Origin of the sequence: Actinoallomurus spadix, from assembly GCF_024055725.1 — a bacterium.
GTDB lineage: Bacteria > Actinomycetota > Actinomycetes > Streptosporangiales > Streptosporangiaceae > Actinoallomurus > Actinoallomurus spadix.
On record NZ_JAMXMX010000003.1, the window covers coordinates 343,946 to 399,669 of the forward strand.

At 72.7% G+C, this 55,724-nt stretch carries 58 protein-coding genes and 1 pseudogene (2 of these 59 running past the window's edge); 19 read left to right on the forward strand and 40 right to left on the reverse strand.

Translation table 11 applies throughout. The features are described from left to right. The 15 genes and pseudogenes from NE235_RS05765 to pyrR all read right to left on the reverse strand — a co-directional run. Positions 1–569 carry the 5' portion of a cytochrome P450 family protein gene (locus NE235_RS05765; protein WP_252799875.1) on the reverse strand. 739 nt of this gene lie to the left of the window's left edge, so 569 of the gene's 1,308 nt are visible here — the first part of the coding sequence; its start codon is at positions 567–569; the stop codon falls past the left edge of the window. Between the two features lie 87 nt (positions 570–656). Next, entirely contained in the window at positions 657–1,850 is a 1,194-nt protein-coding gene (metK, locus tag NE235_RS05770) for a methionine adenosyltransferase (protein WP_252799876.1), read from the reverse strand. A gap of 115 nt (positions 1,851–1,965) precedes the next feature. Further along, complete coding sequence (gene coaBC, locus NE235_RS05775) at positions 1,966–3,150, reverse strand: bifunctional phosphopantothenoylcysteine decarboxylase/phosphopantothenate--cysteine ligase CoaBC (RefSeq protein WP_252799955.1); 1,185 nt, start codon at positions 3,148–3,150, stop codon at positions 1,966–1,968. 129 nt (positions 3,151–3,279) lie between these two features. Beyond that, the gene (gene rpoZ / locus NE235_RS05780) at positions 3,280–3,546 is read right to left on the reverse strand and encodes a DNA-directed RNA polymerase subunit omega (RefSeq protein ID WP_252782944.1); all 267 of its coding nucleotides are present in this window, start codon (positions 3,544–3,546) and stop codon (positions 3,280–3,282) included. 14 nt (positions 3,547–3,560) lie between these two features. Then, the gene (gene gmk, locus NE235_RS05785; RefSeq protein ID WP_252799956.1) at positions 3,561–4,145 is read right to left on the reverse strand and encodes a guanylate kinase; all 585 of its coding nucleotides are present in this window, start codon (positions 4,143–4,145) and stop codon (positions 3,561–3,563) included. Positions 4,146–4,203: 58 nt separating this feature from the next. Continuing rightward, the gene (mihF, locus tag NE235_RS05790; RefSeq protein WP_252782942.1) at positions 4,204–4,530 is read right to left on the reverse strand and encodes an integration host factor, actinobacterial type; all 327 of its coding nucleotides are present in this window, start codon (positions 4,528–4,530) and stop codon (positions 4,204–4,206) included. Positions 4,531–5,072: 542 nt separating this feature from the next. Continuing rightward, positions 5,073–5,771, reverse strand: a complete 699-nt coding sequence (pyrF, locus tag NE235_RS05795; RefSeq protein ID WP_252799877.1) for an orotidine-5'-phosphate decarboxylase — start codon at positions 5,769–5,771, stop codon at positions 5,073–5,075. After that, the gene (locus NE235_RS05800) at positions 5,768–6,796 is read right to left on the reverse strand and encodes a dihydroorotate dehydrogenase (protein ID WP_252799878.1); all 1,029 of its coding nucleotides are present in this window, start codon (positions 6,794–6,796) and stop codon (positions 5,768–5,770) included. The genes pyrF and NE235_RS05800 overlap by 4 nt, the downstream gene beginning before the upstream one ends. Then, positions 6,793–7,593 (reverse strand): iron-sulfur cluster-binding protein, encoded by an 801-nt coding sequence (locus tag NE235_RS05805; RefSeq protein ID WP_406567543.1) that lies wholly within the window; start codon positions 7,591–7,593, stop codon positions 6,793–6,795. Before NE235_RS05805 ends, NE235_RS05800 begins: the two co-directional genes overlap by 4 nt. Before the next feature lie 74 nt (positions 7,594–7,667). Then, a complete protein-coding gene (carB, locus tag NE235_RS05810) occupies positions 7,668–11,006 on the reverse strand; it encodes a carbamoyl-phosphate synthase large subunit (protein ID WP_252799880.1) in 3,339 nt (1,112 codons plus the stop codon). Then, positions 11,006–11,203 (reverse strand): hypothetical protein, encoded by a 198-nt coding sequence (locus tag NE235_RS05815; RefSeq protein WP_252799881.1) that lies wholly within the window; start codon positions 11,201–11,203, stop codon positions 11,006–11,008. The genes carB and NE235_RS05815 overlap by 1 nt, the downstream gene beginning before the upstream one ends. A gap of 40 nt (positions 11,204–11,243) precedes the next feature. After that, complete coding sequence (gene carA, locus NE235_RS05820; protein WP_252799882.1) at positions 11,244–12,359, reverse strand: glutamine-hydrolyzing carbamoyl-phosphate synthase small subunit; 1,116 nt, start codon at positions 12,357–12,359, stop codon at positions 11,244–11,246. Then, positions 12,356–13,639, reverse strand: a complete 1,284-nt coding sequence (locus NE235_RS05825) for a dihydroorotase (RefSeq protein WP_252799883.1) — start codon at positions 13,637–13,639, stop codon at positions 12,356–12,358. The genes carA and NE235_RS05825 overlap by 4 nt, the downstream gene beginning before the upstream one ends. Before the next feature lie 95 nt (positions 13,640–13,734). Then, positions 13,735–14,643: pseudogene (locus NE235_RS05830) on the reverse strand (aspartate carbamoyltransferase catalytic subunit); the annotation flags it as partial. Next, complete coding sequence (pyrR, locus tag NE235_RS05835; protein ID WP_252799884.1) at positions 14,640–15,176, reverse strand: bifunctional pyr operon transcriptional regulator/uracil phosphoribosyltransferase PyrR; 537 nt, start codon at positions 15,174–15,176, stop codon at positions 14,640–14,642. The pseudogene NE235_RS05830 and the gene pyrR, both read right to left, overlap by 4 nt. A 554-nt stretch (positions 15,177–15,730) precedes the next feature. Between pyrR and bldD the strand changes: the two genes are divergently transcribed. Further along, positions 15,731–16,225, forward strand: coding sequence for a transcriptional regulator BldD (gene bldD / locus NE235_RS05840; RefSeq protein WP_252782932.1), 495 nt, complete (start codon positions 15,731–15,733; stop codon positions 16,223–16,225). A gap of 481 nt (positions 16,226–16,706) precedes the next feature. Here the strand turns inward: bldD and NE235_RS05845 are convergent, their stop codons facing one another. Beyond that, on the reverse strand, positions 16,707–17,090 hold the full coding sequence (locus NE235_RS05845) for an SAV_6107 family HEPN domain-containing protein (protein WP_252799885.1): 384 nt from the start codon (positions 17,088–17,090) through the stop codon (positions 16,707–16,709). A 351-nt stretch (positions 17,091–17,441) separates the two neighbouring features. On the opposite strand from NE235_RS05845, the gene NE235_RS05850 reads away from it, so the two are divergent. The 4 genes from NE235_RS05850 to NE235_RS05865 all read left to right on the forward strand — a co-directional run bounded on the left by NE235_RS05850 (position 17,442) and on the right by NE235_RS05865 (position 20,035). Then, positions 17,442–17,906, forward strand: a complete 465-nt coding sequence (locus tag NE235_RS05850; protein ID WP_252799886.1) for a YbaK/EbsC family protein — start codon at positions 17,442–17,444, stop codon at positions 17,904–17,906. Positions 17,907–18,052: 146 nt separating this feature from the next. Continuing rightward, on the forward strand, positions 18,053–19,054 hold the full coding sequence (locus NE235_RS05855; RefSeq protein ID WP_252799887.1) for a FeoC-like transcriptional regulator: 1,002 nt from the start codon (positions 18,053–18,055) through the stop codon (positions 19,052–19,054). A gap of 64 nt (positions 19,055–19,118) precedes the next feature. Then, positions 19,119–19,442: a hypothetical protein gene (locus NE235_RS05860; protein ID WP_252799888.1), complete on the forward strand. Its 324-nt coding sequence runs from the start codon at positions 19,119–19,121 to the stop codon at positions 19,440–19,442. A 5-nt stretch (positions 19,443–19,447) separates the two neighbouring features. After that, entirely contained in the window at positions 19,448–20,035 is a 588-nt protein-coding gene (locus tag NE235_RS05865) for a GNAT family N-acetyltransferase (protein WP_252799889.1), read from the forward strand. Here the strand turns inward: NE235_RS05865 and metF are convergent. After that, on the reverse strand, positions 19,987–20,895 hold the full coding sequence (gene metF, locus NE235_RS05870; protein ID WP_252799890.1) for a methylenetetrahydrofolate reductase [NAD(P)H]: 909 nt from the start codon (positions 20,893–20,895) through the stop codon (positions 19,987–19,989). The genes NE235_RS05865 and metF overlap by 49 nt on opposite strands. Before the next feature lie 49 nt (positions 20,896–20,944). Here metF and NE235_RS05875 point away from each other — a divergent pair, with 49 nt between their 5' ends. Both NE235_RS05875 and NE235_RS05880 read left to right on the forward strand, forming a co-directional pair. Continuing rightward, a complete protein-coding gene (locus NE235_RS05875) occupies positions 20,945–22,006 on the forward strand; it encodes a polyprenyl synthetase family protein (RefSeq protein ID WP_252799891.1) in 1,062 nt (353 codons plus the stop codon). A gap of 87 nt (positions 22,007–22,093) precedes the next feature. Further along, positions 22,094–22,264, forward strand: coding sequence for a hypothetical protein (locus NE235_RS05880; protein ID WP_252799892.1), 171 nt, complete (start codon positions 22,094–22,096; stop codon positions 22,262–22,264). Positions 22,265–22,401: 137 nt separating this feature from the next. Here the strand turns inward: NE235_RS05880 and NE235_RS05885 are convergent, their stop codons facing one another. Genes NE235_RS05885 through NE235_RS05900 form a run of 4 tightly spaced genes read right to left on the reverse strand, consistent with a single transcriptional unit; the run spans position 22,402 to position 24,897 of the window. Further along, positions 22,402–22,569 carry a hypothetical protein gene (locus NE235_RS05885; RefSeq protein WP_252799959.1) on the reverse strand — a complete coding sequence of 56 codons (168 nt, stop codon included), beginning with the start codon at positions 22,567–22,569 and terminating at the stop codon, positions 22,402–22,404. Further along, on the reverse strand, positions 22,566–23,258 hold the full coding sequence (thiE, locus tag NE235_RS05890) for a thiamine phosphate synthase (RefSeq protein WP_252799893.1): 693 nt from the start codon (positions 23,256–23,258) through the stop codon (positions 22,566–22,568). Before thiE ends, NE235_RS05885 begins: the two co-directional genes overlap by 4 nt. Positions 23,259–23,309: 51 nt before the next feature. Continuing rightward, positions 23,310–23,687: an Rv2175c family DNA-binding protein gene (locus NE235_RS05895; protein ID WP_252799894.1), complete on the reverse strand. Its 378-nt coding sequence runs from the start codon at positions 23,685–23,687 to the stop codon at positions 23,310–23,312. 37 nt (positions 23,688–23,724) lie between these two features. Continuing rightward, positions 23,725–24,897, reverse strand: a complete 1,173-nt coding sequence (locus NE235_RS05900) for an NAD(P)/FAD-dependent oxidoreductase (RefSeq protein WP_252799895.1) — start codon at positions 24,895–24,897, stop codon at positions 23,725–23,727. Between the two features lie 157 nt (positions 24,898–25,054). On the opposite strand from NE235_RS05900, the gene thiO reads away from it, so the two are divergent. From thiO to NE235_RS05925, 5 genes are all read left to right on the forward strand, one after another. After that, positions 25,055–26,170, forward strand: coding sequence for a glycine oxidase ThiO (gene thiO / locus NE235_RS05905; RefSeq protein ID WP_252799896.1), 1,116 nt, complete (start codon positions 25,055–25,057; stop codon positions 26,168–26,170). Then, positions 26,167–26,367: a sulfur carrier protein ThiS gene (thiS, locus tag NE235_RS05910; RefSeq protein WP_252799897.1), complete on the forward strand. Its 201-nt coding sequence runs from the start codon at positions 26,167–26,169 to the stop codon at positions 26,365–26,367. The genes thiO and thiS overlap by 4 nt, the downstream gene beginning before the upstream one ends. Before the next feature lie 2 nt (positions 26,368–26,369). Next, positions 26,370–27,191 (forward strand): thiazole synthase, encoded by an 822-nt coding sequence (locus NE235_RS05915; protein WP_289848198.1) that lies wholly within the window; start codon positions 26,370–26,372, stop codon positions 27,189–27,191. A 125-nt stretch (positions 27,192–27,316) separates the two neighbouring features. After that, positions 27,317–29,356: a Stk1 family PASTA domain-containing Ser/Thr kinase gene (gene pknB / locus NE235_RS05920; protein WP_252799898.1), complete on the forward strand. Its 2,040-nt coding sequence runs from the start codon at positions 27,317–27,319 to the stop codon at positions 29,354–29,356. Positions 29,357–29,428: 72 nt separating this feature from the next. Further along, complete coding sequence (locus NE235_RS05925) at positions 29,429–30,292, forward strand: deoxyribonuclease IV (RefSeq protein ID WP_252799899.1); 864 nt, start codon at positions 29,429–29,431, stop codon at positions 30,290–30,292. Between the two features lie 281 nt (positions 30,293–30,573). Here NE235_RS05925 and NE235_RS05930 read toward each other — a convergent pair whose 3' ends face one another. The 5 genes from NE235_RS05930 to NE235_RS05950 are packed head-to-tail and all read right to left on the reverse strand — an operon-like array spanning position 30,574 to position 35,374. After that, entirely contained in the window at positions 30,574–32,271 is a 1,698-nt protein-coding gene (locus tag NE235_RS05930) for a sodium/solute symporter (protein WP_252799900.1), read from the reverse strand. Between the two features lie 25 nt (positions 32,272–32,296). After that, positions 32,297–32,647 carry a hypothetical protein gene (locus NE235_RS05935; RefSeq protein ID WP_252799901.1) on the reverse strand — a complete coding sequence of 117 codons (351 nt, stop codon included), beginning with the start codon at positions 32,645–32,647 and terminating at the stop codon, positions 32,297–32,299. Then, a complete protein-coding gene (locus tag NE235_RS05940; protein WP_252799902.1) occupies positions 32,640–33,458 on the reverse strand; it encodes a LytR/AlgR family response regulator transcription factor in 819 nt (272 codons plus the stop codon). The genes NE235_RS05935 and NE235_RS05940 overlap by 8 nt, the downstream gene beginning before the upstream one ends. Positions 33,459–33,516: 58 nt before the next feature. Next, complete coding sequence (locus NE235_RS05945; protein WP_252799903.1) at positions 33,517–34,725, reverse strand: sensor histidine kinase; 1,209 nt, start codon at positions 34,723–34,725, stop codon at positions 33,517–33,519. A gap of 55 nt (positions 34,726–34,780) precedes the next feature. Next, positions 34,781–35,374, reverse strand: coding sequence for a sulfite oxidase-like oxidoreductase (locus NE235_RS05950; protein WP_252799904.1), 594 nt, complete (start codon positions 35,372–35,374; stop codon positions 34,781–34,783). Positions 35,375–35,661: 287 nt separating this feature from the next. On the opposite strand from NE235_RS05950, the gene aroF reads away from it, so the two are divergent. Both aroF and NE235_RS05960 read left to right on the forward strand, forming a co-directional pair. Further along, entirely contained in the window at positions 35,662–36,684 is a 1,023-nt protein-coding gene (gene aroF, locus NE235_RS05955; protein WP_252799905.1) for a 3-deoxy-7-phosphoheptulonate synthase, read from the forward strand. Between the two features lie 262 nt (positions 36,685–36,946). Continuing rightward, a complete protein-coding gene (locus tag NE235_RS05960; protein ID WP_252799906.1) occupies positions 36,947–37,855 on the forward strand; it encodes a DMT family transporter in 909 nt (302 codons plus the stop codon). A 22-nt stretch (positions 37,856–37,877) separates the two neighbouring features. Here the strand turns inward: NE235_RS05960 and NE235_RS05965 are convergent, their stop codons facing one another. Then, a complete protein-coding gene (locus NE235_RS05965; RefSeq protein ID WP_252799907.1) occupies positions 37,878–38,456 on the reverse strand; it encodes a TetR/AcrR family transcriptional regulator in 579 nt (192 codons plus the stop codon). A 112-nt stretch (positions 38,457–38,568) separates the two neighbouring features. Here NE235_RS05965 and NE235_RS05970 point away from each other — a divergent pair, with 112 nt between their 5' ends. After that, on the forward strand, positions 38,569–39,528 hold the full coding sequence (locus NE235_RS05970; RefSeq protein WP_252799908.1) for an NADP-dependent oxidoreductase: 960 nt from the start codon (positions 38,569–38,571) through the stop codon (positions 39,526–39,528). A gap of 5 nt (positions 39,529–39,533) precedes the next feature. Here the strand turns inward: NE235_RS05970 and thiI are convergent, their stop codons facing one another. The 3 genes from thiI to NE235_RS05985 all read right to left on the reverse strand — a co-directional run bounded on the left by thiI (position 39,534) and on the right by NE235_RS05985 (position 42,889). Further along, positions 39,534–40,787 (reverse strand): tRNA uracil 4-sulfurtransferase ThiI, encoded by a 1,254-nt coding sequence (gene thiI / locus NE235_RS05975; RefSeq protein WP_252799909.1) that lies wholly within the window; start codon positions 40,785–40,787, stop codon positions 39,534–39,536. 172 nt (positions 40,788–40,959) lie between these two features. Next, entirely contained in the window at positions 40,960–41,985 is a 1,026-nt protein-coding gene (locus NE235_RS05980; protein ID WP_252799910.1) for a 6-phosphofructokinase, read from the reverse strand. Positions 41,986–42,118: 133 nt separating this feature from the next. Continuing rightward, a complete protein-coding gene (locus NE235_RS05985; RefSeq protein ID WP_252799911.1) occupies positions 42,119–42,889 on the reverse strand; it encodes a lysophospholipid acyltransferase family protein in 771 nt (256 codons plus the stop codon). A gap of 259 nt (positions 42,890–43,148) precedes the next feature. Here NE235_RS05985 and NE235_RS05990 point away from each other — a divergent pair, with 259 nt between their 5' ends. After that, entirely contained in the window at positions 43,149–43,856 is a 708-nt protein-coding gene (locus NE235_RS05990) for a hypothetical protein (RefSeq protein WP_252799912.1), read from the forward strand. A gap of 121 nt (positions 43,857–43,977) precedes the next feature. Here the strand turns inward: NE235_RS05990 and NE235_RS05995 are convergent, their stop codons facing one another. The 6 genes from NE235_RS05995 to NE235_RS06020 form a co-directional block, all read right to left on the reverse strand. Next, on the reverse strand, positions 43,978–44,679 hold the full coding sequence (locus NE235_RS05995) for an endonuclease/exonuclease/phosphatase family protein (RefSeq protein ID WP_252799913.1): 702 nt from the start codon (positions 44,677–44,679) through the stop codon (positions 43,978–43,980). Between the two features lie 4 nt (positions 44,680–44,683). Beyond that, the gene (locus NE235_RS06000; RefSeq protein WP_252799914.1) at positions 44,684–45,631 is read right to left on the reverse strand and encodes an ROK family glucokinase; all 948 of its coding nucleotides are present in this window, start codon (positions 45,629–45,631) and stop codon (positions 44,684–44,686) included. Positions 45,632–45,647: 16 nt separating this feature from the next. Then, complete coding sequence (locus tag NE235_RS06005; protein ID WP_252799915.1) at positions 45,648–45,998, reverse strand: hypothetical protein; 351 nt, start codon at positions 45,996–45,998, stop codon at positions 45,648–45,650. A 115-nt stretch (positions 45,999–46,113) separates the two neighbouring features. Then, positions 46,114–46,548 (reverse strand): SRPBCC family protein, encoded by a 435-nt coding sequence (locus tag NE235_RS06010; protein ID WP_252799916.1) that lies wholly within the window; start codon positions 46,546–46,548, stop codon positions 46,114–46,116. A 75-nt stretch (positions 46,549–46,623) separates the two neighbouring features. Then, entirely contained in the window at positions 46,624–47,391 is a 768-nt protein-coding gene (locus NE235_RS06015) for a metallophosphoesterase family protein (protein ID WP_252799917.1), read from the reverse strand. 58 nt (positions 47,392–47,449) lie between these two features. After that, positions 47,450–48,133 carry a copper homeostasis protein CutC gene (locus tag NE235_RS06020; RefSeq protein ID WP_252799918.1) on the reverse strand — a complete coding sequence of 228 codons (684 nt, stop codon included), beginning with the start codon at positions 48,131–48,133 and terminating at the stop codon, positions 47,450–47,452. Positions 48,134–48,436: 303 nt separating this feature from the next. On the opposite strand from NE235_RS06020, the gene NE235_RS06025 reads away from it, so the two are divergent. Continuing rightward, positions 48,437–50,197: an AMP-dependent synthetase/ligase gene (locus NE235_RS06025; RefSeq protein ID WP_252799919.1), complete on the forward strand. Its 1,761-nt coding sequence runs from the start codon at positions 48,437–48,439 to the stop codon at positions 50,195–50,197. A 96-nt stretch (positions 50,198–50,293) separates the two neighbouring features. On the opposite strand, the gene NE235_RS06030 is transcribed toward NE235_RS06025, so the two are convergent. Next, a complete protein-coding gene (locus NE235_RS06030) occupies positions 50,294–50,872 on the reverse strand; it encodes a TetR/AcrR family transcriptional regulator (protein ID WP_252799920.1) in 579 nt (192 codons plus the stop codon). 75 nt (positions 50,873–50,947) lie between these two features. Between NE235_RS06030 and NE235_RS06035 the strand changes: the two genes are divergently transcribed. Continuing rightward, positions 50,948–52,147 (forward strand): MFS transporter, encoded by a 1,200-nt coding sequence (locus tag NE235_RS06035; protein ID WP_252799921.1) that lies wholly within the window; start codon positions 50,948–50,950, stop codon positions 52,145–52,147. A 70-nt stretch (positions 52,148–52,217) separates the two neighbouring features. Here the strand turns inward: NE235_RS06035 and NE235_RS06040 are convergent, their stop codons facing one another. Beyond that, complete coding sequence (locus tag NE235_RS06040) at positions 52,218–52,736, reverse strand: DinB family protein (protein ID WP_252799922.1); 519 nt, start codon at positions 52,734–52,736, stop codon at positions 52,218–52,220. 117 nt (positions 52,737–52,853) lie between these two features. Continuing rightward, positions 52,854–53,981 (reverse strand): glycosyltransferase family 4 protein, encoded by a 1,128-nt coding sequence (locus NE235_RS06045; RefSeq protein WP_252799923.1) that lies wholly within the window; start codon positions 53,979–53,981, stop codon positions 52,854–52,856. 178 nt (positions 53,982–54,159) lie between these two features. On the opposite strand from NE235_RS06045, the gene NE235_RS06050 reads away from it, so the two are divergent. Then, positions 54,160–54,819: an acetate uptake transporter gene (locus NE235_RS06050; RefSeq protein ID WP_252799924.1), complete on the forward strand. Its 660-nt coding sequence runs from the start codon at positions 54,160–54,162 to the stop codon at positions 54,817–54,819. A gap of 42 nt (positions 54,820–54,861) precedes the next feature. Here the strand turns inward: NE235_RS06050 and NE235_RS06055 are convergent, their stop codons facing one another. Beyond that, positions 54,862–55,724: the 3' portion of a M48 family metallopeptidase gene (locus NE235_RS06055; RefSeq protein WP_252799925.1), read on the reverse strand. It continues 532 nt past the right edge of the window; the window shows 863 of its 1,395 coding nt (coding positions 533–1,395); the start codon falls outside the window, past its right edge — the gene reads right to left on this strand; the stop codon is at positions 54,862–54,864.

Consider the following 55,724-nt stretch of genomic DNA (forward strand, 5'->3'; position numbering starts at 1 on the left):
GGGGGAACGCCGAGCAGCTCGCTGATCACCGTGACCGGCAGGGGCAGCGCGAAGTCCTCGATCAGGTCGGCCCGGCCGGCCGGAGCGATCGCGTCCAGCAGCCGGTCCGTGATCTCCTGCACCCGGGGTTCGAGCTCCGCGACCCGGCGCGCCGTGAACGCCTGGGACACCAGGCGGCGCAGTCGCGTGTGGTCGGGCGGATCGAGACGGATCATGCTCCGCAGGGCGGCGTCCCGTTCCGCGGCGGGCAGCTGTTCCAGGAGCCGGGGGTCCGTCGCCAGGCGGAGATCGTTGCTCAGGCGGGGATCGGTGAGCGCCTCACGCGCGTCGTCATAGCGGGTGACCAGCCACGCCTCCAGCCCGCGCACCGTGACGACCCGGCGGACCGGGCCGCCTTCGCGGAGCTCCCGGTAGAACGGGTACGGGTCGGCCACGAAGGCCGGATCGCCGTACGGGAACACGATCGACTCGCTCATCCGGCCCCCCGGCCCGGTCACGACGGCGGCGGGCTCCGCCGTCCGTACGTCCTGGTCTCCCCGCCCCGACCGGCCCTCAAGCCTCACGACCACGGCGCCGACCGCCCGGGCACCCGCCCGGAAAGGGCGAGGCCGCCCTGGACCGGTGTCCGGGGCGGCCTCGTACGGGCGTGGAGCGGGTCAGAGACCGGCGGCCGACTTCAGGGCGTCGGCGCGGTCCGTGCGCTCCCAGGAGAAGTCCGGCTCCTCGCGGCCGAAGTGGCCGTACGCCGCGGTCTGGGAGTAGATCGGGCGCAGCAGGTCGAGGTCGCGGATGATCGCGGCCGGGCGGAGGTCGAAAACCTCGAGGACGGCCTCCTGGATCTTCTCGACGGGGAGCTTCTCGGTGCCGAAGGTCTCGATGAAGAGGCCGACCGGGTGGGCCTTGCCGATCGCGTACGCGACCTGGGCCTCGCAGCGGTCGGCGAGACCGGCGGCGACGACGTTCTTGGCGACCCAGCGCATGGCGTACGCGGCGGAGCGGTCCACCTTGGACGGGTCCTTGCCGGAGAACGCGCCGCCACCGTGGCGGGCCATGCCGCCGTAGGTGTCGATAATGATCTTGCGGCCGGTGAGGCCCGCGTCGCCCATCGGGCCGCCGATCTCGAAGCGGCCGGTCGGGTTGACCAGGAGGCGGTAACCCTCGGTGTCAAGGTCGAGGTCGGCGACGACGGGGTCGACGACGTGCTCCTTGATGTCCGGGGTCAGCAGGTCGCTGAGGCTGATGTCGGGAGCGTGCTGGGAGGACACGACGACCGTGTCGAGCCGGACCGGGCGGTCGCCGTCGTACTCGATCGTGACCTGGGTCTTGCCGTCCGGGCGGAGGTAGGGCACCACGCCGCTGTTGCGGACGGCGGACAGGCGCCGGGCCAGCCGGTGCGCGAGGGTGATCGGCAGCGGCATGAGCTCGGGGGTCTCGCGGCAGGCGTAGCCGAACATCAGGCCCTGGTCGCCGGCGCCCTGCCGGTCGAGCTCGTCGGAGCCCTCGCCCTCGCGGGTCTCGTAGGCGTCGTCGACGCCCTGCGCGATGTCGGGCGACTGGGCGCCGATGGACACGGACACGCCGCAGGAGTGGCCGTCGAAGCCCTTGCTGGAGGAGTCGTAGCCGATCTCGAGGATCTTCTCCCGGATGACGCCCGGGATGTCCACGTACGTCTCGGTGGTCACCTCGCCCGCGACGTGGACCTGCCCGGTCGTGATCAGCGTCTCGACGGCGACGCGGCTGCGCACGTCGTCCTTCAGCATCGCGTCGAGGATCGCGTCACTGATCTGGTCGGCGATCTTGTCCGGGTGACCTTCCGTCACGGACTCGGAGGTGAACAGGCGACGTGACACGTAGGTGCACTCCTTGCAGCGGCTGCTGACTGACGTAGCAGGATTGTCTGGTTCTCCGGTGGAGAAGTCTAACCGGGCCCGCTCCAGCGCCGCTTGAGGCGCAGGCGGACGGGCTTTACTTTAGCCGCCCGGCCACCTGATCCCATACGACGTCGGCGAGCGCCTCCTTCGAACCGCGCGGCACGTCGACGGACGCGCCGTCGGCCGAGAGGATCACGGCGGCGTTGTCGGGGGCGCCGAAGGTCAGCCGCTCCCCCACCTCGTTGACGACGAGCAGGTCACAGCCCTTGCGGGCGAGTTTCTCCCGGCCGTTGCGGAGCACGTCGTTCGTCTCGGCGGCGAAGCCGACGACCACCTGCCCGGGGCGGCGGGCGGTGACGAGCTCGACGAGGACATCGGGGTTCTTGACGAGGCGGATCGGCTCCGGCTCGGCCCCGTCCGTCTTCTTTATCTTGACGTCGCGGTAGCCGTCCGGCCGGAAGTCGGCCACCGCCGCGGCCATGATCACGGCGTCGGCCTCGCCGGCCGCCTTGAGCACCGCGTCGCGCAGTTCGAGCGCGGATCCGACGCGCACGACCTCCGCGCCCGCCGGATCCGGCAGCGCGACGTTCGCGGCGACCAGCGTGACCCGGGCGCCGCGCGCGAGCGCGGTCCGCGCGAGGGCGTAGCCCTGCAGCCCGGACGAACGGTTGCCGATGAACCGCACCGGGTCGATGGGCTCGCGGGTGCCGCCCGCCGACACGACGACGTGACGGCCGGCGAGGTCGGCCGGCAGGTCCTTCCGCGCGAGGATCAGGCGGGCGGCGTCGAACAGCGCGTCCGGGTCGGGCAGCCGTCCCTTGCCGGAGTCGGCGCCCGTCAGCCGCCCGACGGCCGGCTCGATCACGACACACCCCCGGGAGCGCAGCGTCGCGACGTTGGCCTGGGTCGCGGGATGCTCCCACATCTCGGTGTGCATCGCGGGCGCGAACACGACCGGGCACCGGGCCGTCAGGAGGGTGTTGGTCAGCAGGTCGTCGGCGAGACCGTGCGCCGCCCTGGCGAGCAGGTCGGCGGTGGCCGGGGCGACGAAGACGAGGTCGGCGCCCTGCCCGAGGCGGACGTGCGGCACCTCGGCGACGCCCGACCAGACCTCGGTGGTCACGGGCTCGCCGGACAACGCGGCCCAGGTCGGCTCGCCGACGAAGCGCAACGCGTCACGCGTCGGGATGACCCGGACGTCGTGGCCGGACTCGGTCAGCCGCCGGAGCAGCTCGCAGACCTTGTACGCCGCGATGCCGCCGCCCACGCCGAGGAGCACGCGGGGCCGCCGGGACGGTGCCGGGACCTCGCTCACCGGCGGGCCCGTTCACCGGGCACGGTGTGACACCCGCGGGACGACGCCGGCGCGTCATGGGCGCGACGCGCCCCGGGGCCGCCGGAGGACAACTCAGGCGCCTTCGATGGCCTCGGAGTGAAGCAGGCCCTCGCGGACCTCGCGCAGCGCGATCGACAGCGGCTTCTCCTGAACCTGGGTCTCCACCAGGGGACCGACGTACTCCAGGAGGCCCTCGCCGAGCTGGGCGTAGTAGGCGTTGATCTGGCGGGCCCGCTTGGCCCCCATGATCACAAGGCTGTACTTGCTGTCAACGATCTTGAGAAGGTCGTCGATCGGCGGGTTGGTGATGCCTTCGGCACCAGGGGCATTCGATGCCACTCCTGCGCCTTCCGCTAGTCGGAGTTCGGTGGTTGTGCAGCCAGCAAGGCTACCAGCTCGGCGCAGACGTCCTGGACCGACGTGTTGACCAGGGTGACGTCGAACTCCTTCTCGGCCGCCAGTTCGGTACGGGCGGCGTCGAGCCGGCGTTCGATCACCTCGGGCGGCTCGGTACCGCGGCCGACGAGACGGCGGACGAGCTCGTCCCACGACGGCGGCGCGAGGAACACGAACAGCGCCTCCGGCATGGCCGCGTGCACCTGGCGGGCGCCCTGCAGGTCGATCTCGAGCAGGACCGGCACGCCGGCTTCGAGGTGCTCCTGCACCGCGCGGCGCGGCGTGCCGTAACGATTGCCCGCGAACTCGGCCCACTCGAGCAACTCCCCCTCGCCGACGAGCCGATCGAACTCGGCACCGTCGACGAAGAAGTAGTGCACACCGTGCACCTCGCCAGGACGAGGGGCACGAGTTGTCACCGAGACCGACAGCCACACCTCCGGGTGGGCACGCCGGATCTCGGCGACGACCGTGCTCTTGCCGACGCCGGACGGCCCGGAGAGGACCGTCAGGCGCCTGGACGGGATGGAGCCGCCCGCCACGGGGGTGGCGGAACCGGCCGCGGCGGTCTGCCCGCCGCGCCCGTCCGAGGCGAGTCGATCAGCGATTTCCACCGCCGCCGAACTCACGCTCGAGAGCGGCGCGCTGGTTGGCGCCGAGACCCCGCACGCGGCGGGACTCGGCGATACCGAGCCGCTCCATGATCTGCTTGGCACGGACCTTGCCGACGCCAGGCAGGGACTCCAGCAGAGCCGACACCTTCATCTTGCCGATGACGTCGTCGGCCTGCCCATCCTTCAGAACCTCAGCGAGGGAGGTACCCCCGTGCTTGAGCCGGTCTTTGACCTCGGCACGCTCTTTGCGAGCCTTTGCAGCCTTTTCCAGGGCTGCGGCGCGCTGTTCAGGGGTTAGGGGCGGAAGCGCCACGCCGGGTCACCTCGTGTTTCCACTCGATTGAGTCGGACGGCTTGGGAACCTAGCGAGTTCAGGGCCCATAAAGCAACGTGAAAGGCCATATAGCCCTGTTTTAAGTTACGGATGTCACTCTATGCGTCGTCCTCATCACTCACTGTATTGAAAGTAGGGGGTTCTTACACCCCGAACCGTACGACGGCCTGGCGTTTCTTGCGAGGGGAAAACGATGCAGTCAAGCGATCCCGACACCCGCCGCCGGACCCCGTTCGCCACGCGACCGGATCGGCCGTCCACCGGCCCGGCGTTCGGCGTCCATGGCGACGTCCCCGGCGGCGCCCCGCCGTGTGGCCGGTCCGGCCGGCCACCCGTACGGCGGTGCGCGCGCTGAGCCGGCGTAGCGGCGGGCGCCGCCAGGCCGGGCCCGTCAGACCCCCGGTACGGCGGTGCGCACGCTGAACCGACGTGACGGCGCGCCCCGCCGCATCGGGCCCGTCAGACCCCCGGTACGGCAATGCGCACTGAACCAGTGTGCGGCGCGCCCTGCCGCGTCGGGATCAGGCCGCGCCGGTGCGGCGGAGCGCCGCCGCGATGCCCGCCGCCGCCGCGCCCGGGTCCGGGGCGCCGGTGATGGGCCGGCCGATGACGAGGAGGTCGGCTCCGGCCGCGAGGGCCTCCTCGGGGGTGGCGACCCGCGCCTGGTCCTGTGTCGCGGCGCCCGCGGGCCGTACGCCCGGCGTGATGAGCGTGATGTCCGGACCGACCTCCGCCCGGACGTCCGCGACCTCCCGGGGGGAGCACACGAGCGCCTGGGCCCCCGCTCCGACCGCGAGAGCCGCCATACGGCGCACGACGTCGGAGGCCGACCCCTCGAGTCCCAGCCCGGCCAGATCGGCCTCTGAGAGCGACGTGAGGACCGTGACGGCCGCGATCTTGGTCTGCGGGGCCGCCTCGACGGCCGCGCGGATCATGGCGGCGCCTCCGCCGGCGTGCACGGTGAGGTACGCCGGCTTGAGCCGGGACACCGCGTGCGCGGCACCCGCGACGGTCGCCGGGATGTCGTGCAGCTTCAGGTCGAGGAAGACCTTGACGCCGCTGGCGCCGCGGACGCTGGCGACGACGTCGGGGCCGTACCGCAGGTACAGTTCCAGGCCGACCTTGACGGTGCTGACGTGCGGGGTGACCAGCGCGGCCCAGCGCGCGGCGGTCTCGAGGTCCGCCGCGTCGAGGGCGACGGCGATGGGAGCGGTGTTCACTGGCTGGTCTCCTGTTCGATCGGCTCGGCCCCGCCCGCGCCGGCGGTGTCCCCGGCGACCGTCAGGCCGACGTTGGGGTCGATGCGGCGGTGGAGGCTCCCCGCCGGCTTGTGCGCGAGCCCCACGACGTCGGCGAGCCGGTCGATGCCGCGCTCCTTCAACGCCCCCTCGAGCTCGCGCAGGACCCGTGCGCACGCGGACGGGTCGTGCAGGGTGGCCGTGCCCACGGCGACGGCCGAGGCGCCCGCCAGGACGAACTCCAGGGCGTCCAGGCCGGTCCGGATCCCGCCGATCCCGACGATGGGCACCTCCGGCAGCGCGGCGTGCACCTGGTAGACGCAGCGGACCGCCACGGGGCGGATCGCCGGCCCGGACAGCTCGCCGGTGACGCCGGCGAGCGCGGGGCGGAGCGTGGTCGTGTCGATGGCCATGCCGTGCAGCGTGTTGATCATCGACAGGCCGTCGGCTCCGGCGTCGGCGCACGCCATGGCGACGCCGACGATGTCGGTGACGTCGGCCGACAGCTTGGCCAGGACGGGGATCCGGCGGGGGGCGCTCGCGCGCACGGCGCGCACGAGGCGCGCGGCGGCCGACGGGTGGGCCGCGAACGTCGAGCCCCGGTTCTCGACGTCGGGACACGAGAGGTTGATCTCCACGGCGGCGACGCCGGGCGCGTCACCGAGCAGGCGGGCCACCTCGGTGTACTCCCGCACGCTGCCGCCGGCGATCGACACGATGACGCGGGCGTCCCGCTCGGCCAGCCAGGGCAGGTCGCGGCTCAGGAACGTCTCGATGCCCGGGCCCTGCAGCCCGGCGGCGTTCAGGACGCCGGAGGGCGTCTCGGCGAGCCGGGGCCCGGGTCGGCCGGCGCGCGGCTGCGGGGTGAGGGACGGCGTCACGAGGGCGCCGAGGCGGCCGACGTCGAAGAAGCGGCCGAGTTCGCGGCCGGTCCCGCCGCAGCCGGCCGCGGTCAGCACCGGGTTCGGCAGTGTGAGCCCGCCGAGGCGGGTCTCCAGGTTCGTCATGACAGGCTTCCGGGGAGCACCGAGCGGGGGGCGCCGTAGGCGTCGAACGGGATCGTGCCGAGGTCGTCCCAGCGGACCCGCTCGCCGCGGAACACCGGGCCCTCCACGCAGGAGCGCGCCATGTGGGTGACGCCCTCGTCGTCGATGACGGGGAGCACGCAGGCCTGGCAGACCCCGGTGCCGCAGGACATCGGCTCCTCGACCGCCACCTGCACGGGCAGGTCGTATCGGACGGCGATCCGCGACACCGCCCGCAGCGTCTCGGTCGGGCCGCAGGCGTACACCACCTCGGCGGCGGCCTCCTCCACCACGGCGGCCACGAGGTCCTCGGGGCGGCCCCGGTGGCCGAGCGAGCCGTCCTCGGTGACGACGGACGTGGAGTCGCCGACCCGGCGCGCCGCGCGCGTGCCGTACACGTGCTCGGACTCGGCGCCGCCGAGCACGAAGTGGACCGCGCACTCGCGCTGGCGGAGCACGGCGGCGAGGGGGAACAGCGCCGCCCCCGAGTGCCCCTCCCCGACGAGGACGCAGCGCACGGGGTGGCGCGGCAGCGGGAAGGGGCGGCCGAGCGGGCCCGCGACGTCGAGGATGTCGCGCGGGCGCAGCGCTGCCAGCCACTGCGTGCCGGTGCCGCGCACCGCGAAGACGATCTCGACGGTGCCGCCGTAGTCGGGCTTGACCTCGCGGACGAAGAAGCAGCGCCGCGTCAGCATGCTCGACCGTTCACCGCCGACGGCCAGGGCGACGAACTGCCCTGGCCGGAAGCGTTCGGCGATGCCCGGGGCCACCAGCGTCATCGCGTGGTAGGCCCCGGTCCGCCGGATCGTCAGGACCGTTCCGGGCACCTGTACCGGTGCGACCGGTGAGTCGGTCAACTGTCCTCCTCGCCACCCCAGAGGTGCTGGGCGTGCTCCTGCAGCGACCGGACCCCGATGACGCCCGCGGCGGTCGCCTCGATGCCCTGGACGGCCGCGCTGAGCGCCTGCACCGTGGTGAGGCAGGGCACGCCGCGGAGCACGGCGGCGGTGCGGATCTCGTACCCGTCGAGCCGCGGCCCGGACTGGCCCGGGCTGCCGAACGGGGTGTTGACGATCACGTCGACCTCACCGTCGAGGATGCGCCGTACGATCGTCGGCTCACCGTCCGGCCCGGGGCCGGCGCTGTGCTTACGCACGATCTTGGCACGCACGCCGTTGCGGCGCAGGACTTCCGCCGTCCCCTCGGTGGCGAGGATCTCGAAGCCGAGGTCCGCGAGCCGCTTCACCGGGAAGATCATGGCGCGCTTGTCGCGGTTCGCGACGGAGACGAACGCCCGGCCCTTCGTCGGCAGCGCGCCGTACACCGAGATCTGCGACTTGGCGTACGCCGTGCCGAAGACCGTGTCGATGCCCATGACCTCGCCGGTGGAGCGCATCTCCGGGCCGAGGATGGTGTCGACGCCGACGCCCTCCGGGGTGCGGAACCGGTCGAACGGCAGCACCGCCTCCTTGACCGAGATCGGCGCGTCGAGCGGCAGGTGCCCGCCGTCGCCGGTCGCGGGCAGCACGCCCTCCGCGCGCAGCCGCGCGATGCTCTCGCCCATCATGACGCGGGCCGCCGCCTTGGCCAGCGGCACGGCGGTGGCCTTGGACACGAACGGCACCGTACGGGACGCGCGCGGGTTGGCCTCCAGGACGTACAGGACGCCCGCGGAGAGGGCGTACTGGACGTTCATGAGGCCGCGGACGCCGATCTCGCGGGCGAGGGCCTCGGTGGAGGTGCGGATGCGGTCGATGTCCTCACGGCCGAGGGTGATCGGCGGCAGCGCGCACGCCGAGTCGCCGGAGTGGATCCCGGCCTCCTCGATGTGCTCCATGACGCCGCCGAGGTAGAGCTCCTCGCCGTCGTACAGCGCGTCGACGTCGATCTCGATCGCCTCGTCGAGGAACCGGTCGACGAGCACGGGATGCTCGGGGTTCCACTGGCCGCCGCCTGCGCGCTCGATGTAGTCCCTCAGCGTCTCGTCGTCGTAGACGATCTCCATGCCGCGCCCGCCGAGGACGTACGACGGCCGCACCAGCACCGGGTAGCCGATCTCGGCGGCGATGGCGGCCGCCTCCTCGTAGGACGTGGCGGTGCCGTGCTTGGGCGCGGGCAGGTCCGCGCGGGCGAGGACCTGCCCGAACGCGCCGCGCTCCTCGGCGAGGTGGATGCTCTCCGGCGAGGTGCCGACGATCGGCACCCCGGCGTCCTTGAGTTTCTGCGCGAGGCCCAGCGGCGTCTGCCCGCCGAGCTGGACGATCACCCCGGCGACCTCGCCGGTCTCCTGCTCGGCGTGCACGACCTCCAGGACGTCCTCCAGCGTGAGCGGCTCGAAGTAGAGCCGGCCGGAGGTGTCGTAGTCGGTCGAGACCGTCTCGGGGTTGCAGTTGACCATGACCGTCTCGTAGCCGGCCTCGGCCAGCGTGAACGAGGCGTGCACGCAGCTGTAGTCGAACTCGATGCCCTGGCCGATGCGGTTCGGGCCGCTGCCGAGGATGATGACCTTGGGCTTGTCGCCCACGGGCACCTCGGTCTCCTCGTCGTAGGTCGAGTAGAGGTACGGCGTGCGGGCCTCGAACTCGGCGGCGCAGGTGTCGACGGTCAGGTAGACGGGCCGGATGCCCAGTGCCTGCCGCAGCTCGCGGACGACCTCGGCGGAGGTGCCGCGGATCTCGGCGATCTGCTCGTCGGAGAAGCCGTGCCGCTTCGCCTCGCGCAGTGCCTCCGGGTCGAGCTGGTCCTCGGCGAGGGGCGCGGCGACCTCGTCGAGCGCCGCGATCTGGTCGAGGAACCACGGGTCGATCCGGGTCGCCTCGTACAGCTCCTCGACGGTCGCGCCCAGCCGCATCGCCTGCTGGACGGCCCGCAGCCGCCCGTCGTGCGGTCGGCGGGCGCTCTCGATCAGCTCGGCCTTCCGTGCGGCCCGCTCGTCGCCGGAGAGCGCCTCGGGGCCCGGAGCCCAGGAGAAGGAGCTGCCGGCCTTCTCCAGCGACCTGAGGGCCTTCTGCAGCGCCTCGGGGAAGGACCGGCCGATCGCCATGGCCTCGCCGACCGACTTCATGTGGGTCGTGAGCGTCTTGTCGGCCGCGGGGAACTTCTCGAACGCGAACCGCGGCGCCTTCACCACGACGTAGTCCAGGCTCGGCTCGAAGCTGGCCGGGGTCTCCTGGGTGATGTCGTTGCGGATCTCGTCGAGGGTGTACCCGACGGCGAGCTTCGCCGCGATCTTGGCGATCGGGAAGCCGGTCGCCTTCGACGCCAGCGCGCTGGACCGTGACACACGCGGGTTCATCTCGATCACGATCATGCGGCCCGTGGCCGGGTCGATCGCGAACTGGATGTTGCACCCGCCGGTGTCGACGCCGACGGCACGGATGACGTCGATGGCGACGTCCCGCATCCGCTGGTACTCCCGGTCGGTGAGTGTCATGGCCGGCGCGACGGTGATCGAGTCGCCGGTGTGCACGCCCATCGGGTCGAGGTTCTCGATGGAGCAGACGACCACGACGTTGTCGGCCCGGTCGCGCATCAGCTCCAGCTCGAACTCCTTCCAGCCGAGGATCGACTCCTCCAGGAGCACCTCGCTGGTCGGGCTGGCGGCCAGGCCGGCGCCGGCGATGCGGCGCAGGTCGGCCTCGTCGTAGGCCATACCGGACCCGGCGCCGCCCATCGTGAACGACGGGCGCACGACCATCGGGTACCCGAGCGTGCCGGCCGCGGCGAGGCAGTCGTCCATCGAGTGGCAGATCACGCTGCGCGCGGACTCGGCGCCGATGTCGGCGACGATCTTCTTGAACCGCTCGCGGTTCTCCCCCGCCTGGATGGCGTCGACCTTGGCGCCGATCAGCTCGACGCCGTACCGCTCCAGGACGCCGGACTCGTGCAGCGCCACGGCGGTGTTGAGCGCGGTCTGGCCGCCCAGCGTGGGCAGCAGCGCGTCGGGGCGCTCCTTGGCGATGACCTTCTCGACGGTGTCCGGCGTGATCGGCTCGACGTACGTCGCGTCGGCGATCTCCGGGTCGGTCATGATCGTCGCGGGGTTGCTGTTGACGAGGGCCACGCGCAGGCCCTCGGACTTCAGGACCCGGCACGCCTGCGTGCCGGAGTAGTCGAACTCGGCGGCCTGGCCGATGACGATCGGCCCCGAGCCGATGACGAGGACGGATTTCAGGTCGGTACGGCGCGGCATCAGGTTCCCTGTCCGGAGGCGACCGCGACGGCCACGAGGGCCAGCACGGTCAGGGCGGCGGCGACGGTGGTGAGGATGAGGGCCAGCGGTGTCGGGGGCCGGGCCCGTACGACGGCGTCGTTCGGGTCGACGGGCACGTGGCCGTGGGACGCGGTGTCCGAGGCGTGGTCCGCCTCGTGGCCGGATACGTCGGTCATGAACCCTCCTTCGTCGGAGGAGAGACCAGAGGCGCTGCGCTCATGAACGGTCCATGAGGTCGCAGAAGCGGTCGAACAGGCCCGTCGCGTCGTGCGGGCCCGGGGCGGCCTCGGGGTGGTACTGCACGCTGAACGCGGGCCGGTCGAGCAGCCGCAGCCCCTCGACGACGCCGTCGTTGAGGTCGACGTGGCTGACCTCGGCGCGGCCGAACGGCGTGTCGAACGGGCCGTCCAGCGGCGCCTCCACCGCGAACCCGTGGTTGTGGCTCGTGATGTGCACCCGGCCGTTGGCACGGTCCTGCACCGGCTGGTTCACGCCGCGGTGGCCGAAGCGCAGCTTGTACGTGCCGAGGCCCAGCGCCCGGCCCAGCATCTGGTTGCCGAGGCAGATGCCGAACACCGGCGTGCCGCCGTCCAGGACCCCGCGCATGGACTCGACCGCGTAGCCACAGGCGGCCGGGTCGCCCGGCCCGTTGCTGTAGAAGACCCCGTCCGGCTCGAGGGCGAGGATCTCCTCGGCGGTCACGGTCGCGGGCAGGACGTGCACCTCGCAGCCCCGCTCGGCCATGCGCCGGGGCGTCATCGCCTTGATGCCCAGGTCGATCGCCGCCACCCGGTGACGCACCTCGCCCTCGGGCCGCACGACGTACGGCTCGGGCGTGGACACGACGCGGGCCAGGTCGGCGCCGATCATGTCGGGGCTGTCCAGCACGCGCTCCAGGAGCGCCTGCGGGTCGGTCTCGGTCGTGCTCACGCCGGCCCGCATGGCGCCCTTGTCCCGGAGGTGCCGGGTGAGCGCGCGCGTGCCGTTGATCGCGATGCCGACGACGCCGTAGTCGCGCAGCTCGTCGTCGAGCGAACGGCGGGCCCGCCAGTTCGACACGACCCGCGACGGCTCACGGACGACGTACCCGGCGACCTGGACGCGGCCGGACTCGGGGTCCTCGTCGTTGACGCCGGTGTTGCCGATGTGCGGCGCGGTCATCGTGACGATCTGCCGGTGGTACGACGGGTCGGTCAGGGTCTCCTGGTAGCCCGTCATCCCGGTGTTGAAGACGATCTCCCCGAACGCCTCTCCCTCGGCCCCGTACGCGGTGCCGTGGAAGGTCCGGCCGTCCTCCAGGACGAGCAGCGCCGGCTTGGTCGCGCGATTCAAATCGGTTTCCCTTCCAGAACGGTGGGACGGCCGCGCAGGAACGTCGCCTGCACCCGGCCCGGCAACTCCAGCCCGGCGAACGGCGTGTTCCGGCTCTTCGAGACGAAGCCCCCCGGATCGACCACCGTGCGCACGGACGGGTCGTACAACGTCAGATTCGCCGGGGCGCCGACCTCGATCGGGCGGCCCTGGCCACTCAGGCGGCCGATGCGCGCCGGGCGGACCGCCATGCGGTCCGCGACGCCGGCCCAGTCGAGCAGACCGGTCTCGACCATGGCCTCGTGCACCACCGACAGGGCCGTCTCCAGCCCGATCATGCCCATCGCCGCCGGCGCCCACTCGGTCTCCTTGGCCTCGGCCGGGTGCGGGGCGTGGTCGGTGGCGACACAGTCGATCGTGCCGTCGGCGAGCGCCTCACGCAGCGCCTCGACGTCGGCCTTGGTCCGCAGCGGCGGGTTCACCTTGTAGACGGGGTCGTACGTCTCGGCGAGCTCGTCGGTCAGCAGCAGGTGATGCGGGGTGACCTCCGCGGTGACCTGCCAGCCCTTGCTCTTCGCCCACCGGATGATCTCCACCGAGCCGGCGGTCGAGACGTGGCAGACGTGCAGCCGGGACCCGACGTGCGCGGCGAGCAGGCAGTCGCGCGCGATGATCGCCTCCTCGGCGACGGCGGGCCAGCCCGCCAGGCCGAGCCGCCCGGACACCTCGCCCTCGTTCATCTGCGCGTGCTCGGTGAGCCGGGGCTCCTGCGCGTGCTGCGCGACCACGCCGTCGAACGCCTTGACGTACTCCAGCGCGCGGCGCATCAGCACCGCGTCGGACACGCAGTGCCCGTCGTCGGAGAACACCCGCACCCGCGCCGCCGAGTCGGCCATCGCGCCGAGCTCGGCGAGGCGCTCGCCCTCCAGTCCGCGGGTGACCGCGCCGACCGGGTGGACGTCGCAGTGGCCGGCCTCGCGGCCGAGCCGCCAGACCTGCTCGACGACGCCGGCCGTGTCGGCCACCGGCTCGGTGTTGGCCATGGCGTGCACGGCCGTGTAGCCGCCGGCCGCCGCGGCGCGCGTGCCGCTCTCGACCGTCTCGGCGTCCTCCCGGCCGGGCTCGCGCAGGTGGGTGTGCAGGTCGACCAGGCCCGGCAGCGCGATCAGCCCGTCGGCGTCGACCACCGTGGCCTCCCGCGCCGTCAGGCCGGTGCCGACCTCGGCGACGACGCCGTCACGGACCAGGATGTCGGCGGGCGCGCCGCCGAGGATCCGCGCGCCCTTGATGAGGTGCGTCACGCGTCTTCCCTTCTCGAAGCGTCGCCGCTGCGGCGTCTGGCGTCCCCGTTCGGCGAGACCCCCGCGGGGGTCACGTCGCCGCCGATCGCCGGCTCCGAACCGCCCAGGAGGAGGTAGAGCACGGCCATCCGGACGGTCACGCCGTTGGCGACCTGCTCGACGATGGTCGAGCGCGGCGAGTCGGCCACCTCCGCGGCGATCTCGACGCCGCGGTTCATCGGGCCGGGGTGCATCACGATCGCGTGGTCCTGCAGCGCGGCCAGGCGGCGGGCGTCCAGGCCGTACCGCCGGCTGTACTCGCGGACGGTCGGGAAGTAGGCGGCGGTCATCCGCTCCTGCTGGACCCGCAGCATCATCACGACGTCGCTCTTGGGCAGCACGGCGTCGAAGTCGTACGCGACCTCGCACGGCCAGGTGTCCACCGAGACGGGGAACAGCGTCGGCGGCGCGACCAGCGTGACCTCCGCGCCGAGCGTGTTCAGCAGCAGCACGTTGGAACGCGCCACCCGGCTGTGCAGGATGTCGCCCACGATCGTGACGCGGCGGCCGTCGAGGTCGCCCAGCCGGCGCCGCATGGTGTAGGCGTCCAGCAGGGCCTGGGTCGGGTGCTCGTGCGTGCCGTCACCGGCGTTCACGACGCTGCCGCGCACCCAGCCGGCGAGCCGGTGCGGCGCTCCGGAGGCGTTGTGGCGGATGACGACGCCGTCGGCGCCCATCGCCTCCAGGGTCAGCGCGGTGTCCTTGAGGCTCTCCCCCTTGGACACGCTCGAACCCTTGGCGGAGAAGTTGATGACGTCCGCCGACAGCCGCTTGGCGGCCGCCTCGAACGAGATCCGGGTGCGCGTGGAGTCCTCGAAGAAGAGGTTGACGACGGTGCGCCCGCGCAGCGTGGGCAGCTTCTTGATCGGGCGATCGGCGATCCGCGAGAGTTCCTCGGCGGTGTCGAGGATGAGCAGCGCGTCGTCCCGGGTGAGATCGGCCGCCGAGATCAGGTGGCGCTTCACTTGGGGACCTCCAGCACGACGGCGTCCCGGCCGTCGGTCTCGGCGAGCAGCACCTTGACCTTCTCGCGGGTGCTGGTCGGAAGGTTCTTGCCGACGTAGTCGGCGCGGATGGGCAGCTCCCGGTGGCCGCGGTCGACCAGCGTGGCGAGCTGCACGGCGCGCGGGCGGCCGAGGTCGTTCAGCGCGTCGAGGGCCGCACGTACGGTGCGGCCGGAGAACAGGACGTCGTCGACCAGGACGACGACGCGATCGTCGACCCCCTCGGGCGGCAGCTCCGTGCGGCCGAGGGCGCGGGCGGGACGCATGCGCAGGTCGTCGCGGTACATCGTCACGTCGAGGGAGCCCCGCGGAACGGGCTCGCCCTCGACCTCGGCGATCCGCCCGGCCAGGCGGGCCGCCAGGGTGACCCCGCGTGTCGGGATCCCGAGCAGGACGATGTCGCGGCCGCCCTTGGTGCGTTCGAGGATCTCGTGGGCGATCCGGGTGAGGGCCCGCCGGATGTCGGGGGCCTCGAGAACGGTCTTGTGACTCACATCACTATCGGGTGACGGTCCGTGCGCAGGCACGGAGGCAGCACTCACCGCGATAACCTCCTTTCCCGCCTCACTGGACGGGCCTTAAAGGACGTCGGGCGCTATCACGTTAGCAGCCCGGGTAGTCTGCCCCCGACACCGGGACCGGCACGTTTCCGCTGGTGACAACGCTGCGCATGCGGGCCGCCGGACACCGGGCCGGGGTTGTGGCAAGCTTTTACCCGGCGGTCGGCGGCCTGTGCGGCGCGTGGCCGCCGGGCCACGCGAGCCCCGGCGGGCAAGGGTTTTCGCGCTCTCCGGACCCCGCTCCGGAGCCCTCGCGGACGCCGACTGTTTCGCCGCTTTTTTCCAATCGGCTTGACCTGGGGCGCTACCCGTTTTACCGTCACTGTCCGTAACCATCCCAGGAGATGGACCCCTCGGGCAGTCGGCCCCCGGCCGGCTGAGAGTGCGCCCCACGGCACACCCGTCTCGGGGCAGGCGGGAGCCACCCGTCCGGGTCCCCCTCCCGGGGCCACTATCGACGACGAGAAAGTGAGCCTGGGGGCCGCACGATGCCGTCTGAATACGCTAAGGCTCTCGGCGCGAGGCTTCGCGCCATCCGCACCCAGCAGGGCCTGTCCCTGCACGGCGTGGAGGAGAAATCCCGTGGCCGCTGGAAGGCCGTCGTCGTGGGTTCGTACGAGCGGGGCGACCGCGCCGTCACCGTTCAGAAGCTGGCCGAGCTCGCCGAGTTCTACGGCGTGCCGGTGTCCGAGTTGCTCCCCGGCGGAGCCGCGCCGAGCCCCCTGGGCCCGACGCCGAAGCTCGTGATCGATCTCGAGCGACTCCAGCAGCTTCCGAAGGACAAGGCCGGTCCACTCGCCCGTTACGCCGCGACGATCCAAAGCCAGCGGGGCGACTACAACGGAAAGGTCCTGTCCATCCGGCAGGAGGATCTGCGTTCGCTCGCGGTGATCTACGACAAGTCACCGACGGAGCTCACCGAGGAACTCATCGGCTGGGGCGTCCTCGACCCCGAGGCGCGCCGCGCGGTCGAAGCGTTCTGATCCCCCTCCCGGTCCACGCGGCCCTCCCCTGAGCCGCCGCATGACCGATGTTCGTGACGAAACCCGTCCGGAACCCCACCGGACGGGTTTCTTCATGCTCCGTCAGCGCCGCCCGCGCGCACCCGCGCCCGCGGCCCGCACCCCGGCCCCCACGGCAGTACACCGCCGGTCGGACGCACTGTTCGCCGCCGCGGTGGTCACATCGCCGCCGTCGTTGACGTGCGATGACCGGTTCGGCGGGTTCGGCGGGTCAACGCCGACGTCAATGTGGCCGACCGATCCTGCCGGCACGCCTCTTGCACACCCTTCGGCGCGAAGCGATCGGCATCCGGCCTGGCCACGGTCTCTCGTTCGCGTGCAGGGACGTGGACATGCCGCGCGCCGCGCCGCGCGGGGCCCGCCGTTCGGGGGGAGGTCACGGCGGGTCCCGCGGGCGTCGACCGGGGCTCCCGCGCCTACGGAGCCCCTTTTCGGGAGGGTCTCAGCCGGCGGCCGGCAGCATGGGCTGGCCGGGGACGCCGAGGGTGGTCTCGACCAGCGACACGAAGATCTCCGCATCGTGCAGCAGTTCGTCGGCCTCGGCCGCGGTGACCGCGCGGGGCAGGCCGGCCTCCGCGGCGGCACGTTTGCCGGCACCGGCGGCGAAGAACGCCGCCCACTCGCGCAGCGCGGGCTCGGCCTCGGGCAGCAGCACCCAGACACTGCGCGGTCTGCCGCGCGTCCGGGAGTCCGGGTCGGCGCGCTCGGCGAGCACGGCGGCGGCGGCGCGCAGCGCCGCGAGGTGCGCCGCGACGTAGCGCAGCGCCGGGGCGGCCGACTCGGCGGCCTCGATCAGCCCGCGGCGTGCCGTCTGGAGGAGTGACATCGCCGATGCGGCGGGCCTGCGCCGGGGTGCCGGACTCGGCGGGACGGAAGTTGACGACCTTGCGGACATGACATGCCTCCTTCCGCTGGGCGGGCCCGAGGGCCCAGGGGAGGCCGGGCGAAGCGCTTCCCCTCGCCCCGCCCGGCCGTCGCATCCCGCCCGGCATCGCGCTGCCCGCGAGACGATCCCCTCGGCGCGGGCCGCGAGTCCCGCGCCGTACTCGAACACAGGTTCGAGCATGCATCTCAGTAAAGCGGCCGCGACATCATTCGTCAACGTGTTCGAATAGGTGTGTCCTCGCAGTTCGAAACCCCTTACCTCGCTCCCCGCCACGAGCCGTAAGGTGCTCCCATGCATCCCAACGTCGAACGCGTCGCCGCCCGCCTGCGTGAGCTGGGCGCCACCGGTGAGGTCCGGGAGCTGCCCGAGGCCGCGCCCACGGCGGTCGCGGCCGCGGCTCAGCTCGGCTGCGACGTCGGCGCCATCGCCAACAGCCTCGTCTTCGCCGCCGACGGCGAACCCCTCCTGGTGCTCACCAGCGGCGCGCACCGCGTGAACACCGCCGCGCTGGCCGAGCGGATCGGCGTTGAGAAGGTCAAACGGGCGGACGCGGAGTTCGTCCGGGCGGCGACGGGGCAGCCCATCGGCGGGGTCGCCCCTCTCGGGCACCCGGCGCCGATCCGGACCCTCGTCGACACGTGGCTGGCCAAGTACGACGTCGTCTGGGCCGCGGCGGGGCATCCGCACACCATCTTCCCCACCTCGTACGAGGAACTGCTCCGCCTCACGGGCGGCACGCCGACCGACGTCGACTGAACCACCGTCCCGTTCCGGCCCCCGGGCGTGACCGGACCTGGACGGTCCGTGACACGATCGGATACGGGTCTCCGGGGACAACCGCCGAAAGGCGGTGATACAACGGTCACCTGACGCTCAAGCGCACTCTCCGGAGCGGGTGCCCCATGGCTGGACAGGACGGTCTGCGTGCCAGTGCGGCGCGTGACAGGGATTTCGTCGGCATCGACACCGCCGCGATGGCTCGGCTCATCCAGCAGATGACGAGCGCGTCGAACGCCATCACGGCCTGGCTGCGCACGAACGCCGCGCTGCCCGCGGGTGTCCCGCGCACCGGCCTGCATCAGGCCGCGGCGGTGGAGAGCTGGGCTCGCGCCCAGCCGGGGATGCTCAGCCGGCGGCGGAGCTACGCGATCGCCCATCTGAGCAAGGGCGCCGCCGACATGCCGAAGGCAGGCACCGGCCGGCTCGGCGCCCATCCGGGCGGTACGACGGCGGCCGGGGCGGGGCACGCGGTCGGCCACTTCCCCGACGCCCACGCCGCGACGAGAGCGGGAACCACCGACGCCACCGCGATCAACGCCGCGCTGACGGCCGACCACCCGATTCCGGCGGCGGTCTGGAAACGGCTGGCCGCCGACTCCGGCGACCCGGACTACGTCAAGGGCCTGTACGCCCGGCTCGGCCCGGCGGGCACCGCCGGCCTGATCGAAGCCGCGCTCGGCCACGAGGCGCGCCTGGCGGCGGTCCGGGAGTCGCTGGGCCTGGCCAGCCACCACCTTCGGATGTCCGAGACCTGGCTGCGCGGCCTCCTCGAGGAGGCCACCCGGAAGGGCGTGCACGACGAAGCGGTGAGCGTGCTGGAACACGCCGGGCTCGACCGGCGCGCGAAGGTCGCCCTGGCGCATGTCGGCCTGACGCACCTGGGCGCGGCGCCGCCGGGCCACCGCGTCCCCGCGCCGAATCCTCCGCACGAGGCGATGCTCCGCCCCGCGGCGGCGGATCCCGAGGCCGTGGCCGAGCTGCACGCGCGCCACTCCGACGCCGTGCGCCGGGCGCTGGCGGCCTGTCCGGCCTCCACGGTGCTGCAGCGGCTCGGCGCGCTCCAGGGCGAGCGGCTCGACGGCACGGCCCGCGTGGTCACTCCTCCGGCGAAGGAGGGCCCGTGAACGAGCGGAGCGAGCGAGCCGATGACGCGGCCCGCCCGGTCACACCTCCGACGAAGGAGGACTCGTGACCGCCTATCCGCCCGCGCCGGCCACCGTGCGGCCGCCGGCGGCGGCGTCGCCGGCGCCGGGTGAGCCCGTGCAGCAGCCGAACCCGGCGTACGTCGAGCTGTTCGCCGCGTACGAGCGCGCCTACTCGAGCGCCCACTCGCTCGAGACGGCGCTGGATCCGCCGCTGCGCACGGTCGGAGACGCCTGGGTGGGGCCGGCCGCGCGCGGCTGGGAGCGGGAGCTGGAGACCGAGCGCGGCCGGCTCAGGAAGGCGGCCGCGCAGATCCTGTGGGACATTTACGACGCACTGTCCAAAGTCCCGCCTTACCTACCGAAGTGAGCCCCGTGAGATCAGCTTTCGGAACCCGGCGGGAGACCGCCCCGCAGATACGGGAGATCGACCGGCGCGGCTTCTACCGGCGGCTCGACGCGATGCTGGCGACCTACGCCGCGGCGATGGAGCCGCCCGTCGACCAGATGCCGGGCCGGCGCACGATCATGGAGCGCCACGCCGCGTATCCGGGCTTCCGGGCGTTCGTCGCCGGGCGCCGGCGCGACGTGGTCGGCTTCGCGTACGGCTTCCGCGGTGAGCCCGGGCAGTGGTGGCACGACGTGGTCCACGCCGCGCTCGCCGAGACGGGCGGCCCGGAGCACGCCCAGGCGTGGATGGGCGACACCTTCGAGGTCGCGGAACTGCACGTCCACCCCGACAGCCAGGGTCAGGGACTCGGCCGCAGACTGATCACCACGCTGTGCGCGGACCGCCCGGAGCGGAACGTCGTGCTGTCCACGCTGGACGCCGAGACGCCCGCCCGGAATCTGTACCGCTCGCTGGGCCTGACGGACCTGCTCACCGCCTTCCGGTTCCCGGGCGGGGGCCCGCTCTACGCGGTGATGGGCGCGCGGCTCCCGCTGAGCTCCAGGCGGTCGTAGACCTCACGTGTCGCGGTCGACTTGTTGAACGTGATGAAGTGGATGCCCGGCGCACCCTCGGCCAGCAGCCGCCGGCACAGCTCCGCCGCCTGCTCGATGCCGAGGCGGCGCACCGCCTCCGGGTCGTCGCCGACGGCCTCGAACCGCTCGGCCAGCTCCGGCGGGAACGGCGCGCCGGAGAGCTGCTCGGACCGCTCGATCGTGCTCAGCCGGGTGACCGGCATGATGCCCGGGATGATCGGCACGTCACAGCCCTGTGCGGCGACCCGGTCCCGCAGCCGCAGGTAGTCCTCGGCCCGGAAGAACATCTGCGTGATCGCGTAGTCGGCGCCGGCCTGGCACTTGCGCACGAAGTGCCGGGTGTCGCTCTCGATGTCCGGCGACCGCGGGTGCTTGTACGGGAAGGCGGCGACCCCGACGCTGAAGTCTCCCGACGACTTGATCAGCCGTACGACGTCCTCGGCGTACTCGACGCCCTCGGGGTGCTTGACCCACTCCCCCATCGGGTCGCCCGGCGGGTCGCCCCGCAGCGCCAGCAGATCCCGGACGCCGACGGCGGCGAACTGGCCGATCAGGTGCCGCAGCTCGCGGATCGAGTGGTTCACGGCCGTGAAGTGCGCGACGGGGGTGAGGGTCGTGTCGGTCGCGATCCGCTCGACGATCTCGACGGTCCGGTCGCGGGTGCCGCCACCGGCGCCGTACGTCACCGAGACGAAGGTCGGGCGCAGCACCTCGAGACGGCGGATCGCCTGCCACAGGTTGCGGGCGCCCTGCTCGGTCTTGGGAGGGAGGAACTCGAAGGAGAAGGTCGGCTCGCCCGAGGCGAGCACTTCCCGGATCGTGGGGCGAGCGAAGGTCATGCAGACCAGCGTAACGGGACGACCCTGGGGGACCACTAGTCTCGACCTCATGGCCCCCAGTCGCGTACGTAAGGAGGTCGACGAGGCGCTGCACGCCTTCGTCGACCGGCAGCGCCCGGTGCTGAGCGCCGTCGGTGACGATCTCGCCCCCATGGTGACCGCGCTCGACGCGCTGCTGGCGGGGGGCAAGCGGCTGCGTCCCGCGTTCTGTTACTGGGGCTGGCGCGGTTCGGGCGGGGAGGACCGCCCGGAGATCTTCGCCGCCGCGGCCTCCCTGGAGCTGCTGCAGGCGAGCGCGCTGATCCACGACGACGTGATGGACGGCAGCGACACGCGGCGCGGCCAGCCCGCCGCGCACCGCCGGTTCGAGGCGCTGCACGCGGCGTCGGGGTGGCGTGGTTCGCCGGAGGCGTTCGGCGCGGGCGCGGCGATCCTCCTGGGGGACGTGTGCCTGTGCTGGAGCGACGAGATGTACCAGGGCAGCGGTCTCCCGGATGAGGCGCTGCGGCGTGGGCGGCCCATCTTCGACATCATGCGGACCGAGGTCATGTGCGGGCAGTACCTCGACCTGGTCGGGCAGGCGCGAGGGTCCGGTGCCGACGGCCGGGCCATGGTCGACGCGGCCCTGCGGGTGGTCCGGTTCAAGGCCGCCAAGTACACGATCGAGCGGCCGTTGCAGCTCGGGGCGGCGCTGGCCGGGTCCGGGGAGATGGCGGCCCTGTCGGCGTACGGCATGCCGCTGGGCATCGCGTTCCAGCTGCGCGACGACGTCCTGGGGGTCTTCGGCGACCCGGCCGAGACGGGCAAGCCCGCGGGTGACGACCTGCGTGAGGGCAAGCGCACCGTGCTGATCGCGCTGACCCTCGAACGCTCGTCCGCGGCCCAGGCCGAGGTCGTCGAGCGGCTGCTGGGCGACCCCGGGCTCGACGCGGACGGGGTCGAGCGGCTCCGGTCGATCATCGTGGAGACCGGGGCGCTGGACGCCTGCGAGCGGATGATCGACCGGTACGCCGACGAGGCGTCCGGCGCGCTCACGAGCGCTCCGCTCACGGCGGAGGCCCGTGCGGCGCTCTCGGACCTGACGATCGCCGCCACCGCGCGCCGCGTCTGACCTCGCAAGACCCCCCGGTATCAACATTCGCCAGACAAAACGGGTTTCGCTGGTTAACAATGGGGGCATGACCAATCGGTTGACCGCATGAAGCTCGACACTCCGTACCCGCCGCGTGTCGCCGAACCCGTGGCCCGAGTGCGCGTCTCCGCGCCCGCGCCGCGACGGACCCCCCGCAGCCGCAGCCTGATGCTGGCGCTGACGCTGGTGGTCGTCGCCGGGTTCCTGCTGGGACTGGGCCTGCCGGTCCATCCCTGACACCCGTTCGACGCGACGGGGCGTACTCCGAGCAGCGCCGGCCGGGAGCCGGCCACGTCCCACACGAACGAAGAGCCCTTGGCCCGTGAGCGGGCCAAGGGCTCCTGTCGTCGTAGCGGGCCCCCCGGCCGGGGCCGTCACCAGTGCGGCGGCCGCTCCTCCAGGAGGCGGGCGTCATCGTCGTCGTATGAGGGGTATCCGCCCCAGCCGAGCTCGGATTCGTCGCGCGTCTGGTCGGGCAGCACCACCAGATCGTCGTCGTCGGCCAGCTCCACCAGGCGCTCGTCGTCAGGGTTGCCGATCACGCCTCCCATTGTCGCGCATCGGCGGCGCGGAGCGCGCGGGACTGTTCGGCGGCGGCGGCGCGCGGATCGTCGGCCTCGGTGACCGCGCGGACGACGACGACGCGGCCGGCGCCCGTGGCCAGCACCTGGTCGAGGTTGCCCGCGTCGATGCCGCCGATGGCGAACCACGGCCGGGTGAACCCGCGCCCGGCGACGTACCGGAGCAGCCCCGGTCCGGGGGCCGGACGGCCGGGCTTGGTCGGCGTCGGCCAGGTCGGGCCCACGCAGAAGTAGTCGACGCCGGGTTCGGTCGCCGCGGCGGCGGCCTGTTCCTCCGAGTGCGTCGACCGGCCGATGAGGATGTCCTGGCCGACGATGGCCCGCGCCGCCGCGACCGGGAGGTCGTCCTGGCCCAGGTGCAGGACGTCCGCGCGGACGGTGTGGGCGATGTCGGCGCGGTCGTTCACCGCCAGCAGGGCGCCGTGCTTGTCGCAGGCGGCGCGGAAGACCGAGAGGTACTCGATCTCCTGCCGCGCCTCGAGGCCCTTCTGCCGGAGCTGCACGATGTCGACGCCACCGGCCAGGGCGGCGTCGAGGAACGCCTCGAGGTCGCCCCGCGCCTCGCGGGCGTCCGTGCAGAGGTAGAGGCGGGCCCGGTCGAGCCGGGCCCGCAGGGTCACCGCGCGTTCAGAGGGCAGGTGCCTGGCCACCGCGGGCTCTTTCGCCGGAGGTGAGAGGACCTGCCGCATGTGCTCCGCGGCTCAAAGGGCCAGCGCCTGGGCGCGCCGGTTGATCTCCTTGACGCGGTGCTGCGTGAGCGCCTCGATCGGGGTGCCCGGGAGGGACTCGTCCGCGGTGAACAGCCAGCGCAGCGCCTCGGCGGCTCCGAAGCCGGAGTCGGCGAGGACGGTCAGGGTGCTCTGGAGTCCCTTGAGAGGCTGATCGCCGGAGATGAAGGCCGCCGGGACGCAGACGCCTTCGGCGCGCTGCACTCCCAGGAGCTTGTGGTCGCGGAGAAGCTGCTTCACTCGCTTGAGATCGAGGCCGAGCCGGTCGGCCACCTCACGGAGGGTGAGCCACTCGCCCACCAGTGCGTCGGTCTGTCGGTCGATCTCGATTTCGGCAACGGTGTGCGTCACGGAACCCTGCCTACCACCTTCGGCATCTTCTGAAACCTTACTCACGAGCGGTCTCCTTGACCGCAATGGCGGGATCCGCCAGCGCTGACCGGTCAACCCGCTTGTGACCTGCGATGATACGCCTTCCCTGCAACAGGTCGCGCGGTCGGTCGACCGTGAGGATCGCCACAAGACGATCACCGCTCAGCCAGCAGGCCGACCACCCTCCGGCGGCCGACGGGTCACCGCGCCAGAGCATCGTGTCGGCGACCGGGTGATGCCCGGCGTACTGCACCATGTGCCCGAACTGCTCGGACCAGAAGTACGGCACCGGGTCGTAGACGCGCTCGCCGCCCAGCAGGCCGGCGGCCGCGACCTCCGGGGCGTTCAGCGCGGTGTCCCAGTGCTCGACGCGCAGGCGGCGCTGGAACGTCGGTGACCACCACGCGGCGCAGTCACCGGCGGCGTACACCCCCGGGCGCCCGGTGCGCAGCCGTTCGTCGACCACGACGCCGTCGTCGAGGGTCAGGCCCGAGCCTTCGAGCCAGGCGGTCTCGGGGCGGACCCCCACGCCCGTGAGGACGACGTCCGCCTCGACCGAGCCGCCGCCCGCCAGGTCGAGGCCGCCCCGCTCCACGGAGGCGACCTTGACGCCGGTGCGCAGCTCGATCCCCGCCTCGGCGTACCAGCGCGCCGTCTTCGTGCCGACCTCGGCGGCGACGGCCCCGGCGAGGGGCGCGTCGGCGGCCTCGACGACCGTGACGCGGCAGCCGGCCGCGGCGGCCGCCGTCGCGACCTCGGCGCCGATCCAGCCCGCGCCGACGATGGCGACCCGGGCTCCGGGGCGCAGCTCGGCGCGGAGCGCCCGGGCGTCGTCGATGGTCCGCAGCACGTGCTGCGGGCCGTCGCCCGGCAGCCGGATCGGCGCGGCTCCCGTCGCGATCACCAGGCCGTCGAAGGCCAGCGGACCCGCCGTCGTTTCCAGGACGTCGGTGAGGCCGGTCGCGCGGTGGCCGAGGAGCAGCTCGCAGCCGAGGGCCGCCCAGTCGGTGTCGAGGGTCGTGTCGTCGACGTCCCCGCGCAGGACGCCCTTGGACAGCGGCGGCCGGTCGTACGGGCGGTGCGGCTCGGCCCCGACCAGCGTCAGCGGGCCGGTGTACCCCTGGGCCCGCAGCGCCTCGGCGGTCCGGACGCCCGCGAGCCCGCCACCTGCGACGATCACCCGTCTCATGTACGTGACCTTATAGTCTGTTGACGTAAGCGCGGGAGTCCGGCGCACCGGGCTGAGAGGGCGGCACAGCGGCCGCCGACCGCATGAGCCGCCGTCGGCGTGCGCCGGGGCGGGCTCTGGACCTGATCCGGATCATGCCGGCGAAGGGAGCGCACGCGTGCACGTGATCATTGTCGGCGGCGGAGTGATCGGCCTCGGGATCGCGTGGCGATCCCTGGCCCGTGGCGTCCAGGTCACGGTCGTCGATCCGGAGCCGGCGAGCCAGGCGTCCCGCGTCGCCGCCGGCATGCTGACCCCCGTCACCGAGGCGAACTACGGCGAGGACGCCCTGCTGCGGCTCGGCATCACGTCCCGCGACCGGTACCCCTCCTTCGTCGCCGAGCTGGAGGAGGTCTCCGGCCGCGACACCGCGTACCGCAGAGACGGGACGCTGCAGGTCGCCCTCGACGCCGACGACCTGGCCGTGCTCGAAGAGCTGCGCCGGTTCCAGGAGTCGCTCGGCCTCACCGCCGAGACGCTCACCGGCCGGGAGTGCCGCCGCCGGGAGCCCATGCTGGCGCCGTCGGCGCGCGGCGGGCTGTTCGCGCCCGACGACGGCTCGGTCGACCCGCGCCGCCTGTCGGCGGCGCTGCTGGCCGCCGTCGACCGCCTCGGCGGTACCCTGATCCGCGACCGCGCGGCCGAGGTCCTCACCGATCGCGACCGGGCCGTCGGGGTGCGCCTCGCCGGGGGCGACGCCGTCCACGCCGACCAGGTCGTGCTGGCCGCCGGGCCCTGGAGCCACGAGCTCAAGGGCCTCCCGCCGGACGCGGTCCCCCCGGTCCGCCCGGTGAAGGGCCAGGTCGTCCGCCTGCGCGCCCCGTTCCCCTTCCTGAGCGGCACCGTCCGCGGCCTCGTACGCGGCTCCTCGGTGTACCTCGTGCCCCGCGCCGACGGCGAGCTGGTCATCGGCGCGACGCAGGAGGAGATGGGCTACGACACGACGGTCACCGCGGGCGGGGTGTGGGAGCTGCTGCGCGACGCCCACGAGCTGGTCCCCGGCGTCACCGAGCTGGCCTTCGCGGAGGTGACCGCGGGCCTGCGGCCCGGCTCGCCGGACAACGCGCCGGTCCTCGGGCCGTCGGCGCTGCCCGGTCTGCTGCTCGCCACCGGTCACTTCCGCAACGGCATCCTCCTCACCCCGGTCACCGCCGACGCCATGGCGGACACCATCGCGACCGGAGAGACCCCCGAGGTCATCCGGCCGTTCGCACCCGGAAGGTTCCGAGATTGAAGATCACCGTCAACGGCGCCGAACGGGACGCCCCCGAGGGTTCGTCCGTGGCCGGCGTCGTCGCGTCGCTGACCGAACGCCCCACCGGGGTCGCCGTCGCGCTGAACGACGAGGTCGTGCCGCGCGCCGACTGGAACACCACGATTCTGCGCGAGGCGGACCGCATCGAGGTGCTGACCGCCGTCCAGGGAGGTTGACCATGCAGGAACAGGCCGAACACGCCCCCACGGCGGACCGGTCCGCGGGCGCTCCGGATCCGCTCGTCATCGCGGGCGAGAGCTTCGGCTCCCGCCTGATCATGGGCACGGGCGGCGCGCCGAGCATGCGGGTCCTGGAGGAGGCGCTGACCGCGTCCGGGACCGCGCTGACCACCGTCGCGATGCGCCGCGTCGGCGCGGACACCCCGGGGTCCGTCCTCGACGTGCTCCGCCGGTGCGGCATCCGGGTGCTGCCGAACACCGCGGGATGCTTCACGGCGGGCGAGGCCGTCCTCACCGCCAAGCTCGCCCGCGAGGCGCTCGGGACCAACTGGATCAAGCTGGAGGTCATCGCCGACGAGCGGACCCTGCTGCCCGACCCGATCGAGCTGGCGGACGCCGCGGAGCGGCTCGTCGACGACGGCTTCGTCGTGCTGCCGTACACGAACGACGACCCGGTGCTGGCCCGGCGCCTCGAACAGGCCGGCTGCGCCGCGGTGATGCCCCTCGGCTCGCCCATCGGCTCGGGTCTGGGCATCCGGAACCCGCACAACATCGAGCTGATCGTCGAGCAGGCCGGGGTGCCGGTGATCCTCGACGCGGGCCTGGGGACGGCCAGCGACGCCGCCCTCGCCATGGAGCTCGGCTGCGACGCCGTCCTGCTCGCCACGGCCGTCACCCGCGCCCAGTCGCCGGCCCTGATGGCCGCGGCAATGCGGCACGCGGTCGAGGCCGGCCGGCTGGCCCGCCTCGCCGGCCGGATCCCCAAGCGCCGGTACGCGCAGGCTTCCTCGCCGTGGGAGGGATTGAGCTCCGCGAGTTGACCGTCCGCCGCCCGCGCTCCGAGCAGGCCGTTCGGCCCGGGGGATGGTCTCGATCCCGCAAGGATTGATGCTTTGATCCTGAGTCAGGACGAGTATGCCCCCGAATCCCTAATACACTCCCCCTGATGGATACGACGGTTGCGGACCCCCTCGTCGGGCAGGTGCTTGACGGGCGCTACCTCGTACGGTCACGTGTCGCCCGGGGTGGCATGGCCACCGTTTACGCCGGTCACGACACCAAGCTGGACCGTACGGTGGCGCTTAAGGTCATGCACGCGAACCTCGCCATGGACGAGGACTTCGTGCGGCGCTTCATCGGCGAGGCGAAGAGCGCGGCCGCCCTCTCCCACCCGAACGTGGTCGCGGTCTATGACCAGGGCACCGACAAGGGCTACGTGTTCCTCGCGATGGAGTACGTCCCCGGGCGCACGCTGCGCGACCTGCTGACCGAGCGCGGCCGCCTCGGCCCGCGCGAGGCGCTGCAGGTGATGCAGCCGGTGCTGTCCGCGCTGGGCGCGGCGCACCGCGCCGGGATGGTCCACCGCGACGTGAAGCCGGAGAACGTCCTGCTCACCGCCGACGGGCAGGTGAAGGTCGCCGACTTCGGCCTGGCCCGCGCCGAGACGGCGACCAAGCAGACGAAGACCGGCATGATCATCGGTACCGTCGGCTACCTCGCGCCCGAGCAGGTCATCTCCGGTGACGCCGACGCCCGTACGGACGTGTACGCCGCGGGCATCATGCTGTTCGAGCTGCTGACCGGCCGCCAGCCGTACGACGGTGGCACGCCGCTGGCCGTCGCCTACAAGCACGTCAACGAGACCGTGCCGCTGCCCTCCAGCGTCGTCCCCGGCCTCCCGCCGCAGATCGACGCGCTGGTGGCCAGCGCCACCAACCGCGACCCGGCACGCCGGCCGTCCGACGCCGACCACTTCCACGCCGCGGCGGGCGAGGTGTACCGCCAGCTGCCGCCGGAGGTCGACGCGGCGCTGGCCGGAGTCGCGGCGGCGCCGCCGCCTCCGCCGTCGCCCACTCCCCCCGCGCTTCCCGCGCCCGCCGTGGGCGCCACGGTCGCCGACGGCTCGACGCAGATGCTCGGCCCCCAGCCCGGCGGTTACGCGCCGCCGCACGCGGGCACGCAGATGCTCGGTCCGCACACGATGACGGTGCATCACGAGCCGCCGCCTCCTCCGACGATGCGCGACCGGCTGCTGCGGCCGCCGGGCGTGTACGGCGTCATCGCCGGCGTGCTCGCCGTCGTGCTGCTGCTCGGCGGGATCGTGTGGTTCCAGACCGTGGGCAACAAGGAGACGGTGCCGAAGCTGACCGGGCTGACCGAGGAGCAGGCGCGCGTCACGGCCGAGCAGGCCGGGCTGAAGGTCAAGGTCGGCTCCTCGCGCTTCGACCCGAAGGTTCCGAAGGACAAGGTCGCCGAGGTCCAGCCGCAGGCCGGCACCAAGGTCGACAAGGGCACCCTGCTCACGCTGATTCTCTCCAAGGGCAAGCAGCCGGTCGAGATCCCGGACGTCAAGGGCAAACCGCTGGCCCAGGCCAAGCAGGCGCTGCAGCAGGCGGGGCTCACCCCTGGCGACGTGGTCCCGCAGGCCAGCGTCAGCGTGCCGAACGGCTCGGTGATCAAGACCAGGCCCGCCGCCGGTGAGAAGCAGAGCCCGGACGACCCCGTCACGCTGGTGGTCAGCAACGGCATCCAGATGCCGAAGGTGGTCGGTCTCAAGCGCGACGCCGCCGCCCAGAAGCTCAGCAGGCTCAAACTCAGCGTGCAGTGGCAGGAGCAGGACCTGGCCGACGGGCAGCAGCCGAACACCGTCATCAACCAGGACCCGCCCGTCGGACAGCAGCTGACCCCGGGCCAGGTCGTCAAGATCACCGTGACCAAGGCCCAGAAGGACTGCGCGCCGCTGGACTTCGCCTGCATGTGGCGGCAGATGCACGACCACGGCAAGAAGGACGACCCCGGGAACGGCCAGCAGGCGCCCGTACCCGGGGTGCTGGGCCAGCCGATCGCGCAGGCCGCCCAGACGCTCATGCAGGCCGGTTTCCAGGTCCAGGTGGCGGGCGGCCAGGCCGGCGACCCGGTGACCGGGCAGGACCCGCCGCCCAACACGCCGCTCCCGAAGGGACAGGTCGTCAAGATCTGGCACTGAGCGTCCCGCCGGGACGCTCGACCAGGGGTGACCAGGGGGTGTCCACCACACACCCCCTAGGCTGGATCGGTCATGGCCAGAGCAGACATCAACGCGATCGGCGCGCACGTCCCGGTGGCGGGCGGGCTCGCGACGGGCGGGCTCCGCTACGCCGCCGAGATCGGCGCCGAGGCCGTCCAGGTCTTCGTCAGCAACCCGCGGGGCTGGGCGCAGGCGGCCGGGAAGCCGGCCGAGGACCGGCGGCTGCGGGAGCACGCCGAGGAACACGACCTGCCGGTGTTCGTGCACGCGCCGTACCTCATCAACCTCGGCTCACCCAGCCCTGAGACCATCGCCCACTCGGTCGCCTCGATCCGGCACGCCCTCCAGCGCGGTGCCGTGATCGGCGCGCGGGGCGTGGTCGTGCACACCGGCTCCGCGGTGTCCCAGCCCCGCGAGGACGCGATGCGGCAGATCCGCGAGCACCTGCTGCCGCTCCTCGACGAGATCCCCGGCGAGGGTCCCGACCTCCTGCTGGAGCCGATGGCCGGGCAGGGGCGGATGCTGTGCGCCACCGTGACCGACCTGGGGCCCTACCTCGACGCCGTGGACCGGCATCCGCGCGCCGGGGTCTGTCTCGACACCTGCCACGCGTTCAGCGCCGGGCACGACCTGACGGCGCCGGGAGGCGTCGCCGCGATGCTGGAGGCGCTGGCCGGGACCGTCGGCGCCGACCGGCTCAGGCTCATCCACGCGAACGACAGCAAGGACCCCTGCGGGTCCTGCCGGGACCGCCACGAGAACATCGGCGCCGGGCAGATCGGCGCGGCGCCCTTCGCCGAGTTCTTCCGTCATCCGGTCAGCCGCGGGGTGCCCCTCGTCATCGAGACCCCGGGCCGCAGCGCCGAGCCGCACCGCGCCGACATCGAGACCCTCAAGAGACTCCGCGACGGCTGACCGCCGCCCTCTCCCGCCCTGGTTCCGGGCAAGAAAAAGGCCTGGGTGCCGCTGAACAACCCCCCGACCGTTCAGCAGCACCCAGGCGCGCCGCCTGGCGTCCACCCCCCCCGAGTCGGAGCCTGGCGGCCGTCCCGAGAACGTTGCTGTGTCCGAAACCCTAGGGTCCCCGCGCCCGGCCGCGAAACCCATTCAGGCCTCGCCTCGGCAAACGGTCAGTAGTGAGCGGTATACGTTCGGTAAGCGAGAGCCGAGCGGTCACCGTGACACGACGAACGGCCTCAGCGCGGCCCGTCCGGTCCGAGCCCGTCGGGCAGGTGCATGCGGGCCATCGCACGCTCGGTGCGGTCGGGGATCCGCCCGGGGGTGAGCAGCGACACCGCCACGGTCACCGCGAACGCCAGCGGGACCGTGACGATCGCCGGCTGCTCGACGAGGGTCCCCAGCCAGCCGGAGCCCGGCCCGGGGTCACCGAGCACCCGCGCCAGCCCGGCGGCGGTCGCCGGCACGCCGCCCGCGAGGATCCCGGCCGTCGCGGCGGCCGGAGTGAGACGCCGCCACCACACCCCCAGGACGAGCAGCGGCGCCAGCGACGAGGCCGCGACGGCGAACGCGACGGTCACCAGCGCCGCCGACTGAGGACTGCAGGCCCAGGGCGCGACCAGGAGGGGCACGGCCACCGCGACCAGGACGGCGGCGCGGAAGCCGCGCGCTCCCCCGCCCAGCCCCTGGGCGATGCTGCCCGACACGGCGACCACGACGCCGCAGGAGGTGGAGGTGAAGGCGGCGAACGCGCCGGTCGCGACCAGCGCGGTGAGCAGGTCCCCGGTGACGCCGGGGAGCATCCGCTGCGGCAGCAGGAGCAGCGTCGCGTCGGTCTCCCCGGTCATCAGCAGCTCCGGCGTGTAGAGCCGGCCGAGGGTGCCGAAGAGCGCCGGGAACAGCGAGAACACCGCCAGCATGAGGACGACGAGCCCGGCCGTGCGCCGGGCGGCGCTCCCGCAGGAGTTGGTGTAGAACCGCACCGTGATCTGCGGTAAGCCCATCGTGCCGAGGATCGTCGCGAGGAGCACGGAGTAGGTCGCGGCCAGCGGGTGTTCGCGGCCGCCCGCGAACGGCGTCGCCCAGCGGTCGCCGCGCAGCAGCGCGATCCGCGACGTGTGCGGCACCGGCGACCCTGCGGGGAACCGCATCCGGGTGCCGGCGCGCACCTGGTGCCGGCCCGCCGCGAGGCGCAGCCGTTCACCGTCGTGGCGGCGGCCGTCGAGGACGCCGGTGACCGCGACGACGGCCGGGGCGGTCAGGTGGATGCCCGCGGCCGTGTCGGCGGTGACGGTCGTGTCACGGTGGAAGTAGGGCGGCCTGGCCGCGTCGGCGTCGTTCTGCAGCCGCCAGACGGCGATGAAGACCAGCGCGGGGATGGTGACGGCCGTCAGCTTCAGCCAGAACTGCACGGCCTGCACGCCGGTGATGCTCCGCACCCCGCCCGGCAGGACGAGGACGACCACCGCCGCCACGACGACGAGCCAGCCCATCCACACGGGCAGCCCGCTGATCACCGACAGCGTCACTCCGGCGCCCTGGAACTGGGGCAGCAGGTAGAACCAGCCGATGACGAGCACGCACGCGCTGACGGCGCGGCGGACCCGCCGTGAGCCCAGCCGCCATTCGGCGAAGTCCGACACGGTGTACGCGCCGGAGCGCCGCAGCGGGGCCGTGACGAGGGCGAGCAGCACGACGTGGCCGGCGGCGGCGCCGATCGGCAGCCACAGCATGTCGGCGCCGTACGCGAGGACGAGACCGGCCATGCCGAGGAAGGCCGCGGCGGAGACGTACTCGCCGCTGATCGCCGAGGCGTTCCACCAGGGTGACACCTCACGGGCGGCGGTGTAGAGGCCGGACGCCCGCGCGGGCCCGCCCCGTGCCGGCACGGCCGCCAGCGAGGCGATGAGCAGGGCCATCGCGAGCATCGTGATCATTCGTTCTCCTCGGCGCGGGCTCGGGTCACTCGTGCCGGGCCATCGCCGCGAAGTCCCGTTCGGCCCGCTCGGCCAGGCGTACGTGCCGGCGTGCGACGGCGACCCACACGACGGGCACGACCGCCGAGAGCACGAGCCAGGGCAGCCGTACGCCGAGGATCCGGATCCGCGACAGCGCGGGCTCACTCGCGAACAGCAGCGGCAGTCCGCCGCTGACCAGCGCGACGATGGCGCACGTCAGCGCGGCGTACGCGGCCTGCACGCGCATGAGCGACCGGACGGGCGACGCACCGGCCCCGCCTGAGACCTCGGCCGGGGAGTGCGGCGGCCGCGCCGACCCGCTCGGCGGGCCGGTGACGGTGACGCGTTCACTCATCAGACGCCGGCGGCTCATCGGGCGACGGCGGCCGGCCGGGTGATGGCGGCTCACCGGGGGACTGCGGCCGCTGCCGGAAGCGGCGGATCAGCAGGTCGCGCACCTCGCGCGTGTGGCGGCGGCTCACCGGCAGCCGCAGGTCCCCGATCTGCACGAGGACACGGCCCTCGTCGAAGCGGAGTTCGGTGATGTGCGCGGCGGAGACGAGCGTCTGGCGGTGGATGCGGATGAAACCGGCGTCCTGCCAGCGCTCGGCGAGCACCGAGAGCGGCATCCGCAGGAGGTAGCTGCCCTCGGCGGTGTGCAGGCGGATGTAGTCGCCGTGCGTCTCGGCGTGGGTCACGTCGGCGCGGGAGATCAGCCGGGTGCGCCCGCCGAGCTCCACCGGGATCACGTCGTCCGTCTCCGGTTCGCACGGCGGCGCGGTGTCGCGGTGGACGATCTCATCGACGCGCCGCACGGCCTCGCCGAGGCGGTCGGGGTCGATGGGCTTGAGGAGGTAGTCGACGGCGCCGAACTCGAAGGCGGTGACGGCGTACTCGTCGTGCGCGGTGACGAAGACGATGGCGGGCGGGGCGGCGAAGCCGGCGACGAGACGGGCGAAGTCGAAGCCGTCGAGCGCCGGCATGCAGATGTCGAGGAAGACCGCGTCGAGCCGCTCCCCGCTCTTGATCATCCTGCCGATCTCGCGCAGCGCCTCGGCGGCGTCGCGGGCGGGCTTGACGTGCTCGATCCGCGGATGCCGGCGGAGCAGGTAGGTGAGCTCCTCCAGCGCGGGGGCCTCATCGTCGGCGGCGAGGACGCGGAGCATGGCAGGAGACTCCCTCTTTTACGCAGAGTATGCAACTCATTTCACCAAGTAGTTGGTTTCAATACCGGGCCTCGACGGCCGTACGACTCTTCGGCACCCGCAGGCTGACCTTCATCCCCGCCCCGACCGCCGTCTGGATGACCAGGCCGTACTCCTCTCCATAGACCTGACGCAGGCGGCGGTCGACGTTCACCAGGCCGATGCCGCCGTGCGGTGCGCTCTCCCGACCCTCCTCGAGAAGGGCCCGGAGTTTCCCGGGATCCATGCCGACCCCGTCGTCCTCCACGCTGAGCGCCGCCTCGGCGCCGGCGTCCCGCGCCAGGATCCGGACGTGCAGACGCTGGGTGCCACCGCACTGCATGCCGTGCCGGATGGCGTTCTCCACGAGCGGCTGCAGCGACAGGAACGGCACCGCCACGGGAAGCACCTCGGGCGCGATCTCGACGCTGAACCGCAGCCGCTCGTCTCCGAAGCGCGCCCGTTCCAGGAGGAGGTACCGGTCGATGGACCGCAGCTCCTCGGCCAGCGTCGTGAAGTCGCGCCGGTCACGGAAGGAGTACCGCGCGAAGTCGGCGAAGTCGAGCAGCAGTTCACGGGCACGCTCGGGATCCGTGCGAACGAAGGACGCGATCGTGCTCAGCGAGTTGTAGACGAAGTGCGGGGAGATCTGCGCCCGCAGCGCCCGCATCTCCGCCTCCACCAGACGCGTCTTCGACGTCTCCAGCTCGGCGAGCTCCAGCTGCCCGGAGGCCCACCGGGCGACCTCGCCCAGCGTCTGCAGGCGTTCGTCCCGCACCCCGGCGCCGTACGCCGCCAGGGCCCCGGCGACGCGGCCCTCGATGGTCAGCGGCGCGATCACCGCGGCCCGGACGGGACAGCCGGGGTCGCCGCACGCGACCAGCTCCGAGACGGCCACCCGCGGCCGGCCGGTCCCGAGCACCTGGGCGGCGAGCGGGACCACGGTCGCGGCGTGGGCCTCCCCGGCGCCGTCCCAGGCGAGCAGGCGCCCGGTGTCGGTGACGGCGACGGCCGGTACGCCGAGGAGCTCCCGCAGGTGGCGGGCCGCCCGCCGTGCCGACTCCTCGGTCAGCCCGGTCCGCAGGGAGGCCGACGTGAGGGAGATGGCGTGCAGGACCGCGAACAGCGCCTCCTCGTCCGGCGCGCTCGGCTCGGCGCGCCGGCGCGCCGAGCCGAGCGACCAGCCCGCGGCGGCCGCCATCAGCGCCGCCGTGGCGGCCAGCACGGCCTCGGCCGAAATCCCCACCATGACCACAGACGGTAACGCCATCGTCACGCAAACGCCGGTATTTCGGCAAGTCCTCCTACGCGGGAGGCTGCTCCTCCTGGTAGGAGTACCGCTGCTCCCGCCAGGGGTCCGCGATGTTGTGGTAGCCCCGTTCCTCCCAGAAGCCCCGGCGGTCCGCGGTGAGGTACTCGATGGCGCGCACCCACTTCACGCTCTTCCAGCCGTACAGGTGGGGCACCACCATCCGCAGCGGCGCGCCGTGGTCGGGGGTGAGCGGCTCGCCGCCCTGGTGGGTGGCCAGCAGCGCCTTGTCGTCGAGGAAGTCGCTCATCCGCAGGTTGGCGCTGTAGCCGTACTCCGCCCACACCATGACGTGGGTCGCGTCGCCGGCCGGCGGCGCCAGCCCGACGAGTGTGGCCGTGAGGATGCCCTCCCAGTCCACGTCGGGCACGGTGAACTTCGTGACGCAGTGGAAGTCGGCGGTCACCCTCCCGCGCGGCATCGCCTGGACCTCCGGCCAGGTCCAGTGGTACTCCCGCCCCGCCTCGGTGGCGCCGTACACGCGCAGGTCCCAGCGGTCAGGACGGAACCTCGGCACCGGGCCGTAGTGCAGGACGGGCCAGCCGCGCGGAACGTACTGTCCCGGCGGGAGGCGGTCGTCAGGCCCCACCGCGTCGCCCTCGACTCTCCGAATGCCCGCTCATGGTCATCGGCCATCCTGCCATCCCCCGCGCGCGGGCCGTGCCGAACCCCTCCGCGCGGGACGCCCGGCGCATCGGCTAGGGTGGCGGTATGCGCAACGTCTCCTTCTTTACCTATGGCGGGCCCGGGACACGGGTGACTGCCGGAAGGACGCTGCGCTAGAAGGCAACCACCGACAGATGCCCCGGGCCCGATGGGTCCGGGGCATCTGTCGTTTCAGGCCAAGAACCGACTGTCTCGGGAAGAGGAAGCACCATGGTCGTTGTCATGTCCGCCGACGCGGAGGAAGCCGATGTCCAGGCCGTCGTCACGGTCGTCGAGGGCGCGGGCGGCGAGGCGTTCGTCAGCCGGGGCGTCAACCGTACGATCATCGGGCTGGTCGGTGACGTCGAGCAGTTCGGCACCCTGAACCTCAACGCGCTGCGGGGCGTCAGCGACGTCATCCGGATCTCGGCGCCGTACAAGCTGGTCAGCCGGGAGAACCACCCCGATCGCTCGGTGGTGCGCGTCGGCGGCGTGCCGATCGGCCCCGGGACCATGACGCTCATCGCCGGGCCGTGCGCGGTCGAGACGCCGGAGCAGACCCTCCAGGCCGCGCGGATGGCGCAGGCGGCGGGCGCGACCCTGCTGCGCGGCGGTGCGTTCAAGCCGCGCACCTCCCCGTACGCCTTCCAGGGACTCGGCGAGAAGGGCCTGCGCATTCTGGCCGACGTGCGCGCCGAGACCGGCATGCCCATCGTCACCGAGGTGGTCGACGCGAACGACGTCGAGCTCGTGGCCTCGTACGCCGACATGCTCCAGGTCGGCACCCGGAACATGCAGAACTTCGCGCTACTGCAGGCCGTCGGGGGTATCGGCAGGCCCGTCATGCTCAAGCGCGGCATGAACGCCACCATCGAGGAGTGGCTGATGGCCGCCGAGTACATCGCCCAGCGCGGCAACCTCGACATCGTGCTGTGCGAGCGCGGCATCCGCACGTTCGAGAAGGCCACCCGCAACACCCTCGACATCTCGGCCGTCTCCGTCGCGCAGCGGCTGTCGCACCTGCCCGTCATCGTCGACCCGTCCCACTCCGGCGGCCGGCGCGACCTGGTGCTGCCGCTCACCCGCGCGGCGATCGCCGTCGGCGCCGACGGAGTGATCATCGACGTGCACCCGAGCCCGGAGAGCGCCCTGTGCGATGGCCCGCAGGCGCTCGTCGACGACGACATGCGCGAGCTCGCCGCCACCGTGCGCGCCCTGCCGCCCATCGTCGGCCGTACCCTCACCACCGTCTGACCTGCGGGGGCGTGCCGCGGCGCGCTGCGCGCCCCCGTCCGCCGCCCGGCACCCCGGCCGTACGCACGAGGACGCGGACGGTAGTCTTCCCGGCATGGCGTACTACACCGCCCAGCTGGGGCCGCCCCGGTTCTGACCGGGGCCACCACACCTGCGCGCCCGGCATCGCCGGGCGCTTCCCCTGACGCCGCCGCCGAGCGGCTCTTCGGCGCGCCCCGGATCTCGCGTTCCCTCGAACCGTTCGACATCTGGAGCGTTCTCCTTGACCACCACTGAAGTCTCCTCCGCCGCGCCCGCGCGCCGGCGGCTCGGCGGGTCCGCCGACATCGTCCTGGCCGCGTCCCTGTGGGGCACGACCGGCACCGTCCGCAGCCTCGTCCACGCGAGTCCGGTCGCGGTGGGCGCCGCCCGCCTCCTCATCGGCGGCGCCTTCCTGTTCGCCGTGGCCGTCCGCGGCGGCGGGCTGCGGCCGCTGCTCGCCCGCGGCTCCCGCACGCGGCTGATCCTCCTGCTCGGCGCGGCGCTCGTCGCCGTGTACCAGGTGGCGTTCTTCTGCGCCGTCGCCCGTACGGGCGTCGCGACCGGCACCGTCGTCACGATCGGCAGCGGCCCCGTCTTCGCCGGCCTGCTGTCCCGGGTGCTCCGCATGGGCGCGCTGACCCCGCGCTGGCTGCTCTCCACGGCGGGCGCGGTCGCCGGCTGCGCCGCGCTCACCCTGGGCGGTCAGGCGGCCGGCGTCGAGCCGGTCGGCGTCGCGCTGGCCCTGATCTCCGGCTTCGGCTACGCGGCGTACGCCACCGTCGCGTCGTATCTGATCACCCGGGGCGACGACAGCCGCGCGGTGCTCGGCACGCTGTTCGGCGGGTCCGGGGTGCTGCTCCTGCCGGTGCTCCTCGCGATGGGCCCCGGCTGGCTGTTCACGGGAACCGGTGCGGCGGCGGCCCTCTACCTCGGCGTGATCACCACCGGCCTCGGCTACCTGTTCTACGGGAGGGGCCTGCGGACGACCCCGGTCGCCGCCGCCACCACGCTCACCCTGGCCGAGCCGGCGGTCGCGGCGGTCCTGGGCCTGTTCGTCCTCGGCGAGCACCTGAGCGCGCTCGCCCTCGCCGGCCTGGCCCTCCTCGCCGCCAGCCTGGTCATCCTCACCATGCCGACCCGCTCCCGCTGAGCCCGCGGCGACGCCGTCTCACTCAGACGGACTCAGGTCGGCCGCAAGCGGAAGACCTGAGTCCGTCCATCAGGAGGTTCAGCAGGCGAGCGGCCATCGCCTCCTGCTCGGGCGAGCCGGCCACGGTGAAGATGCCGATGAGAGCGGCGGCGATGTCTCCGGCGGGGACGTCGGCGCGGAGTTCCCCGCTCGCACGGCCGGCGTCGAGGATGTCATCGATGGCCCCGAGCAGCTCGGCCCGGGTGTGGGCATGGGCGATTTCGCCCGATTCGACCATCGCGAGCAGCGTGTCGAGCATCCCGTTCTTGGTCGCGATCCACTGCCCGAACAGGTCCATCCAGCGTCGCAGCGCCGCAGGCGGGTCGAGCCGGGCGAGCAGCTCACGGGCACCGGCGGTGAGCCGCGAGACCTGGTCCTGGTAGACGGCGTCGACCAGCGCCTCGCGGGTGGGGAAGTGCCGGTAGAGAGTGGCGATGCCGACCCCGGCTTCGTTGGCGATCGCGCGCATCGACGGCTCGGCGTCGGCCGAGGCGAACAAGCGGGTCGCCACGGCCAGCAGCTGTTCGCGGTTGCGGGCCGCGTCCGCCCGCGGTCTACGCATCTCTGCGGCGGTCAAAACGGATCACGCTCCACTTGTGCTAGATTCGGTCTCACCCCAAACGGAGCATAGTCCGTTTACGTGGCTCCACGAACCGCTACAGGAGACAGTGAGCATGGAAGAAGCGAGCGTCAGCACGTCGGCGACCACGAGCCGGGCGGTCCAGTTCGAGTCGTTCGGCGGACCGGAGGCCCTGCGCGTCCGCGAGGTACCCGTGCCGCACGCCGGCTCTGGGCAGATCCGCGTGCGGGTCACCGCGGCCGGCCTGAACCCGATGGACTGGGTCATGACCTCCGACGCCGAGACCGCCACGCGATTCGGCTTGAGCCTGCCGTGCGGGTTCGGCACCGACTATGCCGGGGTGGTGGATGAGGTCGGTGACGGCGTGAGCGAGTTCGCGATCGGTGACCGGGTGTTCGGCGGCGCCATGTCCCGCGCGGTCGCCGACCACGTCGTCGTGGATGAGGCGGGGGCCATCGCGGTGGGCGGCTCGGCGCACCGTACCCCTGACGGCGTCGACGACCGCACCGCTGCCGCCCTTACCATCGCGGGCTCCACGGCGGCCGCAGCTCTGGCCGTGGTCGACCTGGGCCCGAGCGACACGGTGCTCATCGGCGGTGCGGGAGGCGGGGTAGGCGTGTTCGCCGTCCAGCTCGCACGTCTCGCGGGCGCGCGAGTGATCGGGACAGGGTCGGCGACCTCGGCCGACGCCCTGCGGGCCCTGGGAGCCGAGCCGGTCACCTATGGCGATGGTCTGGTCGACCGGGTCCGTGCGCTGGCTCCCGCCGGCGTCACTGCGGCCATGGATCTGCACGGGACGGACACGGCGTACGCGGCACGCGAACTCGGCGTGCCTGACAAGCGCATCACCACCATCGCCGCCCAGATCGACGGGATCACGCCGGCGAACGGCGCCCTCGCGGCCCCGGGTGCCATCGAGGAGATCGCCGGCCTGGTCGCGGCGGGTCGGCTCCGGGTGCCGATCGCGGCGAGCTATCCGGTCGAGCAGATCCGTGCCGCGGTCGAGCTTCAGGCGGGGCGGCACGTGCACGGCAAGGTCGTCATCGACCTCTAGAAGAGTCAGGTGGTCGGGTCGCCGTAGGAGGGGCGGTGCTCCTGGAGGCCGGCGGCGAGCTGCTCGGCCAGCTCCCCCGCGTCGAGGCGCTTCTCGATCTGGCGCAGGTCATCGATCTTGGCGCGGGTCTCGGCGCGGCGGGGGGTGAGGACGGTGCAGCAGTCCTCGTCGGGCAGCTCGGAGATGCTCAGCGTGTGGATCTTGCGCGCCTCGGCCATGATCTCGGTCTTGTCCATGCCGATGAGCGGGCGCAGGATCGGCAGGTCCACGGCGTCGTCGAGGGCCGTGATGTTCTGCATGGTCTGGCTGCTGACCTGGCCGAGGGAGTCACCGGTGATGAGCGCCGCGCCGCCCAGGTCGTGCGCGACGACCTCGGCGGTCTTGAGCATCAGGCGGCGCTGCGCGATGATCTGCAGCCGGTCGGCCCCGGAGGACTTGATCTGCTGCTGCGCCTTGCCGAACGCCGAGACGAACAGCCGCGACCCGCCCTGGAACTTGTCCAGCTCGCGGACCAGGGCGTACGCCTTGTAGATCGACTCCGGGCCGGTGAACGGCATCCCGGAGAAGTGCAGGAAGTCCACCCGCAGCCCGCGGCGCATCATGCGGTACGCGGCGACGGGCGAGTCGATGCCGCCCGACATCAGCACCAGCGCCCGGCCGCTCATGCCGACCGGCAGGCCGCCGGCGCCGGGCATGCCGTCGGTGAAGACGAACACCTCGCGCTGGTCGACCTCGATGAACACCGCCAGGTCGGGGTGCTTGAGGTTGACCGGCAGGTCGTAGCGCTCCTTGACCTTCGCGCCGACCAGGGCGTTGAGATCGGAGGAGGTGATCGGGAAGCGCTTGTCGCGGCGGCGCGCGCGGATGGCGAACGCGCCCTTGCGGGCCAGCGCCGGGTGCTGCGCGACGAGGTCGAGGGCGGCCTGGACGGTCGCGTCGACGTCCTTGGCCACCCGCCAGGCGCGGTGCACCCACACGATGCCCATCACGTCGGTGAGGCGCCGGGCCACGGCGTCGACGTCGGCGAGCTCGCCACTCTCGGTGCGCACGACGATGACGCCTTCGCGCTGCCAGATGTTGATCTTGATGCCGAGCCCCTTCACGGCGGCCCGGATGTTGTTCTGCAGGCGCCGCTCGAAGAGCTCGCGGTTCTTGCCCTTCAGGACGATCTCGCCCAGTTTCAGGAGAACGCAGGGCTCTCCGACGACGGCGGGCCGCTCGGCGTTCTGAGGGTGCGTCGCGGTTTCGAGCGTGGGCATGCGTCCAACCTCCAGCGGACACTGACGGGGTGCGAACATCCAGTGTCGCGCACGAACGCGACTGTCTGGACCGAACGCCCGTCCGGCGGTCCCTGTTCCCTACGGTCTCACCGGATGCGTGAAGGCACCGCACGCGCGTGCGGTGCCTTCACGGTCGTACGAGGTCCGGCGATCAGCCGAAGAAGACCTCGGCCTCCTCGTAGCGCTGGACCGGGACGGTCTTGAGCTCGTCGGTGGCGGCGCTCAGGTCGACACGGACGATCTCGGTGCCCTGCAGGCCGACCATCTTGCCGAACGCGCCGTCGTGCACCGCGTCGATGGCGTGCACGCCGAAGCGGGTGGCGAGAACGCGGTCGAAGGCGGTCGGGGTGCCGCCGCGCTGGATGTGGCCGAGGACCGTCGTGCGGGCCTCCTTGCCGGTGCGCTTCTCGATCTCCGCGGCGAGACGCTCGCCGATGCCGCCGAGGCGCACGTGGCCGAAGGCGTCGAGCTCCTGCGTCTGCACGTCCATCTGGCCGTCGACCGGGTGCGCGCCCTCGGCGACCACGATGATCGGGGCGTACTTGGTCTTGAAGCGGCTCTCGACGTACCCGCAGACCTTCTCGATGTCGAAGGGCTTCTCCGGGATGAGGATGACGTTCGCCCCCGACGCCATGCCGGCGTGCAGCGCGATCCAGCCCGCGTGCCGGCCCATGACCTCGCAGATCAGCGCGCGGTGGTGCGACTCGGCGGTGGTGTGCAGCCGGTCGATGGCCTCCATCGCGATGTTCACCGCGGTGTCGAACCCGAACGTGTAGTCGGTGGCGTTCAGGTCGTTGTCGATGGTCTTGGGAACCCCGACGACCTTGACGCCCCGGTCGTGCAGCTGACGCGCCACGCCGAGCGTGTCCTCGCCGCCGATGGCGATGAGCGCGTCGACGCCCAGCCCGGCGAGGTTGTCCTTGATCCGCTCGACCCCGCCCTCGATCTTGATCGGGTTCGTCCGGGACGAGCCGAGGATGGTGCCGCCGCGCGGCAGGATGCCGCGAACCGCCTGGACGTCGAGCGGCGTCGTGTCGCCCTCGAGCGGACCACGCCAGCCGTCGCGGAAGCCGACGAACTCGTATCCGTAGACCTGGATGCCCTTGCGGACAACGGCGCGGATGACGGCGTTCAGCCCGGGGCAGTCGCCGCCGCCGGTCAGCACTCCGACACGCATGCCCAACTCCTCTGTGTAACCCTGAGTTCACCCGCCAGCCTAGCGGCGCGGGTAGGACCTTCTCGAAGGCGGCGCGCCCGCAGGGCACACCCCACCGATTGGTCTAGACCATATCGGAAAGCGGCCCCTCTGATCAGCCCTTCGAGGTCTTTGATGTGCGCTCGGCACCCTGGTCTTCCGCCAGAGTGAGGTCGCCGCCCGGATCCTCCGCGGCGGTCCCCTCGCCGGTAACGGCGTTCTCCTTGACGTCCGCGGCGTACCGGTCGACGTACTCCTGGCCGGACAGCCGCATGATGGCGTACATGATCTCGTCGGTGACCGCGCGCAGCACGACCCTGTCGTGGGCCATGCCGTAGTACCGGGAGAAGTCCAGCGGCTCGCCGAACCGCACCTCCGGGCGCGGGCGCAGCTTGGGCAGCGGCCGCCCGGCGGGCATCAGCTCGAACGTGTTGACCATGGCCATCGGGATGACCGGCGCCCGGGACTCGAGGGCCAGGCGGGCGACGCCCGTCTTGCCGCGGTAGAGCCGCTCGTCCGGCGCGCGGGTGCCCTCGGGATAGATGCCGAGCAGCTTCCCCTCGCCCAGGACCCGCAGTCCGGTCCGCAGCGCCGCCTCGCTCGCCCGGCCGCCCGTACGGTCGATCGGCACCTGCCCGACGCCGCTGAAGAACAACCGGCTGATGAGACCCTTCAGGCCCGTCCCGGTGAAGTACTCGGCCTTGGCCAGGAACGTGACCTTGCGCGGCAAGGGCAGCGGCCCGAAGAAGTGGTCCGCGAAGGAGAGGTGGTTGCCGGCCAGGATGGCCGGGCCGTGCCGCGGAACGTGCCGTGTCCCGTACGCGCGCGGTCGCCAGACCAGGTACAGAATGGGACCCAAGATGGCCTTGACGACCCAGTAGAACAACGCCCCGCCTTTCCTTACCCCCTGCCGTTCACCCGTCCGTGGGATGATAATCATCTTCCCATCTCACGCCGGACACACCCACATCCACACACGGCACGTTTTCGTCCTTGCGCGACGCGGGGGCCGTAGGCTCATCTTTGAAGCGTCGGCCGATGGCAGTTTCGAGGGGAGGCGCCATGGCGTTGACGCCGGACGTCCGGTCGCACGCGACCGACGTGCCGCACGACGGTTTGGCCAGGATGCGACGGGAGACCGGGGTATGAGCCGGCGGGGAAACGGGCTCACGGCGGACGCGTACGTCCCGCTCGCCGACCTGACTCCGCAGCTCGCCGACGCGATGCTGTCCGCCCTCCGGGAGGCGGGCATCGCCGCCTACGCCGCCCCGGCTCCGGGAACGACCGGCGGCTACCTCGACGTGCGGCTGCCCGAGGAGCCCACCGACCGGCTGTACGCCGACGCGGAGGCCCGGCAGGCCGCCGAGGACATCCTGGAGAGACGCCTTCCCGAGCTGCGCGCCGACTACGCGGCCTCGCGGGACGAGGACGAGATCTTCGCCGAGATCGTGGCGGGCTTCGACCTGCCCACGACCGACGGCGAGACCCCGTGGCCCGCCGAGGAGAACCTCGAGGACGGCCCGGAGGACACCGCCGGGGCGTCGCTGGAGGACTCCGGGTCGGAGCGCACCGCCACGGCCCGGGTCGTCAAGCCCGCCTCCGAGGACGAGGACGAGGAGGAGCACTTCGTCCCGCCTCCCCCGCCGCCGCTGCCGAAGGCGGACCCGCTCACGCGGTTCGCGTGGATCGCGCTGCTCGGCGGCCCGGTGTACCTCGTGCTGTCGGTGTTCCTCGGCTGGAGCGTCCCGAGCTGGGCGGCGTTCGTCGCGGTCGCGGCCTTCATCGGCGGCTTCGTCGCGCTCGTCCTCCGCATGGGCGACGATCCCCCGGACGACGACGGCGCCGTCGTCTGAGCGGGCCCCGTCGTTCGAGCACCTTCGTCGTCTGAGCGGGCCCCGTCGTCGGAGCGCCTTCGTCGTCCGTACGGCCCGGCGTCCGAGCGCCTTCGTCGTCCGAACGGCGCCGGCGTGGCCGTCAGATGCGCAGTTCGGCGAGGACGGGGCGGTGGTCCGTGGCGGCCGGGTAGTCGGCGAGGAGCTCGGGGTCGTCGGGCACGCCGCACCGGAGGATCTCGATGCCCTCGTCCGCGAACACCCCGTCGATCCGGCGCGCCGGGTTCGCCGCGCTGAACGTCTCCCGCAGGCCGTACGGCGCGACGGCGCCCGCGTCCTGGAAGCGCCCGGCGAAGAGGTCCCAGGCCGGTTCCCCGGCCTCCTCGTTGACGTCCCCCGCCACCACCACCGGCGCGCCGGTCCGCGCGCGCACGCGGTCGAGCTCCTCGATGATCTCCTCGGCGTGGCGGCGGCGCGGCTCGGCCGCGAGGTCGAGGTGGACGCTCGCGGCGACCAGGCGGACGCCGCGGACGTCGAACAGCGCGAGCGCGAGGCCGCGCTGGTGCATCTCGGGCACGGGCGACAGCAGCCGGTGCCGCCCGTGCAGCGCGGTGGCCCGCGCCCCGGCGTACAACTGCAGCCCGGCGACGCGGCCACGCCTCAGCGTCGCCGGGACGAGCGCCGCGCGCCGGGCGAGCCACAACCGCCGGTGCCGCCAGAACTGGAAGCGCGGGGCCTCCTGCACGCACAGGATGTCGGGCCGCAGGCGCCGGACGACGCGGACGAGCGCCGCCCGGTCGTCCCGCATCGACCGGATGTTGTAGCTGACGAGCCTGACGACCACGCGGCTAACGGGACCGTGCCAGGTCGGCGGCGCCCACGATGCCGGCGTCCGGGCCGAGCTCGGCGATCCTGATGTCGGCGAACGTGCGGTGGCCCCGGCCGGTCAGGGCGTTCTCGAAGGCCTCCCGCGTCGGTTCGAGCAGCAGGTCACCCGCCTCCGACAGGCCACCGCCGATGACGAACGCCCCGGGGTCGAGGATGGCCGCGAGGTCGGCGAGGCCCTGCCCGACCCAGTGGGCGATCGTGCGGAAGCACTCCAGCGCCGCGCTGTCACCTTCGCGCGCCGCCTCGGTGATCTCCGGGCCGCTGATCCCCTCGGGCCTGCCGTCGCCCAGCTCGAGCAGCCGGCCGGCGAGCGCCGGTGACACTCGGGCGATCTCGCGGGCCTCGGCGACCAGGGCGTTGCCAGAGGCGTACTGCTCCCAGCAGCCGCGGTTGCCGCAGCCGCAGCGCCGGCCGTCGGGAACGACCCGGTAGTGCCCGAACTCGGCGCCGATGCCGAAGCGGCCGCGGTAGAGCTCGCCGCCGAGGATCAGACCGCCGCCGATACCGGTGCCGAGGGCGACGAGGATCATGTGGTCCTCGCCACGGCCGGCGCCGAACTTCGCCTCGCCCCAGGCGATGGCGTTCCCGTCGTTCTCCACGACGACGGGGAGGCCGACCTCGCCCTCGACCTTCTTCTTGATGGGCTCGTCGCGCCAGGCGAGGTTCGGGGCGAACAGCACCGTGGCGCGGCTCTCGTCCACGAACCCGGCGGCGCCGAGACCGACCGCCTCGACCTCGCCGAAGCGGCTCTTGAGGACCTCGACGACCTCCGCGATCACCCGTGCCGTCTCGTGGGGGCTGGTCGAGGGCGTCGGGCGACGCACCTTATCCAGGATCCGCCCACGGTCGTCGACCACGCCGGCGGCGACCTTCGTACCGCCGACATCCACACCAATGGTCAGCGTCATGGACGCTTCTCCTCCGTCAACCCGTCGCCGTGCCGGCGCCCGCCGGGTCGTCGCCCGCCGCGTGGGGGCGCGGCCGCGTGCGCTCGAACCCTGCCATCGCCTCACGGACCGCCGAGTAGAGCTGCTCACCCGCCGCCATCACGTGGGACAGGACCTCCGGACCGGACTCGCGGGACGCCGCGATCGCCCGGCACACCGGGCAGTAGCGGCACTCCGCCGCGCCGGTCGCGAAGTGGTCGCCCCACGCTTCGCTGGTGGCCTCGCTCCACACGTCGTCCTTCGACGTGCCGCCGGCGTTGAACCGTCGGCGAAGCGTGTCGACGAGACGCACGGCCTCGTACAGCACCGAGGGTGGCTGCTCACTCATTGGTCATCATCTACCTATCGTCGGCGTGAAACCGTACCGTCTCGGAGGGGACGCGCGCGCCACGGGGTGCCCGTGGCGGCCGGGCCCGCGCCTGCCTTCGACGCCCCTCGCATGCCTATCCCTCGACGCGTCGTTTCAGCCCCTTGAGGGCCGTGTCGATGATGCGCTTCTCCGCCTTGCGCCGCACCATGCCGATCATGGGCACGCGCACGTCGACCGCGAGTTCGTACGTCACCTCGGTCTCGCCGTCGCGCTCGGCGAGGCGGTACGCGCCGGTCATGCCGGTCAGCATGGTGCCGCGTTCCACGAGGTGCCAGTGCACCGCTTCGTCGTCGTCCCAGTCGTAGGCCAGGACGTAGGTGTCCTTGATCGGCCCAGCCTCCAGCGTGATCCGCACCTGCTCGGCGCGGCCGTCGTCCCCGGTGGTGACGACCTCGGCCGCGGTGATCCCTTCCGCCCATTCAGGGTATTCCGCGAAATCGGCGATGACCGCCATGATCTCTGGCTTTTCAGCCTTGATGGTGATGCTGGAGCTGGTACGGTCCGCCATCGGCGTTTCCTTCTTTCGGCTTTCTTCCGGGGCGAGAATTGAGCGCGGCGCTTCGCCTTGAGCGGAGCGTAGTCGCTAGAACTCCAATACGTACGGAACCCCGCGTGCGCGGAAGTGACCCACGTTGACGCATTCGGTGCGGCCGATGCGGGTGCGGCGGACGAGCGGCTGGTGGACGTGGCCGAACAGCGCGTACCTCGGCTGGGTCTCCCGGATCGCGCGCAGGACCGCCTCGCTGCCGCGCTCGAAACGCCGCGCGACCGTGTCGTACAGCAGTTCGGGCACGGCCGGCGGGATGTGGCAGCACAGCACGTCGACCGCGCCGAGCGCCGCGACCTTGGCGGCGTAGACCTCCTCGTCCAGCTCGTACGGGGTGCGGTACTCGGTGCGTAGCCCGCCGCCGACGAACCCGAAGCGCAGGCCGCCGATGTCGATGGTCTCGCCGTCGAGGACCCGCTGGCCGGGACGCAGGCTCTCCGCCCACAGCCGGGGGATGTCGACGTTGCCGTAGGTGAGGTACGCGGGAGTGGGCATCGCGCCGAACAGCTCCTTGTACTGACGGCGCACGGCGGCCTCGATGTACGGCCGGGCGTCACCGTCCAGCGTCGCCCACATGGAGCGCGAGAACTCCCGTGCCTCGTCGAACCGCTTCTGCGTGCGGAGCTCGATGAATCTCGTGGCGTGCTCCGCGCCGAACAGTTCGGCGAAGATGCCCTTGCCGTGATCGTCGTAGTCGATGAACAGGATGAGGTCGCCGAGGCAGATGAACGCGTCGGCGCCGTCACCCGCCAGGGCGAGCGCGTCGGCCCGTCCGTGCACGTCGCTGACCACATGAACCCGCATGCGCCAACTGTAAGACCCGCCGGCCGTACGGCAGGCGGCCGAGACCCGGCGATCGCGATCAGCGGTCGGCCGCGGCGTCGACGAGGGCACGCCACTCGCGGACCCGTGCCGCGTCGACCGGGGCCTGGGGGCCGCCGCCCACCGGGCGCACGGCGTCGCCGACCTGGAAGGCCCGCACTCCGGCCGCCGCGAGGGCCGGGACGTGCCGGCGGCGCAGTCCGCCTCCGACGAGCATGAGCCTCGCGTCGCGGGCGGCCCGGCGCAGCAGCGCCTCCATGCCCGCGCCCACGCCGCCCGCCGCGCCGGCGCACAGAACGGAGTCGAGACCGCGCAGCAGGCGGAGCGTGCGCCAGGCGGCCTCCGGCTCGGCGGCGTGGTCGATCACGCGGTGGAACGTCCACGGCAACGGCAGCACGGCGTCGGCGAGCCGAGCGGTCGCCGACAGGTCGACGGTGTGGTCGGCGTGCAGGAAACCGAACACGAAGCCGTCCGCCCCGGCGTCGGCGTGGGCGGCCGCGGCCCGGCAGAGCCGGCCCAGTTCGGGCTCGCTGGTCCGGAAGCCGTCCTTGGCGCGGAGCACGACCCGGATCGGCAGGGACGTCGTCTTGCGCATCGCGGCGACGGTCTTGGGATCCGGGGTCAGGCCGCCGGACCGGCGGTCGGCGACCGCCATGATGCGGTCGGCGCCTCCCGTCTCGGCGGCCTCGGCGTCCACCTCGTTCATCGCGACGACCTCGAGCAACGACCTCGCCTCCCCCCTCGTCGGCGCCGCGGCACCCGCGGTGAGGCGTATTCTGGCCCGGCCCGCGCGCCGCCGCTCCCGGTCCGGCCCGCGTTTGCCCCGAACGGACGATGTCGTTACCCATTCGATCCGCCATCCCGCCTATGAGCCGTTCCGCGAACGCGTATCAACGAGGTCGTTACACGCGTGGTAAGAAGAAATGCGAGACGTGTCACCGCGCCGAAGGCTACCGACCAGTATCTTGAGGCGGTAGCGTCCGTGCGAATACCGCCCTATGCCCGCCATACCAGCTGAGGAGTAGTCGTGCGCGAGTACAGCGTTCCCGCACAGGTGACGATCGCCGACTCGGCCAATCTCACCGACACGATCTTCTCCCGGGCGGCCGAGGAGCCGGACCGCGTCGTCATCCGGCGCAAGTCCGGATCCGGATGGCGGGACGTCACCGCGCGCGAGTTCGCCGACGCGGTCGGCGCGGTGGCCCAGGGCCTGATGGCGGCCGGCATCGAGCCGGGTGACCGCGTCGCGCTCATGTCGCGGACCCGGTACGAATGGACCGTCGCCGACTACGCCATCTGGACGGCCGGGGGCATCACCGTGCCGATCTACGAGACGTCCTCGGCCGCGCAGATCGAGTGGATCGTCGGCGACTCCGGCGCCAAGGCCGCCTTCGTCGAGACGGACGAGCACGTCAAGGCGGTCGAGTCGGTCCGCGACCGCCTCCCCGCGCTGGCGAACGTCTGGCGGATGGACGACCTGCCGGGCGGCACGGGCTCCGACCAGGACCTGACGGAGCGGCGGAAGTCGCGGTCCGCCGCGGACCTGGCCACGATCATCTACACCTCGGGCACGACCGGCCGCCCGAAGGGCTGCGAGATCACCCACCTCAACCTGCTCGCGACCGCGCGGAACGTCACCGAGGGCGCGCTGACCGAGGTGTTCGGCCTGAGGAACGGCTCGACGCTGCTGTTCCTGCCGCTCGCCCACGTCTTCGCGCGGCTCATCCAGATCGGCTGTGTCGAGGCCGGCGTGACGCTCGGCCACACCGCCGACATGGCGCGCATCGTCGACGACCTCGCCTCCTTCGAGCCGACCTTCCTGCTCGCGGTGCCCCGCGTCTTCGAGAAGGTCTACATCGGCGCCGAGCAGAAGGCGGCCGCCGACGGCAAGGGCCGGATCTTCCGCGCCGCGGCGGACACCGCGATCGCCTACAGCCGCGCCGGCTCCCCCGGACTCGGGCTGCGGCTCAAGCACGCCCTGTTCGACCGGCTGGTGTACGGCAAGCTGCGCGCCGCGATCGGCGGCCGCGTCACCCACGCCGTCTCGGGCGGCGCGGCGCTCGGCGAGCGGCTCGGCCACTTCTTCGACGGCGTCGGCATCACGATCCTCGAGGGGTACGGCCTCACCGAGACGACCGCCCCGGCGGCGGTCAACCTGCCCAGCGAGAACCGCATCGGCACCGTCGGCAAGCCGATCCCCGGCACCACGGTCCGCATCGGCGACGACGGCGAGGTGCTGGTCAAGGGGACGAACGTCTTCGCCGGCTACTGGCACAACGAGGAGGCCACCAAGGCCGCCCTCGACGGCGGCTGGTTCCACACCGGCGACGTGGGCGAACTCGACGAGGGCGGATACCTCCGGATCACCGGCCGCAAGAAGGAGATCATCGTCACCGCGGGCGGCAAGAACGTCGCGCCGGCCCCCCTGGAGGACCGGCTGCGCGCGCACCCGCTGATCAGCCAGTGCATGGTGGTCGGCGACGCGCGGAAGTTCATCGGCTGCCTGATCACCCTCGACCCCGAGGCGCTCGAGCCGTGGAAGGAAGAGCACGGCAAGACGGGCCTGTCCACCGCCGAGCTGGCCAAGGACCCGGACCTGGTCAAGGAGATCGACGCGGCGGTGGCCGACGCCAACACCACGGTGTCCCGGGCCGAGGCGATCAAGAAGTACCGGATCCTCGAGGTGGACTTCACCGAGGAGTCCGGTCACCTCACCCCGACCTTGAAGGTCAAGCGGAACCTCGTCGAGAGGGACTTCGCCGACGAGATCGAGGCGCTCTACGCCTGAGCGCCGGGTCCGGCGGACCGGTCAGGCCGGCGTCCTCCGGGCCCGCCATGCCTTCGTCCTCCGGCTCCGTCGTCAGGCCTATGTCTTCCGGGTCCGTCAGGCCGGCGTCCTCCGGGCGACCGCGGACCGGGCGAACTCGATCAGGTGGGCGCGCATCGCGTCCCGGTCCTCGGCGTCCGGCCCGAGGATGAGCCGCGCCATCTGCGGCACGGCGGTGGGCCATGACGCCATGCCGCACACCGTCAGGAGGGTACGGCCGACGTCCACCGAGGGCTCGGCGCCCAGGCCCCTGGCGAGCCCCTCGATCTTCCGTCGGTAGTGGGCGCGCCTGCCCTCGTCGAACTCGCGCTGATCACCGTAGTGCAGCGCCTCCCACAGCAGCAGGCGCTGCAGGTCGGGATGCGCGCGGTGGTAGTCGTACATGCGGGCGACGTAGTCCCCGACGTCGTCGACCTCCTGGGAGACCATCTCCACGACCTCGTCGAGCACCTGGCTCATGACGGCGTCGAACAACTTCTCCTTGTTGCCGAAGTGGCCGTAGATGCGCTCTTTGTTCACGCCGGCGCGCTCGGCGATGCGGTCGACCCGCGCCCCGGCGATCCCGTACGCGGCGAACTCCTTCCGCGCGGCACTGAGCAGTGCTTCCTTCGTGGCGGCGGCGGTGTCTCTCGGCATGCGACGAGCTTACCGGAACAGTCAATCCAACTAGTTGGTTGACACCCAACCGGTTGGTTGGATACTTTCTCGGCCATGACGACGATGCTCTTCCCGACCCGCGCCCGGGCGGGTTCCGCCCCGGCGGCGCAGCCGGCGCACGCGCCCTTCGCCGCGACCCTGGTGACGTTCGTCGCGACGGCGCTGCTGGCCACCGGCCAGCTCTACGGCGTGATCCCCCTGCTGGGCGCGATGGGCCGGGAGTGGCACGCGCCGGCCTCCGCGCTGACGTGGATGGCCAGTGCGTTCGGCCTCGGATACGCGGCCGGCTTCCTGGTGTTCGGCCCCCTGTCGGACCGGTTCGGCCGGCGCCCGATCATCGTCACGGGCATCGCCGCCACCGCCGTGACGACCGCCCTGGTGGCCCTCTCCTCCGGGCTGGGCATGGCCATCGCCCTGCGGGTCCTGCAGGGCGTCACCACGGCCGCGTTCGCCCCCGTCGCGTTCACCTACATCGCCGAGCGCGCCGAGCCCCGGCACCGCCCGACCCTGCTGTCCGCGGTGATCGGCGCGTTCCTCGCCTCGGCGGTGTTCGGGCAACTCGCCGCGCAGGGCATCGCGGCGGTGGCCGGCTGGCGCGCGGTGTTCACCGTGTTCGCGGTGGCCTTCGCCCTCGTCGCCGCCGCGCTGCGGCGGGTGATGCTGCCCGGCCGTCCCGCCACGACGGGCTCTCCGCTCGACGCCTACCGCGCCATGCCGGGCCTCCTGGCGAACCGCCGGCTGATCCCGCTGTACCTGGCCACCCCGGTCGTCCTCGGCTCGTTCGTCGCCCTCTACACGGGCCTGGCGCTCACCGGCGCGGCGGGCGGGGCGGCCGCCCTGCTCACGCTGCGCGCCGCGGCGCTGCCGGCAATCCTCGCGATCCCGTTCGTGACGCCCGTCCTGCAGCGCGTGCCCGGAGCGCGCCGCGCGACCGGAGCGATGACGCTGTCCGCCGTGTCGGCCGCGCTGATCGGCCTGACCCACCCGGGCACTCTGGGACTGGCGCTCCTGCTGAACGCCTTCGTCGCCGGCGTCGGCCTCACCGCCCCGGCCCTGATCGAGACCATCGGCGGCCGCGCCGGCGCCGCGCGGGGCACGGCGGTCTCCTTGTTCACCTTCATCCTGTTCGTCGGGGCCAGCGTCGGCCCGCAGGTCGCCGGGGCGCTGAGCGCGCACGGCCTGTCCGTCCTGGCGTACGTCCTCGCGGCCCTGCTCGCCCTCGGCGCGACGCTCACCCTGACCGCCCGCCGCTGACCTCCCGCAGGAGTTCACGGACGATCGCCGCCCCGGCCCCCGGGGGCGGCGATCGTCCTTTCGCCGCGCCTCAGCCCATGGTCTTGGCGCCGTCGAGGGCCTCGCGGATGATGTCGGCGTGACCGGCGTGCTGCGCGGTCTCGGCGATCACGTGCAGCAGCACCTGGCGCGCCGACCAGCGGGCGCCCGGCTCGAACCACGGCTTCTCGGGCAGCGGCTGCGAGGCGTCCAGATCGGGCAGCGCCGCCAGCAGCTCGTCCGTGCGGCGGGCGATCTCCGCGTGGGCGTCGAGGAGCCCGGCGAGCGTCTCCCCCTCCTCCATGCGGAAGTAGGACGCCCAGTCCCCGTCCTCCTCCATGACGGCGGGCCCGTCGACGATGAAGGCCGTCCATCGGCGCTCGACCTCGGTGACGTGCTTGATCAGGCCGGCGAGGCACAGCTCGCTGACCGTGGTGCGGCGGGCCGCCTGCTCGTCGGTCAGGTCCCGCACGGTGTACCGCAGGAAGTGCCGGGCCTTGCGCAGGCCCGCCAGCAGATCCGCGCGCTCGCCGGTGAGAGTGGCGGTGCCGCCGTTCGACGTCATGGTCATCGCTCCCTTGATCGGTGAGGTCCGTCACAAGCCACACTAGGCAGCGAAGCGGTCAGTTTCCGGCCGCAATCGACGCCCGTTGAGGGCGCGGCGATCCGAGCGGCCCTGCGATCCGGATCAGGAGCCCAGGAGGGCGGCGAAGCGAGCGGCCTGGACCTCCCAGCGCCACTCGCGCTCGACCCACGAGCGCCCGCGCTTGCCCATCTCCTGCGCCGCGGACGGATCGCGCAGCAGGCCGATCACGGCGTCGGCGACCGCACCGACCGAGGTGCCGTCGACCACGACGCCGGTCTCACCGTCGAGAACGGCGTCCGGGGCGCCACCGGAGTCACCCGCCACCACCGGAAGGCCGGTGGCGGACGCCTCGAGGTAGACGATGCCCAGGCCCTCCACGTCGAGACCGCCACGGCGGGTCCGGCAGGGCATCGCGAACACGTCGCCCGCGTCGTAGTGCGCCGGAAGCTCCTCCCAGCGGACCGTGCCGGTCAGGCGCACGGAGCCCGCCACGCCCAGGTCGACGCGGAGCCGTTCGAGCGTGGTGCGGTACGGGCCGCCGCCGACGATCAAGAGGACGGCGTCCGGGACGGCGCGCAGCACCCGCGGCCAGGCGCGGATCAGCGCGTCCTGCCCCTTACGCGGAACGAGGCGGGAGACGCAGACGACGACCGGGCGGTCCGCCAGGCCGTGCCGGGCCCGGACGTCCTCTCCCCCGGCCCCGGGCCGGAACACCGTCTCGTCGACGCCCGGGGCCAGCCGCCGCATCCGCCCCACCGCCGCGGGCGACAGTGCGCGGGCCATCCGGCTGCGGGTGTACTCGCCCAGGTAGGTGAGCACGTCGACCTCGTCCCCGATCCGGCGCAGCAGCCGCCGCGACCCGGGCAGGGCCGCCCAGCCCGCCTCGTGGCCGTGCGTGATGCCGACGAACCGCTCGACGCCGGACCGCCGCAGCCGCGGGGCCAGCAGTCCGAGCGGCGCCGCCGCGCCGAAGACCACCGAGTCGCAGTCCTCCGCGCGGACGATCTCGACGGCGCGCCGCAGCACCGGAGGCACCGGAAGCATCAGCGGACCGGGGTGGCGGACGACGGGGAACGGCTGCGCGGCGTCGAAGTCCGCCGCGCCCTCCCACGCCGGGGCGTACACGATGAGGGAGCCCGGCGGCCGGCGGACCGCCAGGTTGTGCACGAATGCCTGGATCCCGCCCGGCCGGGGCGGGAAGTCGTTGGTCAGGACGAGCGTCTTCCTCATCGCTGCCAGGATCGCACGACTTCCGCGATCACTCTTACGCAGCCCCGTGACCAGAGCGAAACACGGAGTTAATGTGGTTACGCGCGTCCTGGCCGCCCGGCCCCCGCCCGGCCTGCGAAGCATGCACAGCGGACCGACGAGGTACGGCGGTGAGCTTCACGACGAGGAGGAGCCACCCATGACCGAAACCCCCCGACCCCCGACTCCGATCTCCGCGATCGCCGATCCCGCCCCGCTCGGGCTGGCGGCGTTCGCGCTGACCACCTTCCTTCTCTCCGCAAAGAACGCCGGGTGGACCGATGGCACGGACGCCTGGCTCGGATACGCGTTCGCCTACGGCGGCCTCATCCAGCTGCTGGCCGGCATGTGGGAGTTCCGCAACCGCAACGTCTTCGGCGCGACCGCGTTCGCCACGTACGGCGGGTTCTGGATCGGCCTCGGGCTGTACGTCCGCTGGGTCGCGCCCACGGCCGCGGCGACGGCGGCGGCCACGAAGGCGAACCCGGAGGACCTGATCCAGAACGACCTCGGCTGGATCCTGCTCGCGTTCGCGATCTTCAACACGTACATGCTCCTGTGGAGCTCTCAGGTGACGGCGGCGGTGTTCGGGGTATTCCTCACCCTGGAGCTGACCGAGATCATCCTGTTCATCGGCAACTTCTCGCACAGCACCGGCACGATCAAGCTCGGCGGCTGGGTGGGCGTCCTCACCGCCCTGGTCGCCTGGTACACCTCCGCGGCCGGCGTGGTCAACGGGATGGACGGGCGGTACTCCCTGCCGGTCGGCTCGCCGCTCGGCGCACGCCGCGCCGTCGAGGCGAGCCCGGTCCCGCAGTAGTCCCCGCGCCGTCCCTGCGTACGCCCCTGACCACGGCCGTGGTCAGGGGCGTGCGCCCGGCGGGGGCGCCGGCACGTGGTGCAGGCGGGCCCACGCGCGCCCCATCGCGATGCGCTGTGGCCCGGACGGATGGGTGTTCCACAGCGCGTACGCGAACGGTCCCGGGGACAGGTCGTCGAGGTTGCGGAGGCTGAGCGACCGCTGCATCGCGATGAACGTCACCGGGTCCCGGGTGAGCCCGAGGGAGTGCGCGTCGGCCCGTGCCTCGATGTGACGGCTGACGAGATTCTGCGCGGGCCCCGCCGCCTGGGCCAGGACGGTCACCGCGGCGAGCAGCAGCGCGGTCGACCGCGGGTCGGCCGCCGACCGCACCCCGGCCCGGCGCAGCAGGCGCGGCGAGGTCATCACCAGGAAGAGGACGCAGGCGCCGGTCGCGACGCCCAGCCCGCCGACGAGGGTGCCGGTCAGCACGTCGTTCCGCTTCGCGTGGCCGAGTTCGTGCGCGACGACGAGCCGGACCTCCCCCGGCGACTGCGACGCCAGGAGCGTGTCGTACACCACGATCCGCCGGGTGGAGCCGAACCCCGAGACGTAGGCGTTCAGCTCCGTCGTGCGCTTGGACGCGTCGGCGACGAGGACGTCGCGCACCGGCACACCGTCCGCGCGCGCCATCCGGAGCAGGTCCGTGCGCAGCGGCCCGGCCGGCATCGAGGTGAAGTCGTTGAACAACGGCTCGACGACCACCGGATAGGCGTACGAGACGGCGGTGACCAGCAGGAGGCCACCGGCCGCCGCGCCGGCCCACCAGTGCCGGGGGAAACGCCGGATGAGCAGGTGCAGGCCGAGCAGCGCCACGATCCAGATCACGAGGCTCACGGCGAACCCGGTGAACCGGTCACCGAGCC

Excerpts from the sequence above, each read along its gene's own strand:
- NE235_RS05800 (WP_252799878.1), bottom strand. The coding sequence starts at position 6,796 with ATGACGAACCTGGAGACCCGCCTCGGCGGGCTCACACTGCCGAACCCG.
- NE235_RS05805 (WP_406567543.1), bottom strand. The coding sequence starts at position 7,593 with ATGACGCTGGTGGCCCCGGGCATCGCCGAACGCTTCCGGCCAGGGCAG.
- carB (WP_252799880.1), bottom strand. The coding sequence starts at position 11,006 with ATGCCGCGCCGTACCGACCTGAAATCCGTCCTCGTCATCGGCTCGGGG.
- NE235_RS05815 (WP_252799881.1), bottom strand. The coding sequence starts at position 11,203 with ATGACCGACGTATCCGGCCACGAGGCGGACCACGCCTCGGACACCGCG.
- bldD (WP_252782932.1), top strand. The coding sequence starts at position 15,731 with ATGCCGTCTGAATACGCTAAGGCTCTCGGCGCGAGGCTTCGCGCCATC.
- NE235_RS05845 (WP_252799885.1), bottom strand. The coding sequence starts at position 17,090 with ATGTCACTCCTCCAGACGGCACGCCGCGGGCTGATCGAGGCCGCCGAG.
- NE235_RS05850 (WP_252799886.1), top strand. The coding sequence starts at position 17,442 with ATGCATCCCAACGTCGAACGCGTCGCCGCCCGCCTGCGTGAGCTGGGC.
- NE235_RS05855 (WP_252799887.1), top strand. The coding sequence starts at position 18,053 with ATGGCTGGACAGGACGGTCTGCGTGCCAGTGCGGCGCGTGACAGGGAT.
- metF (WP_252799890.1), bottom strand. The coding sequence starts at position 20,895 with ATGACCTTCGCTCGCCCCACGATCCGGGAAGTGCTCGCCTCGGGCGAG.
- NE235_RS05875 (WP_252799891.1), top strand. The coding sequence starts at position 20,945 with ATGGCCCCCAGTCGCGTACGTAAGGAGGTCGACGAGGCGCTGCACGCC.
- NE235_RS05880 (WP_252799892.1), top strand. The coding sequence starts at position 22,094 with ATGAAGCTCGACACTCCGTACCCGCCGCGTGTCGCCGAACCCGTGGCC.
- NE235_RS05900 (WP_252799895.1), bottom strand. The coding sequence starts at position 24,897 with ATGAGACGGGTGATCGTCGCAGGTGGCGGGCTCGCGGGCGTCCGGACC.
- NE235_RS05915 (WP_289848198.1), top strand. The coding sequence starts at position 26,370 with ATGCAGGAACAGGCCGAACACGCCCCCACGGCGGACCGGTCCGCGGGC.
- pknB (WP_252799898.1), top strand. The coding sequence starts at position 27,317 with ATGGATACGACGGTTGCGGACCCCCTCGTCGGGCAGGTGCTTGACGGG.
- NE235_RS05925 (WP_252799899.1), top strand. The coding sequence starts at position 29,429 with ATGGCCAGAGCAGACATCAACGCGATCGGCGCGCACGTCCCGGTGGCG.
- NE235_RS05930 (WP_252799900.1), bottom strand. The coding sequence starts at position 32,271 with ATGATCACGATGCTCGCGATGGCCCTGCTCATCGCCTCGCTGGCGGCC.
- NE235_RS05935 (WP_252799901.1), bottom strand. The coding sequence starts at position 32,647 with ATGAGTGAACGCGTCACCGTCACCGGCCCGCCGAGCGGGTCGGCGCGG.
- NE235_RS05940 (WP_252799902.1), bottom strand. The coding sequence starts at position 33,458 with ATGCTCCGCGTCCTCGCCGCCGACGATGAGGCCCCCGCGCTGGAGGAG.
- NE235_RS05945 (WP_252799903.1), bottom strand. The coding sequence starts at position 34,725 with ATGGTGGGGATTTCGGCCGAGGCCGTGCTGGCCGCCACGGCGGCGCTG.
- aroF (WP_252799905.1), top strand. The coding sequence starts at position 35,662 with ATGGTCGTTGTCATGTCCGCCGACGCGGAGGAAGCCGATGTCCAGGCC.
- NE235_RS05965 (WP_252799907.1), bottom strand. The coding sequence starts at position 38,456 with ATGCGTAGACCGCGGGCGGACGCGGCCCGCAACCGCGAACAGCTGCTG.
- NE235_RS05970 (WP_252799908.1), top strand. The coding sequence starts at position 38,569 with ATGGAAGAAGCGAGCGTCAGCACGTCGGCGACCACGAGCCGGGCGGTC.
- thiI (WP_252799909.1), bottom strand. The coding sequence starts at position 40,787 with ATGCCCACGCTCGAAACCGCGACGCACCCTCAGAACGCCGAGCGGCCC.
- NE235_RS05980 (WP_252799910.1), bottom strand. The coding sequence starts at position 41,985 with ATGCGTGTCGGAGTGCTGACCGGCGGCGGCGACTGCCCCGGGCTGAAC.
- NE235_RS05990 (WP_252799912.1), top strand. The coding sequence starts at position 43,149 with ATGAGCCGGCGGGGAAACGGGCTCACGGCGGACGCGTACGTCCCGCTC.
- NE235_RS06000 (WP_252799914.1), bottom strand. The coding sequence starts at position 45,631 with ATGACGCTGACCATTGGTGTGGATGTCGGCGGTACGAAGGTCGCCGCC.
- NE235_RS06005 (WP_252799915.1), bottom strand. The coding sequence starts at position 45,998 with ATGAGTGAGCAGCCACCCTCGGTGCTGTACGAGGCCGTGCGTCTCGTC.
- NE235_RS06010 (WP_252799916.1), bottom strand. The coding sequence starts at position 46,548 with ATGGCGGACCGTACCAGCTCCAGCATCACCATCAAGGCTGAAAAGCCA.
- NE235_RS06015 (WP_252799917.1), bottom strand. The coding sequence starts at position 47,391 with ATGCGGGTTCATGTGGTCAGCGACGTGCACGGACGGGCCGACGCGCTC.
- NE235_RS06030 (WP_252799920.1), bottom strand. The coding sequence starts at position 50,872 with ATGCCGAGAGACACCGCCGCCGCCACGAAGGAAGCACTGCTCAGTGCC.
- NE235_RS06035 (WP_252799921.1), top strand. The coding sequence starts at position 50,948 with ATGACGACGATGCTCTTCCCGACCCGCGCCCGGGCGGGTTCCGCCCCG.
- NE235_RS06040 (WP_252799922.1), bottom strand. The coding sequence starts at position 52,736 with ATGACCATGACGTCGAACGGCGGCACCGCCACTCTCACCGGCGAGCGC.
- NE235_RS06045 (WP_252799923.1), bottom strand. The coding sequence starts at position 53,981 with ATGAGGAAGACGCTCGTCCTGACCAACGACTTCCCGCCCCGGCCGGGC.
- NE235_RS06050 (WP_252799924.1), top strand. The coding sequence starts at position 54,160 with ATGACCGAAACCCCCCGACCCCCGACTCCGATCTCCGCGATCGCCGAT.